Source organism: Pseudomonas sp. BN607 (genome assembly GCF_029871175.1).
Lineage (GTDB): Bacteria > Pseudomonadota > Gammaproteobacteria > Pseudomonadales > Pseudomonadaceae > Aquipseudomonas.
The window spans coordinates 1-56,167 of sequence record NZ_SSOE01000054.1; the positions used below are offsets into that span (position 1 = coordinate 1).

Consider the following 56,167-nt stretch of genomic DNA (forward strand, 5'->3'; position numbering starts at 1 on the left):
CCGTACCCCAAACCGACACAGGTGGTTAGGTAGAGAATACCAAGGCGCTTGAGAGAACTCGGGTGAAGGAACTAGGCAAAATGGCACCGTAACTTCGGGAGAAGGTGCGCCGGCGAGGGTGAAGGACTTGCTCCGTAAGCTCATGCCGGTCGAAGATACCAGGCCGCTGCGACTGTTTATTAAAAACACAGCACTCTGCAAACACGAAAGTGGACGTATAGGGTGTGACGCCTGCCCGGTGCCGGAAGGTTAATTGATGGGGTTAGCGCAAGCGAAGCTCTTGATCGAAGCCCCGGTAAACGGCGGCCGTAACTATAACGGTCCTAAGGTAGCGAAATTCCTTGTCGGGTAAGTTCCGACCTGCACGAATGGCGTAACGATGGCGGCGCTGTCTCCACCCGAGACTCAGTGAAATTGAAATCGCTGTGAAGATGCAGTGTATCCGCGGCTAGACGGAAAGACCCCGTGAACCTTTACTATAGCTTTGCACTGGACTTTGAATTTGCTTGTGTAGGATAGGTGGGAGGCTTTGAAGTGGGGACGCCAGTTCTCATGGAGCCATCCTTGAAATACCACCCTGGCAACTTTGAGGTTCTAACTCAGGTCCGTTATCCGGATCGAGGACAGTGTATGGTGGGTAGTTTGACTGGGGCGGTCTCCTCCCAAAGAGTAACGGAGGAGTACGAAGGTGCGCTCAGACCGGTCGGAAATCGGTCGTAGAGTATAAAGGCAAAAGCGCGCTTGACTGCGAGACAAACACGTCGAGCAGGTACGAAAGTAGGTCTTAGTGATCCGGTGGTTCTGTATGGAAGGGCCATCGCTCAACGGATAAAAGGTACTCCGGGGATAACAGGCTGATACCGCCCAAGAGTTCATATCGACGGCGGTGTTTGGCACCTCGATGTCGGCTCATCACATCCTGGGGCTGAAGCCGGTCCCAAGGGTATGGCTGTTCGCCATTTAAAGTGGTACGCGAGCTGGGTTTAGAACGTCGTGAGACAGTTCGGTCCCTATCTGCCGTGGACGTTTGAGATTTGAGAGGGGCTGCTCCTAGTACGAGAGGACCGGAGTGGACGAACCTCTGGTGTTCCGGTTGTCACGCCAGTGGCATTGCCGGGTAGCTATGTTCGGAAGAGATAACCGCTGAAAGCATCTAAGCGGGAAACTTGCCTCAAGATGAGATCTCACTGGGATCTTGAATCCCCTAAAGGGCCGTCGAAGACTACGACGTTGATAGGTTGGGTGTGTAAGCGCTGTGAGGCGTTGAGCTAACCAATACTAATTGCCCGTGAGGCTTGACCATATAACACCCAAGCAATTTGCTGACGCAGATTGCGGTGGTGAAGACGAAAGACCCGAAAATTCGTAAGACCACAAATTAAACGCAGCACCCATCACATATCCGGATTCGCTGGGCTGTCCATCTGGACATTCTGGCTACAGAATTTCTTGACGACCATAGAGCATTGGAACCACCTGATCCCATCCCGAACTCAGCAGTGAAACGATGCATCGCCGATGGTAGTGTGGGGTTTCCCCATGTGAGAGTAGGTCATCGTCAAGATTCATTTCGCAAAACCCCTATCTGCACATGCAGGTAGGGGTTTTGTCTTTGTGGCCTGAAAACCATGCCACCCGCAGTCCCCTGTAGGAGCGGCTGCATAACCCCAAAACGAAAATGAAATAAGCGTCATTTATGTCTGAAGAATCGCAGGGCAATGCTACGCTCGCGGAAATACCCTGCACGGATACCTACCATGGAAATGAACTGGCACCAGGCCTTGCAAGAGAGCCTGAGCTGGCTGGCAATCGCCTCGTTCATCACGCTTATCGGTTTCACGGCCGCCGCCCTACTGGCCGTACGTTACACCCGCTGGGGCAGCCAGTTCTGGCAGCTTGCCGGGCCCTACTTCAATTTCAGGCGCAGCTGGCGACCGTTGCTGGTGTTTGCCCTGCTGCTTGTGCTGACGCTGTTCTCAGTCCGCCTCAATGTGCTGTTCTCGTTCTGGTACAACGGCTTCTATAGCGCATTGCAGGGCCTTGACCAAGCCGCCTTCTGGTACCTGCTCGGGGTGTTCGCGATACTGGCTACCATTCACGTGTTGCGCTCCCTGTTCACCTTTTATGTCACCCAAGCGTTCAGCATCAAGTGGCGCGAGTGGTTGACCGAGCGCCTCACCCACGACTGGATGCACGGTGACGCCTACTACCGTGGCCAGTTCCTCGCCGAGCCCGTGGACAACCCTGACCAGCGGATCGAGCTGGACGTCAACGCCTTTGTCAGCAACTCGGTTAGCCTGGCCCTGGGTGCGGTCAGTGCTTTGGTCTCGCTGGTGGCATTCACCGGTATTCTGTGGGGGCTGTCGGCCCCCCTGGCGGTTGGCGGGGTGGAGATACCCCGGGCGATGGTGTTTGCCGTATACCTGTATGTCATCGTGGCTACCTGGATCGCCTTCCGTCTCGGCCGCCCACTGATCCGCCTGAACTTCCTCAACGAAAAACTCACCGCCAACTTCCGCTACGCGCTGATGCGTCTGCGTGAGAATGCCGAGAACATCGCTTTCTACCAAGGTGCTCAGGTCGAGCGGGGCACTTTGCTGGGCCGCTTTGCTGCGTTGATTGTGAATGCCTGGGCGCTGGTGTTCCGGAACCTCAAGTTCAGTGGTTTCAACCTGGGCGTCAGCCAGGTTGCCGTGGTGTTCCCTTTCATTCTTCAGGCACCACGCTTTTTCAGTGGGGCGATCAAGCTGGGGGATGTCATGCAGACTTCCCAGGCGTTTGGCCAGGTGCAGGATTCGCTGTCGTTCTTCCGTGAATCGTATGATGCATTCGCCCAGTACCGCGCCACCCTCGATCGTCTGACGGGCTTCCTGGATGCCAATCAGCAAGCGAGTGCCTTGCCCAGGGTGTTCACCGAGCAACAGGCACATGTGCTGCAGATCGCTCGCCTGCAGGTGTTGCGCCCGGACGGTCATGCCCTTATCTCCGACCTTGAGCTGAGCCTGCATGCCGGTCAGGCACTATTGATCAAAGGGCCATCGGGCAGCGGCAAGACCACGCTGCTACGTGCCTTGGCCGGCCTTTGGCCGTATGCCGATGGTGAGGTCAGGCGGCCAATGGGTCATCAGGCCTTGTTCTTGTCACAGCGCCCGTACCTGCCGTTGGGTGACTTGCGTACCGTCATTGCTTATCCGGCAGCCGGCAAGCCGGAGGATGAAGGGCGAATGCAGCAGGCGCTGCGCCAGGTCAACCTGGCCCACCTGGCCGAACGCCTTGATATCAACCGCGACTGGTCACACATCCTCTCCGTAGGTGAGCAGCAACGCCTGGCGTTCGCCAGGGTGCTGTTCAACCGGCCGCAGGTGGTGTTCCTCGACGAGTCGACCTCGGCGATGGATGAAGGGCTTGAGCACGCCTTGTACTCGCTGCTGCGTACGGAGTTGCCGAGTGCACTGCTGGTCAGTGTCGGGCACCGTAGCACGCTGGCAGGGTTCCATACCCATCGACTGGAGGTGGATGGGCAGGGCGGTTGGTCGTTGCTGGAGCAAGAGCCAGCGCTGGCGTAGCGTCTCGATGGGAAGCAAAGGCAGGCTGGTAGGGCTCAGCGCAACAGCGTAAGCCCCACCAGCGTGGCGCTTGCTACCCCTGCCTGTCTGCCCCCGCAAAGCAGCCGATGCATTGCACCCGCCACCACGTGCAGCCTTGGCGAGATCGCCGGGCTGCTGATCGGGGTGATCTTCGGCCCCCTGTCGACTTGGTCACGGCAACGGCTCTATCCCGCGGGTCCAGCAAAGTTCCGTTACAAACATGTAAACTTCGTAAATAAGATTTACTCGCATTTGAAGCTCCCTATATTTACCTCCCCTGTTGGCCGCCAGATTGTATTTGCGGGCCGGTGGGCGATGGCTCCCGGTTCGTGACAAGGATGTGCCTTTTCGCTCATGAATCGCAGGAGATGTACCATGCAGCACAGAACTTCACCTAATAGCCTGGCCCTGGCGTTCGTCGCGCTGGCGTCACCGGCCATGATGGCCACTGCGGCGGACGCCGAAGATCAGCATGGGGGTGAAGTGCTGGAAGTACCGCTGGCCGACAACGCTCTGGTGATCGAGAACACCTTGGTCACTGCCGAACGCGAGGCCCGCCAGGCCTTGGGTTCGTCAATCATCACCGCCGAAGACATCAAGCGCCACCCACCGGCCAATGACCTGTCCGATATCATCCGCCGTGAGCCCGGCGTCAACCTCACCGGTAACAGCGCCAGTGGCGCCCGGGGCAACAACCGCCAGATCGACCTGCGCGGCATGGGCCCGGAAAACACCCTTATCCTCATCGACGGTAAGCCGTCCAGCGCGCGCAACGCTGTGCGCTACGGCTGGAACGGCGACCGTGATACCCGTGGCGAAACCAACTGGGTGCCGGCCGAAGCGGTCGAGCGCATCGAGATCCTCCGTGGCCCGGCCGCTGCACGCTATGGTTCCGGCGCCATGGGCGGGGTGGTCAATATCATCACCAAGCGCCCCACCGATGCGCTCAAAGGCAGTGTCAGCCTGTACACCCAAATGCCCGAAGACAGCGCCGAAGGCGCCAGCCGCCGCGCCAACTTCAACCTTGGCGGTGGCCTTACCGACAACCTCGGCTTCCGCTTGTACGGAGGCTTGGCCAAGACCGACGCCGATGATCTGGACATCAACGCCGGCCACGCCACCAGTGCCCTGGTAGCAGGCCGTGAAGGGGTGCGCAACAAGGACATCAATGGCCTGCTGAGCTGGAAACTGAACGATGAGCACCGCCTGGAAGCCAGCGCCGGCTACAGTCGCCAGGGCAATATCTTTGCCGGCGACACCATGAACAGCAACGGCGGGGGTGACGTCGACTTCGTTTCCAGCCTTTACGGTCACGAAACCAACGTGATGCAGCGCAGCACCTACGACCTGACCCACCTGGGGGATTTCACCTGGGGTACCAGCAAGACCACGCTGGCCTACGAATACGTACGCAACTGGCGCCTCAATGAGGGCCTGGCCGGGCGTACCGAAGGCGCGCCCAGCGACGAGGGAGGGGCGATGTCGCGCCTGCGCAATACGCGCCTGAGCAGCGAGGTGAACCTGCCATTTGCCATGGGCAGCGCCGAGCATGTGCTGACACTCGGTGGCGAGTACCTGTACGAAGCCCTCAATGACCAGGGCTCGCTGCGCCCACAAAGCTCCGACCCCACCAGCACTGGCGGGCTGGTGGGTTTTGATCGCAGCAGCTCGAAGATGACGGCACGCAGCTACGCGGTATTTGTCGAGGACAACATCATCGTTGGCGATACCACCCTTACTCCGGGCCTGCGTTTCGACCACCACGAAACCTTCGGCGACAACTTCAGCCCCAGCTTCAACCTGTCTCACAAACTGACCGAAGCTCTGTCGGTAAAGGGCGGCATTGCCCGAGCCTACAAGGTGCCGAACCTGTACCAGTCCAACCCCAATTACCTGCTGTACAGCCGTGGCAATGGCTGCAGCGTGCAGCAGACCAATAACGGTGGCTGCTACCTGCAGGGGAACGCCGACCTCAAGCCCGAGATCAGCGTCAACAAGGAAATCGGCCTGCTCTACGACCGTGGCAGCTGGCGCACCAGTGCCACCTACTTCCGCAACGACTACAAGAACAAGATCATCGGTGACACCGATGTGCTGTACACCATTGGCACCGGTAGCCGCGTGACCCAGTGGGACAACGCCGGCAAAGCGCGGGTGGAAGGTGTAGAAGGCAACTTCTTCATCGAGCTGAGTCCGACCCTGGACTGGAACACCAACCTGACCTGGATGCTCGACAACGACAACCGCGAGACCGGCGAGCCGCTGTCAGTGATCCCGGAATACACCGTCAACACCACCCTTGACTGGCGCGCTACCGAACAGCTGTCGTTCCAGGTGGCGGGGACCTGGTTCGGCAAGCAGAAATCGCCGACCTACAACTACCGCACCGAGCAGGACTACGACGAGACCGCTCAGGAAGATGTAGAGGCCTATGGCCTGGTGGACGTGAGCGCCGGGTACAAGTTCAACGCCAACTACGACGTACGGGTTGGGGTGAACAACGTGTTCGACAAGCAGATCCTGCGTGGCGGCAACGCCAGCACCTCGGGGGCCAATACCTATAACCAGCCGGGCAGGGCGGTGTTTGCTGCGCTGAATATCAACTTCTGATCCGAGGGCCGCATAGCAGCTGCGGCCTCATCACCGGACTTCAAGGAACCTCCGATGATCAAAGCCCCTGCCTGGCTACAGATCCTCTCCCGCAGTTGCGCGGCGTTGCTCGGCGGCTATGCCTTCAGCTATGCCGCCAGCGCCTGCCTGGCCCGCATCCTGCCGCTGCCCGCCAGCGATGCGGTCATCGTCGCGACCCTGCCGGCCTTCATTTTCTACACCGTCGCCATGCTCTGGGCCTTTGCCTGCCGTGATGCGCTGCGCGCCTGGGCGCCGCTTGCCTTGGCTGCACCCTTGAGCCTGGTCGGCTTCTGGCCACAAGCGCTGGGGTGGCTGGCATGAAGCATACCGTCACCCAGTCGATGGCCTGGCTGCACACCTGGGCCGGGCTGATCTTCGGCTGGCTGCTGTTCGCCATCTTCGTCACCGGTACGCTGGCGGTGTTCGACAAGGAACTCAACCACTGGATGCAACCGGAAATTCCGGCTACCCAGGTAACCCAGGCCGATGCTGCCCGGCGCGCCATCGCCTACCTGCAGGCGCACGAGCCGCAAGCCGGCAACTGGAACATCAGCCTGCCGAGCGAACGCTCGCCCGGGTTGCGCGTGTCTACCGGAGAGCGGCGCCATGGCGGGGGTGTGCAGCTCGACCCTGGCACCGGCGCGGCGATCGACGTGCGCGACAGTGTCGGCGGCAACTTCTTCTTCCGCTTCCACTTCACCCTCGACCTGCCACGCAACTGGGGCATTTTCGTGGTCGGCGCGCTGGCCCTGGTGATGCTGGCTGCGCTGGTCAGCGGCATTATCGTCCACAAGAAGATCTTCAAGGAATTCTTCACCTTCCGGCCCAACAAAGGCCAGCGCTCGTGGCTGGATTTCCATAACGCCAGCGCAGTGCTGTTGCTGCCGTTCCACCTGATGATCACCTACACCGGCCTGGTGATCTTCATGCTGGTCTACATCCCGGCCGGGGTCGATGCGCTGTTCGATGGCGACAGCCGCGCCTACTTCCAGGCGCAGGGCAATACCCGCCTGGAGCAGCCTCGTGGTCTGGCCAGGCACCCCGCTGGGCTGGTCGATGTGGCGCCGCTGCTGGCCCTGGCCGAGGCCCGGCTGGGGCCACTCGCCGGTTTGAACATTCGCAACCCCAACACCGCAGCGGCGCGTATCGAGATCCGCCCTGGGCTAGGCAACCGTATTGCCCTGGCCAAGGGCCAGGCCATGGTCTTCGATGGCGTCAGCGGGCAACTGCTTCGTGACGTGCCGGAGTGGCGTGCGGTACCCCTTACCCAGCGGGTGATGGTCGGCCTGCACTTCGCCCAGTTTGGTGGCTACCCGCTGCGTTGGCTGTATTTCATCTGTGGGCTGGTCAGCTGCCTGATGATCGCCAGCGGCCTTGTGCTGTTCTGCGTGAAGCGCGGGCGTAAATACGCCACTGATACCGCCGAGCCTTCAGCGCGCCGGGGGTACCGCTTGGCCGAGGTGTGTAACGTCGGCTTTATCAGCGGTTTGCTGCTGGCATGTGTGGGGCTGCTGTGGGTCAACCGCCTGTTGCCGGTGGAGTTGCTGCAGCGGGAGAGCTGGGAGGTGCGCGCATTCTTTGGAATCTGGTTGCTGGCGCTGCTGCATGCGGGTGTCAGGCCGGCGCGCCGGGCGTGGGTCGAGCAACTGCTGCTGACGGCGTTGCTGTGCATTGGCTTGGGGGCATTCGGCGGCCTGGACGACCCGATGCGCCTGGGGGTTGTGGCGTGTGCGCTGGCACTGGGGGCGTTGCTTGGGCTGGTGGCCTGGCGGGTTCGGCAAGCACAACCGGCACCCCACAAGGCCAGGGCAGGGCGGCGGATGGAGGCCGGGGCATGATGATGTGGATTACAGGCGGGATGTTGTTTGCCTACGCCGGAATGCTTGGGCTGTGCCAAGGGCTGGAGCGGCATTACCAGCACGTCTGGAATCGGGCCTGCCCACGCCTGCTGCGGGTCGTCCTGCGTGGGGCCGGGTGGCTTGCCTTGCTGGTCAGCCTGGTGCTGTGTGCCCAGGCGTGGGGTTGGGCTATGGGGCCTGTGGCCTGCCTAGGGGCGATATCGCTGGCGGGGATGCTGCTGGTAATGCTACTGCCGTACTGGCCGAAGCTGGCGGTGGGGCTGGTGCTGGCGCTGCCAGTGTGGGGGGCGGTAATGATGCTCGGCTGAGCTGGGTGCATCGCCGGCAAGCCAGCCCCCGCTGGGCTACCGCAGCCCTTCAGGCTTGTGAAGTGCCTGTGGCAGCTGGCTCGGCAATGGGGCCGATGCGTTCAGCCCGCTACCACCTTGGCAAACGCTGTGCGAAAGCGTTGCATATCTTGGTCATTGCCCACACTCACCCGCACCCAGTTGGGCCAGCTGGGCCAGATCCGCCCGACCAGCACACCTTCCCTGGCGAGGCGCTCGACTACCGGCTGCCCAGGCCCGCGCATATCGATCATGAAACAGTTGGTCTGCGACGCTGTACAGCGCCAGCCGCGTTCGGCCAACCAGGCAACGGTCTGTTCGCGCAGATGGGCGTTGGCGGCCTTGCGCTGAGCCACCAGCTGGCGGTCCTGCAGGCTCGCCAGGCCAGCCAGCAAGGTAGGCGCCGGGGCGACGTTCTCGCCGTCATACGCTTCCAGCCGCTTCAGTAGCGGCGCCTGGCCGATCGCCAGGCCCAGGCGCGCGCCCGCCATGCCGTACAGTTTGGAAAAAGTCTGCAACACCAGGAGTTCGGGGTTTTCCCTCACCAGGTCGATACAGCTTTGCGCATCGCTGAAATGAATGTAGGCCTCGTCCACCACCACCACACTACCTGTCGGCTTGCGCGCAAGCAGGCGCTCGATGTCCTGACGCGGGGTAAGCGTGCCAGTGGGGTTGTTGGGGTTGCACAGGTAGATCAGCCCGGGTGCGCGGTCAGCCGCCAGCATGGCGTCGATGTCGTGGGCGTGGCGGGCGGTCAGGGCAACCCGGTGCACTTGGCTACCTCGCCCGCTGGCCGCCTCGGCTGGCGCTTCGTAGGAGGGTTCGGGCACCACCAGACTGCGAGGTCCGGTAAAAGCCATTACCGCGTGCTGCAGCGCCAGTTTCGAGCCGCAGAACACTTGCACCTGGTCCGACGCCAGGCCGTGCTTGGCGGCGAACGTGTCGATCAATTGGTATTGCGCTTCGTAGGGGTAGCGCCCGCACTGGTCAATGCCTTCGCGCATCGCTTCGCATGCTGCGGGGCTCGGCCCCCAAGGGCTTTCATTGTAGTTGATGCGTACTGGGCCGCTGTCGGCGGCCGGAGAGGGTGGTGCAGCGTTGGCCCAGTTGATCTGCCCGAGCAGCGGCAAGGCCATGCCCAGGCCCACCAGCGAGCGACGTGTCATATCGGTCATGCGTCGACGTCCCTGTTGTGATTGGTCACTTCTGGGACGAAACGGAAGTGCAGTAATTCATGGTGGCAGATCGCCGTAATGGCTGTCATCAATCGATATTGTTGCAGCCAAACGCGTTGCGGCATGCTAAACCATGCGCCCCAGCCTGCTGCGAGAAACGCCTGGTGAAAGCTATCCGCCTGACCCTGATCTGCCATGCCCTGACCCAGGCTCAGAAGACCGGGCGCCTGCATTGCGTGGACGATGTCATCCTGCCGCTGGCGTGTCCGCCCGCTGCCAGTCTGCCTGCCCTGCAAATGCTGACGGCGCCAGAGCGCCGTGCCCGCGAGACGGCAGCTTGCTTGTCAGGCACGGTAGAGGTCGAGCCAGCATTGGCTGACTGCGACCTGGGGCATTGGCAAGGTTTGTCGTTGAAGCAGCTGCAAGCCGAGCACACGCAGGCGTTGGCAGAATGGCTGCAGGACCCGGCCAGCGTGGTGCATGGAGGGGAGTCGTTTGCCGCGCTTTGCATGCGCATGGCCGCCTGGCTGGCGGCCTTCGACAGGCCGGGTGAGTGGCTGGCGGTGACTCACCCGATGGTCATGCGTGCGATGCTGGTGCAGCTATTGGGTTGCCCGATGGAAGCCAGTCAGCGTATCGACGTGTTGCCGCTGTCACGCCTGGAGTTGAGCTTTACCGGGCAGTGGCGGCTGCGCCTTGGCTGACGGTCAGAACCCCAGCTTGTACCCGATCAGCAGCAGCATAGTAGCCAGGCATGGGCGCAGTACGCGGTCGGAGATACGCCCCGTCAGGTGGCTGCCCAGATAAATGCCCGGCAGCGAACCCAGCAGCAGGTAGCCCAGCAGCGACCAGTCCATGTTGCCCATGCCGGCATGGCCCAGGCCTGCTACCAGGGTAAGCGGCACGGCGTGGGCTATTTCGGTACCGACCAGGCGGCGAGTAACCAGGAATGGGTACAGCAGGAACAACGCCACGGTACCCAGGGCACCAGCACCGATGGAGGTCAGGGTAACCATCACGCCCAGCACTACGCCTGTCAGCACAGTCAGGGTGTTCAGGCTGCGGTCGCTGAGGTGGTAGTGATCACCGGCGTGGCGGTTGGCGAAAGCCTGCAGGCGCGATTTGAACAAGATGGCCAGCGCGGTCAGGATCAGCACTACCGCCAGGCCTTGCTTGATGATCGCGTTGAGCGCCGAGGTGTCGGTATGCAGGGTGCTGAGGAACCACAGGGTCAGCGCCGCGGCAGGTACGCTACCCAGGCTGAGCAGCCCGGTGATCTTCCAGTCGATGTTCTTGTTGCGCGCATGCACCCAGACGCCACTGGCCTTGGTGATGGCGGCATACAGCAGGTCGGTGCCGACAGCGGTAGCCGGGTTGATGCCGAACCACAACAGGATCGGGGTCATCAGCGAACCGCCGCCGACGCCGGTCATGCCGACGATGAAACCCACGACCAGTCCCGCAATGGTAAAACCAAAAGAACCTACATCCATACGCTACTCGACTGCCCAACTTTGCCCGTTATCGGATACAGCCAGCATATAGATTTTTTTATAGCCAAATAGACTTGTTCGTTATTAGGTTATAACCGTCGATGGATCAAAAAGCATCCCGTAAGCGCGGCGTCGCCTTGCGATTTCAACGCGCCGTCATCGCCCCTCTCACCTGTGCGTCGCTACCTTCCCCGCACAGGGGCAAGCCTGATCCCGGGCACGCTGGTACACGAACGCCCACGTTCAACCGTGGCTTCGGCGCTGGTGTTGGGAGGCTGTGGAAGTCGAAGTGCGGGCGTGCGTGGGCGAAGCCTGAAGCCCTGTAGGGGAGGCCTTGCGCCAGGGTCGGGCCGCATGGCGGCACCGGCGATTTTTGCTGCGCAGCTGAGAACCTTGGGGCCGCAGTGTGACCCAAGGCCATTCTTGCAACTAAACCGCGCAGGCCAGCGGATGCCTGCGCGGTTTTGACGATCACTTGATCAGCGGCACGCCACTCAGCTTTTGCAGCTCATCAAAGTCGATATCTGCACAGATCTCGACCACTTTCAGCCCTTCAGCCGTCACTTCCAGCACGGCAAGGTCGGTGTAGATACGGCTGACGCAACCGATGCCAGTCAGCGGGTAGGTGCACTCAGGCACCAGCTTGCTTTCACCCGTCTTGGTCAAATGGTCCATCATCACGAACACCTGGCGCGCGCCAGTGGCCAAGTCCATCGCGCCACCCACGGCAGGGATGGAACCTTCGGCGCCAGTGTGCCAGTTGGCCAGGTCGCCTTTCACCGACACCTGGAATGCGCCCAGCACAGCAATGTCCAGGTGGCCGCCGCGCATCATCGAGAACGAGTCGGCATGGTGGAAGAAGGCACCCCCAGTCAGCAGGGTCACGTGCTGCTTGCCGGCGTTGATCAGGTCATCGTCTTCCTCGCCCGGCGCCGGGCTTGGGCCCATGCCCAGCAGGCCGTTCTCGCTGTGCAGGAACACTTCCTTGTCACCCAGGTAGTTGGCCACCAGGGTCGGTGCGCCAATACCCAGGTTTACGTAGGCACCTTCCTGAATGTCTGCGGCCACGCGCTGGGCCATCTCGGTGCGGGAGAGCTTTTTGGTGATGGTCATGGCAGGCCTCAGACAGCGTTGGCAAGCGAAGAAGCGCCAGCGCCGTTAACGGCGACCACGCGCTGGACGAAGATACCCGGGGTGATGATATGTTCCGGGTCCAGTTCACCGAGTTCGACAACCTGGTCGACCTGGGCGATGGCAGTCTTGGCGGCCATGGCCATGATCGGGCCGAAGTTGCGTGCGGCCTTGCGGTAGGTCAGGTTGCCCCAACGGTCACCTTTGTGGGCCTTGATCAGTGCGAAATCGGCGTGCAGCGGCATTTCCAGCACGTACATGCGGCCATCGATTTCACGGGTTTCCTTGCCTTCGGCCAGCAGCGTGCCGTAGCCGGTCGGCGAGAAGAAAGCGCCAATGCCGGAGCCCGCTGCGCGGATGCGCTCGGCCAGGTTGCCCTGGGGCACCACTTCCAGTTCGATCTTGCCGGCGCGGTACAGTTCGTCGAACACGTAGGAGTCGGACTGGCGCGGGAACGAGCAGACCACCTTGCGCACGCTGCCCGCCATCAACAGGGCGGCCAGGCCGATTTCGCCGTTGCCGGCGTTGTTGCTGATGATGGTCAGATCGCGGGCGCCGGTGGCGATCAGGCCATCGATCAGCTCGGACGGCATGCCGGCAGTGCCGAAGCCACCGACCATGATGGTCGATCCGTCGGTGATCCCTTCCACCGCGCTGGCGATGGACTCGTACGTTTTATTGATCAAGGCGAGCTCCTGGTTGTTCCTGGAGTTGTGGTTGTCGGGCTGGCCGGCGCGTGTGAAGCGATGAGGCCATTCAGCACTTGCAATTGCTTGCTGACTTTCGCTATAGCGTGCCGCAAGATAGGGCAACAGTAGAGAGGGTTTGGTGGAATTTGTGCGATTATCGAACTGTTGTGCGATCTGCGAGCAGTTCTGGCGTCTCTTTGCCACAATTCAGTCAAGGGCCTGATTGCAGCCATATTGCCCCTCGCTGGTGCATGCAAGGCTATCCCGTAGCGGTCCTGCACAAAGGCTGTGCATTAAAAGCCGGTAATTCCCCAATAATCACCCCTCCCGCCGTTGGCGTGCGACTTGCTATCAGATTGCCATTTGATGTCGCGTATGGTGAAGATAATGTCGCTTTCCAGTGGGTCCATGGAGTTGTCATCGAGTGAAAAGGGCTGGCTGCCCTGGTTCGGTAAAACTGGAAAGCTCAGCATGGGCTGGGCCTGCCACGTCAACCGGTCGAGCTACCCGCAGATCGAGCAAACCTTTGAAGCCATTGCCCAGACCCGCGTGCGTTTGCTGCAGGACTGGGCCCGCGAACAGTGGGAGCACTTGGCTGAACTGGCGGAACAACTGGCGCAAGGGTTCGCGCAACCCGACAGCGCGTTGTTGCGGGACAAGCTGGCGCAGGCCGAAGACTTTTCCGAGCTGTTTGTCGTCGATGCTGCTGGCAGCCTCATCACCTCGACCTGGCCACAACGGGGTACGCCACGTATCGAGCAGACTTCGGCGCTGGCCCAAGGGCTGAAGGCGCCGTTTCTGCATGGTCCCTACAGCGACCCCCTGACCCTGAGCATCGGCCCGTCGTCGTCGCGTTTTCACGACGAAGTCACGCTGATGTTCTATCAGCCCGTGAAGGCCGGCGGCAAAGTCCTTGGCTGCCTGTGCGGTCGTGTACCCAACGATGTTTTGGGCGACCTGATCCAGCGCGAGGCCGGGCATATTTTCGCCGAGTCGGGCGACAACTACCTGTTCATGGCGCAGTCGCGCTTCGACCCGGCCATCCAGCCCGGCACGGCCCTGTCGCGTTCGCGCTTCGAGGACGGCACCTTTACCCATGGCGAGAACCTCAAAAGTGGTGTGCACACGCCTTGGTCCACGGTACAGGTCCAGCGCCATACCGAATTGGAACTGCGCTTCACCGACCCCTCCACCGGCGAACTGCACCCTGGGGTAAGGGAAACCATCCGGCGTGGTGCCAACCTGTTCGTGACCTACCCGGGGTATTCGGACTACCGCCATGTGCCGGTGGTCGGCAAGGGCGTGACCTTTCAGTTGCCGGGCTCGCCCGACCGCTGGGGCATGATGTGCGAAGCCGACCTGGAGGAGGTCTACCGGCGCCGCTCACTGAGCTACGGGTTGATGAAACCCTGTGTGGCGACCATGGCCGGGGTATTCGGCTGCAACTACCTGGTGCAGCACTATGCCGGCCTGTCGCAAGCGCTGAACGATGTCATTCTGGCCTTGAGCATGCTCGGCGCCACGCTGTTGTTCGGGATATTGGGGCCCAGGCGCCTGGCTGCCAGGTTGAATGGCATGAGCGGCGTGCTGCGTACCATCGCCGAGGGTGAAGGCAACCTGCGTCAGCGCCTGGATATCAGCACCCTGGGCAACGACGAGAGCGGCGACATGGCGCGCTGGATCAACAGTTTCATCGACCGCCTGGACGCTGTGGTGGGGCAGGTGGTCAAGGCCAGCCGCACGGTCGGCAGTACCAACCAGATGATGCTTGGGCGCAGCCAGGCGGCCAGCGTGAGCTCCGCCGACGTGGCCGATGCGGTGCACCAGATGATGATCATCATGGAGGAGCAACTTGGCGAACTGCAGCAGGCCTCGGTCAGCGCTGAGCAGATGAAGCAGGCCATGGACGAAGTGGTCAGCCGTGCCCGCGAGCAGTATTTGGCGGTGCAGTCAGGCACCCAATCGATTCGCGATGTGGTGGCGCGTTCGTCTTCCAGTGTGCAGCGCCTTGACAGCCGTATGGTCGAAATCGACAACATCACCGGGTTGATCAGCGACATCACCAACCAGACCAATCTGCTGGCGCTGAATGCCGCCATCGAAGCGGCGCGTGCCGGCGAGCATGGCCGTGGCTTCGCGGTGGTGGCCGACGAGGTGCGCAGCCTGGCCGCGAGAACCGCCCGCGCCGCCGAGGACATCCGCTGCATGGTCGAGAGCCTCCAGGGCGAAACCCGCCAGGCTGTCAGCTTCATGGAGCAGGGTGTTCAGGACGTCGACAACAGCCTGCGCCTTGCCGAAGACGCCTCGTCCGAGAACGTTCAGCTGCACCAGGCAGTGGAAGGCATGTTCGCGATCATCCAGCAGCTCAACCGGCGGAGCGTGGAATACGGCAAGACCATCGAGCAGGTCAACCAGTCCTCCAGCGAGATGCGGCAGACGGCGGTGGTGCTGCAAAGTAGCGCGCAGAAGGTGCGGGTGGATGCTGGCAAGTTGCAGAAACTGGTCGGGCAGTTCGAGGTCAGCGATGATGGCGAACGAGGCGTCGCTGCTTGAGTAACGCACCTGTCCGGCCATCGCCAGTTGAAGATCGCCGTGGGGTTGGTGGGGGTGTTCATCCATCGCCATGCTCACCGGGCATACCCGCACGCCGATGCAGTGGTGCGTGGCGTTGCTGCTGATCAACGTTGGCTGGGGGCAAGCTCACGCCGCTGATCAGCATCTTGTCGATGGGCGCAGTGCCCCTGAAACAGCCACTGCCTGGCTTCATTCAGCCCTTGGCGATGGGCTCCGGCAAGCCTTTGACGCCTGGGTTCAATGCGAATACGCCACCGGCCAGGGGCTGGTCGCTCAGGTCGATGCCTTGCGGGCGAATCGACGTCACGAACAACGTTTCCAGTTGCGGGCCACCGAATGCGCACATGGTAGGTTTCTTCACCGGTAGCGGCAGGGCGCGGTCCAGCTTGCCGTCGGGAGTAAAGCGCAGTACCTGGCCGGCATCGATCGCACAGATCCAGTAGCAACCTTCGGCATCTACCGCAGCCCCATCCGGCCGGCCGGGGTGCTGGTTCATGTCGACGAAGACCCGGCGGTTGTGCGGTCTGCCGCTGTCGATGTCGTAGTCGAAAGCCCAGATCATCTGCACGTTCGGGTGTGAGTCGGAGACGTACATGGTTTTGCCGTCCGGGCTGAACGCCATGCCGTTGGGAACGGATAATGTGCCCAGCCGTGCCTGCAATGGCCCTGCCGTGCCCTCTGCCATCGCGTCATACCGGTACAAGGCACCCACCGGCTCGGCGGCCATGCTGGTTTGCATCGTACCGGCCCAGAAGCGTCCCTGGCGGTCACAGCGCCCGTCATTGAAGCGCATGCCGGGCCTGGCGTGTTCGACACTGGCACGCTTGCCGGCCAGCAGGCGGCCGTCTGCCTGGGGGGTGAGGTGGAAGATCCCGCTCTCCTGGGCCCCCAGCCAATGGCCTTGGTGGCTGCGGGCAATGCAGCCTAGCATTTCGTCTGCGGTCCAGTGCTGGGTCTGGCCGTCCGGTTGCCAGCGGTGCAGGCGGCCTACCGGAATGTCCACCCAGTACAAGGCATGTTCCTGGGGGTGCCAGACCGGGCTCTCGCCCGTGGCATTGCGTGCATCGATAATCAGTTCGGCTGTCATGGAAGCATTCTGCACTCTATCGGGGGTCAGTCGCCAAAAGGTCCGGCAGCGGTGAAGGCGCCACCTTGCAGATGAGCTGTCGGGTCACTCGCGGCAGGTTTCGGCTGCTGCTCCAGTGCCGAGCGGAAGCGTTCGGCACTGTCCTTCGGGTTGAAACCCAGGTGCGCGGCGTAGCGGTTGCTCCACCAAAGGTCGGGGTTGGCGGAGACTCCATACACGACGGTGTGACCAACGTTCTCGGCCAGCAATGCGCGCTCCACCAGGTGTATCAGGTCGCCGTAGCTCAGCCAGGTGGACAGCATGCGCACATTGCGGGGTTCGGGGAAGGAGGAGCCGATACGCAGGCTGACGGTTTCGATGCCGTAGCGGTGGAAGTAGAACGTTGCCAGGTCTTCGCCGTAGGCCTTCGACAGCCCGTAATAGCAGTCCGGCCGGCGCGGCGATTGCGCATCCACTTGTTCGCCCTGGGGGTAAAAGCCGGTGACGTGGTTGGAACTGGCAAAGACCACGCGTTTGATCCCGTGTTTGCGGGCAGCCTCGTAGATGTGGAAGGTACCGATGATGTTCGCTTGCAGGATTTCTTCGAAAGCGCGTTCGGTAGAGATCCCACCCAGGTGCACGATAGCGTCTACACCGTTGGCCAGGGCCAGTACGCCGGCCTTGTCCGCCAGGTCGCAATGGATAACTTCTTCATGCGCGTCCTCGGCCGGTGTCATTGGGCTGATGTCCGATACGCGCACGATGTCGGCGTGTGCTTGCAGTGCTTCGCGAAGCACGTGTCCGAGCCCGCCGGCAGCACCGGTGAGCAGCAGGCGGTTGAAGGGTTTGCGGGTGGTCGTGGTCATTGTGCTGGGGCCTTTTACGGAAATTGCATGAAGGTGCCGTGCAGGAACGACACCGGCATGGGCGGGCGGTAGCCCTTACAGGAAGTTGTACTGGATACCCAGGCGCCAACGGGCCTGGCGATCGTCCGTGTAACTGTTGACCTTGATGTCGCCCACCTCCATGAACGGTGCCCACTGTTTGTTGAGCTTGTACTTGATGATCAGGTTCTGCTCGTAGTCGCGCTTCTTGTTGTCGTAGCGGATGTAGTCGGTGGTGAAGTGGATGTACTGGTATTCGAATGCCCACGGGCCGCTGGGGGTATAGCCGAGCCAGCCTTCAAGGCGGGTGGTGTTCTGGTTGTCCTTGGCGCGATCCGGCTTGCTGTGGTCAATCTGGTCGCGATCGAGGTTGCGTGCGTCGTGGCGCACGCGGGTGGCGACGTACCAGGTGTCGCTGAGCTTGTAGTTGTACTTCAAGCCGAACTTGTAGGTGGTCGCATCCTTGGTGCTGTCCATCTGGAAGGCGGGGGTCCAGGTCGACCGGGGGCTCATCTTGTAGTTGTAGTCCACGGTGAACTCATGGCCGTTGTTGACCATGTTGTCGTAGGCGACGTCTTCGCGGTCGCCGGCAGTCTTGTATTTGATTTCTGCGGCAAACCCCAGGCCGCTGTCCTTGCGGTAACTCAGCTTTATCCGGTCGGAATGAATGCTGTCATCTTCGGTGAACGTGTGCCGGTAGTTGATGCTGGCGGAGTCTGCGCAGGCGTAGAACGACAGGCCGAGCGTACTGGCGGCGATGAGGCGGCGAAGTGTGATGTTCATGCGATCTCTTTTTTTGTTTTTGTTGAGGACGTGATGAGGCGGGTGAGCAAGGTGGTCGAGGTGGTCAGCGCTCCGTGATTTTTAAAATAAGTTATCGTACGACCGTGGAGCTGTCTATGAATTATTGAAATGTTGTCTGATCACCTCGCTTGATAGCTCTATTTGGCTTGTTTCAAGAATGTGTTCGCTTTTCATTCGGGGTCTAATGATTGCTGCAGGCATCATGAACTGGGGGTTTTATCGGGTTTTAATGGGTGCTTTTCAAATGTTGTATGATGACGTAGGATGGCCCCAGAGCGTGACTCACTCGCCACAAATCCAATAAGAAGGCTCAGACGTCCATGATCATTACTGCTGTAACCGTCCAGGTATTTTCCTACCCCACGCGCCGCGCCGTAGACAGCGCCGGCCATGCCCACCCAGGTGATGTGACCCAGGCCAGGATGGCCTTGCTGCGCATCAGGACCGAGTGCGGCAGCGAAGGCTATGCGCTGGGCGCACCCGAGCTCATTCGCCCTTATGTGCTGGATAATTTCGTGCGCAAGGTGCTGGTTGGCGCCAATGCCTTTGACCGCGAAAAAATCTGGCACGACCTGGCGCACTGGCAGCGCGGCAGCGCCAGCCAGCTGACCGACCGTGCCCTGGCGCTGGTCGAGCAGGCGCTGTGGGATTGGGCCGGTCGCAAGCTGAACCTGCCGGTGTACAAGCTGATCGGCGGCTACCGCGACAAGGTGCCGGCCTATGGCTCGACCATGTGCGGCGATGAGCTGCCCGGCGGTCTGTCCACGCCGGAAGAGTACGGTCGTTTCGCCGAAACCCTGGTCAACCGTGGTTACAAGGCGATCAAGCTGCACACCTGGATGCCGCCGGTGTCGTTCGCGCCCAGCGTGAGCATGGACATCAAGGCATGCGCCGCCGTGCGCGAGGCCGTGGGGCCGGACATTGCGCTGATGATCGATGGCTATCACTGGTACAGCCGCACCGAGGCCCTCACTATCGGCCGTGCCCTGGAGAAACTCGATTTCGCCTGGTTCGAAGAGCCGATGATGGAAGACTCCGCCGAGTCCTACGCCTGGCTTTCCGGGCAGCTGGATATCCCGGTGCTAGGCCCGGAAAGCCTCGGCGGCAAGCATCTGAGCCGGGCGAGCTGGGTCAAGAACGATGTGTGCGACATCCTGCGTGCGGGGGTTGCCGGTGTGGGTGGCATTGCACCGTGTCTGAAGGTTGCGCACATGGCCGAATCGTTTGGCATGGATTGCGAGATCCATGGCAACGGCGCCGCCAACCTGGCGGTCGTGGGGGCAATCAAGAACTGCACCTGGTACGAGCGCGGTCTGCTGCACCCCTACCTTGACTACGACGAGGTACCTGCCTATCTCAAGCGTCTGGTCGACCCGATGGACGAAGACGGTTATGTGCACCTGTCGAACTTGCCTGGCCTTGGGGAAGATATCGACTTCGATTACGTCGAAACCAATACGCTGCAAAGCTTCTGATTCGTGCATGGCGGCACGCGTCGCTGCGTGCCGCCCGAGCGTCCAATAACTATAAGAAGGCGATCTCACATGAGCGTTATCCCCACTCTCTGGGCGGGGGTCTTTGCTGCGTCTCTGGCGCTGACCTCGGTACCTGCTGCTTTAGCGAAAACCCCGGCTGATCAGCTGATCGTCGGTATGAGCATGATCAACCTGCTGTCCCTCGACCCTGCGGCGGCCACCGGGCTGGATGTGTCCGAGGTCAATGCCAACCTCTACGACATGCTGCTGGTGCAGGACGTGCGTCAGCCGGACCGGCTGATGCCGGCACTGGCAGAAAGCTGGCGGGTCAGCGATGACCGCAAGACCCTCACGTTCAACCTGCGCAAGGGCGTAACGTTCCAGTCCGGTAACCCGCTAAGTGCCGAGGATGTCGCCTGGTCGCTGCAGCGCGTACTCAAACTTAACCTGGCCTTGGCGTCGACCTGGAAGGCCTACGGGTTTTCTGCGGGCAATGTCGACCAGCACATGCGCGCTGTTGATGACTCAACCTTCGTCATCGAGCTACCACGGCCGACGGATCCGTTGCTGGTGCTGAATACCCTGGCAACTTCGCCCAGCGCATTCATCCTCGACCGCAAGGTGGTGCAGCAGCACCAGAAGGGCGATGACATGGGCAGTGCCTGGCTGGCCACCCACGCAGCGGGTAGCGGGCCGTTCGTACTCAAGGAGTGGCGCGCCAACGATGTCATCCTGATGAACCGTTTTGACGGGTACTGGGGTGGCCCAGCCAAGCTCAAGCGCATCGTCATGCGCAACATGACCGAGTCGCAGTCACTGCGGTTGATGGTGGAGCGGGGCGACCTGGACCTGGCCAAGGGCATGTCCGCGCCAGACATCGAGGCGCTGGAGAAGTCTGACAACGTTCGTACCCAGACCGTCCAGCGCGGAACGTTGTACTACGTGGCCCTGAGCGTGAAGAACAAACCCTACGACGATGTGCGCGTACGCCGGGCGGTTCGTTCGCTGATCGACTATCAAGGCATCAACCAGACCGTGATGCCGCACTATGGCCAGCTCAATCAGCGCCCGCTACCGCTTGGCCTGCCAGCAAGGCTGGATGATCCGGGCTATGCCTTGAACGTGGCCGAAGCGAAAAAACTGCTGGCCGATGCGGGCTACCCCGAGGGCTTCAAGACCACCATCCGCGTGCTCACCGAGCCACCTTTCATCAACATTGCGTCCAGCCTGCAGTCGACCTTGGCCCAGGCCGGTATCAAGGCCACCATCGTCACCGGTACCGGCAACCAGATCTACGGTGCCATGCGTGAGCGCAGCTTTGACATCCTGGTCGGGCGCGGCGGCGGTGGTGCTGAACGGCATCCGCATTCAAGCCTGCGCACCCTGGTTTACAACCCGGACAACCGAGACAAAGCCAAGCTGAGCAACTTCCAGGGCTGGCGTACCTCGTTCTTCAGCCCCGAGCTGAACAACCTGATCGAGCAGGCGGAAGTCGAGCCCGACAAGGCGCAGCAACTGGCCCAGTACCAGCAAATCCAGAGAACCCTGGACGAGCAGGTGGGGGCCATCCTGCCCGTGTCGCAGATGACCGACACCGTGGTGCTCTACCACGATGTGCAGGACTACCAAGGCCATACCGCGGCCACCACCCGTTACAAAGACGTCTACAAGTCGCGCTGAGGTCAAGCCTGCGTGATTGGTGAATGCTTTTTCAGGAGCCTGTTATGTTTGCTTCGACTGCCTCTGTAATGGGTGCCCGTGTATCGGGTACCGCCCGCCGGGCCAGCACGGTGATGGTGACCTTGCTTGGCCTGCTGGCGCTGACGTTCTTCATCGGCCGGGTCATGCCGCTGGACCCGGTGCTGGCGGTAGTTGGCCCGGATGCCGACAGCTCCACCTACGACCAGGTATACCGGGCAATGGGCCTGGACAAACCGATCTGGGCCCAGTTCGGGCTGTACTTGAACGACTTGCTGCACGGTGATTTCGGCAATGCACTGCTCACCGGCCACCCGGTACTCGATGACATCAAGCGGGTGTTCCCGGCCACCATCGAGCTGGCAACGCTGGCGATTCTGTTCGGCGTGCTGATCGGTCTGCCCCTGGGCGTGGTGGCTGCCAGCAATCAGGGGCGGGTCGGCGACCATGTCGCACGGGTCATTACCTTGTTCGGCTATTCCACGCCTATTTTCTGGGTCGGCATGATGGGCCTGCTGGTGTTCTACGCCTGGCTGGGTTGGGCGGGTGGCGCAGGGCGCATCGACCTGGCCTATGACGGCATGGTCGATGAGGTTACCGGCCTGCTGCTGATCGACACGGCGCTGGCGCGTGACTGGGAGGCCTTCACCAGCGCGTTGCGCCATATCGTTCTGCCGGCGTTGATCCTGGGCCTGAACTCGGTGGCCTACATCAGCCGCATGACCCGTAGCTTCATGCTCGAGCAGCTGTCGCAGGAATACATCATCACCGCCAGGGTCAAGGGGCTGTCGCGGCGCCAGGTGGTCTGGAACCACGCGTTCCGCAATATCCTCGTGCAGTTGCTCACGGTGGTCGCCCTGGCCTATGGCTCGTTGCTGGAGGGGGCGGTGCTGATCGAAACCGTGTTTGCCTGGCCTGGCTTCGGCCAATACCTCACCAGTAGCCTGATGCTCGGTGACATGAACGCGGTGATGGGCTGCGTGTTGATCATCGGCCTGATTTTCGTTGCGCTCAACCTGATAAGCGACGCCCTGTACAAGGTGTTCGACCCAAGGACCCGCTAATTCCCGATCAGCGTGAACACATTGAATAACTATAAAAAAGGATGCGCCATGAAGACTGTATTCCCGCCGCTGCGTATGGCTTTGCTGGGCGCAGCGCTGCTGCTTGGCCCGCTCACTGTGGTGCAGGCGAAAACCCCTGGCGACCAGTTGATCGTCGGCATGAGCATGGTCAACCTGTTCTCCATCGACCCGGCCAACGCGCCCGGCCTGGATGCCTCCGGCATCAATGCCAACCTGTACGACACGCTTATCAAGCGCGACCAGGGCAACCCGGACAAGCACCTGCCACAACTGGCTGAACGCTGGGACGTCAGCGAAGACGGCAAGCAGATCACCTTCCACCTGCGCGATGATGTCCTGTTCCATTCCGGCAACCCGCTCACTGCCGAGGATGTGGCCTGGTCACTGTACCGGGTGATGAAGCTCAACTATGGCCTGGCTACCACCTGGAAGGCTTACGGCTACCGTGTCGAAAACATTCAAAAGCTGATCCGTGCGACCGATAGCCATACCTTGGTAATCGACCTGCCGCAGCCGACCGACCCGTTGCTGGTGATCGACTCGCTGGCGGTGTCCCCCAGCGCTGTCGTGGTCGACCGCCAGCAAGTGCTCAAGCATGAGAAGAACGGTGACCTGGGCGCTGCCTGGCTGGTCACCCATGAGGCAGGCAGCGGGCCGTTCACCCTGACCAAGTGGAGCGCCAACGATGCGCTGGTGATGACCCGTTTCGACGGGTACTGGGCAGGCCCGGCGAAGATGAAGCGAGTGCTGGTCCGCCACATGACCGAGTCGCAGTCACTGCGCCTGATGCTCGAACGCGGTGACCTGGACCTGGCCTACGGTATGGCTGCGCCGGATATCAAGGCCATCGAGAGTTCCGACACCCTCCAGGTGCAAGCGTTGCAGCGCGGCACCCTGTACTACGTGGCGATGAGCATGAAGCAGCCGGAGTTTGCCAACCGCAAAGTCCGCGAAGCGGTGCGTAACCTGATCGACTACCAGGGCCTGGACCAGCAGGTGATGCCGCATTACGGCAAGCTCAACCAGCAGCCGATGCAGCTTGGGCTCGAGGCCCGGTTGCCCGACCCGGGCTACAAGCTGGATGTCGCCAAAGCCAAGGCACTGCTGGCAGAGGCGGGCTACCCACAAGGTTTCAATACAACCATTCGCACGCTGTCCGAACCTCCCTTCATTGATATCGCTGCACGTATGCAGTCGACCCTGGCTGAAGGTGGCATCAAGGCCACTATCGTCACCGGTACCGGCAACCAGGTGTATGGCGCCATGCGCGCGCGCAACTTTGAGATGATCGTGGCGCGGGGCGCCGAGCGTTATCCGCACCCGTATTTCAGCCTGCGCACCTTCGTCTACAACCCCGACAACAGTGACAGCGCTGGCCTGCCCAACTTCCAGGGCTGGCGAGCGTCGTTCTTCAGCCCCCCGCTGAATGACCTGATCGACCGGGTGGGGGTCGAGCGCGATGCGGCCAAACGCCTGGCCATGTACCAGCAGGCGCAGAAACTGTACGACGACGAGGTGGGGCCGATCATGATGATTTCGCAGATGACCGACACCGCCGTAAGCGCAGCCGACGTCAAGGGTTTCACTGGCGACGACGCCGAAGCCACCCGCTACCTGGGCGTCTACAAGCAACGTTGAGTACCGCCCGGGGGCTCACGGGTACCCCGAGCGGCCATGACTCCACATCGAGAACTTGCCGATGATTGCCAACATATCTTCTACCGAATCTACCGCCAAGCGGCAGGCCGATGCCCCGGCGTCCAGCCTTGAGGCCCTTGGCAAAAGCAGCCTGCGGGTGTTGCGTCTGCTGGTCCGCAACCCCATGACCCTGGCGGGTTTGCTGGTGGCCTTGCTGCTGGTCGTGGTAGCGGCGTTCGCGCCGTGGATCGCCACCCACGACCCGGTCATCCAGAACCTCGCCAACGCCTTGCAGGCACCCAGTGCCGCGCACTGGTTCGGTACCGACGAATACGGCCGGGATATCTTCAGCCGGCTGGTCTATGGCGCGCGTATCACCCTCTACATCATCGCCCTGGTGACGGTCATCGTCGGCCCGATCGGCCTGTTCATCGGCACGGTATCGGGCTACTTCGGCGGCATTGTCGATACCGTGTTCATGCGTGTCACCGACATTTTCATTTCGTTCCCCAGCCTGGTACTGGCGCTGGCCTTCATCGCCGCATTGGGCCCTGGCCTTGAGCATGCGGTGGTGGCTATTGCGTTAACCTCCTGGCCACCGATCGCACGGCTGGCCCGGGCCGAAACCCTGTCGCTGCGCAAGGCCGACTTCGTGGTGGCGGTCGAACTGCAGGGCGCGTCTTCGACACGCATCATCCTGCGCCATATCGTGCCGATGTGCCTGTCGTCGGTGATCATCCGCCTGACCATGAACATGGCCGGCATCATCCTTACCGCGGCGGCGCTTGGCTTCCTTGGGCTAGGGGCGCAGGCGCCTTTGCCGGAGTGGGGGGCGATGATCTCCACGGGGAGGCGCTACATGCTCGAGTGCTGGTGGCTGGTAGCCGTACCCGGTGCGGCAATCATGCTGGTGAGCCTGGCGTTCAACCTGCTAGGCGATGGCCTGCGGGACATTCTCGACCCGCGTAGCGAGTAACCGGAGGCTTTATGTCAGCAGTCAAACTCAATGTCGAATCGCTCAATGTGCGCTTCGTCAACGGCAAGAAAGTGATGCACGCGGTGCGTGATGTGTCCTTCACCCTGGGCCGGGAAAAGCTCGCCATCGTGGGTGAGTCCGGTTCGGGCAAGTCCACCGTGGGCCGCAGCTTGCTCAAGCTGCACCCCGGCAGCGCGCAGATCACCGCAAAGGCCCTGCAGTTCGGCGATGTCGACCTGCTCGGTGCCAGCGAAAAGACCATGCAGAAAATTCGCGGCCAGCGTATCTCGATGATCATGCAAGACCCCAAGTATTCGCTCAACCCGGTGGTGCGGGTGGGTGACCAGATTGCCGAAGCGTACCTGGCGCACCACAAGGCCAGCCGCAACGACGCCCGTGAGCGGGTGTTGCAGATGCTCGACAAGGTGCATATCCGCGACCCGAAGCGCGTCTACGATCTTTATCCGCATGAGGTGAGCGGCGGCATGGGCCAGCGCATCATGATCGCGATGATGGTCATCACCAGCCCGGAAGTGATCATCGCTGACGAGCCGACCTCGGCGCTGGATGTTTCGGTGCGCCAGCAGGTGCTCAATGTGCTCGAAGAGCTGGTGGTGGAGCAGCAGATGGGGCTGATCTTCGTTAGCCACGACCTGAACCTGGTGCGCAATTACTGTGACCGGGTGCTGGTGATGTACGCCGGGCGCGTGGTGGAGTCGCTGGCTGCCAGTGACCTGCACCGTGCCGAACACCCCTACACCCGAGGCCTGCTGGCCGCTTTGCCAAGCATGGACAACCGCCGCCCGCGTTTGCCCGTGTTGCAACGCGACCCGCTGTGGCTCTCCTGCTGAGGTAACTGACCATGTCCATGATCCAAGCACACGCATTGAACCTGAGCTTTGGCGTTGGCGCCACGCTCAACCAGGTGCTGCACAATGTCGACCTGAGTGTCGAAGATGGCGAGTCATTTGGCCTGGTGGGGGAGTCTGGCTCTGGCAAGACCACGGTGTTGCGCTGCCTGGCCGGCCAGTACCGGCACTGGAGCGGAGCCCTGAGCATTGACGGCGTGCCGTTGCAACACAAGCTCCCCAAGGAGCACTTTCGCAAGGTGCAGATGGTGTTCCAGGACCCCTATGGTTCGCTGCACCCGCGCCATACCATCGACACTGCACTGCGCGAGCCGCTGGTGATCCACAGCATGGATGAGCGCAACGATCGCATCAACGACATCCTCGTCAAGGTAGGCCTCAACGACAGCTACCGTTACCGCTATCCGCACCAGCTGTCCGGTGGCCAGCGTCAGCGCGTGGCTATCGCCCGGGCGTTGATTCTTGAGCCTAGGGTGCTGTTGCTCGATGAGCCCACGTCGGCGCTGGATGTGTCGGTGCAGGCAGAAATTCTCAACCTGTTGTCCGACCTGCGTCAGCGCGAGAAGCTCACCTACCTGATGGTGACGCACGACCTGGGCGTGGTCAGCCATCTGTGCGACAAGGTCGCGGTGATGCAGCAGGGGCGTATCGTCGAGCAACTGGACTGCCGGGCACTGAGCCAGGACCAGGCCACCCACGATTACACACGAATGCTGGTGCAAGCCAGCCGCGACTTCAGTGCAGATCGTGCCCCGGCCATGTCGGCCTGAACCCGGCAATTACAAGGAAGACAAGCACATGCCGAATGCCAACCTTGCGCCCGCTTCGCGGGTGCGTGCTGCCGTGGTCGCCCTGGCCATGGGCAGCAGCTTGCCGCTGTGGGCCGTAGAGGCCCCTGCAAAGGTCCAGGTGCCGACGCTGGCCTACGACGACCGGCAGATCATCCTGGTGTGGGAAAAGCCCGCCAGCCATGCCGAGATCGTCGACTACCACGTGTACGCCAATGGCCGGTTGCTGGGTGCAAGCAACGCCAACAACGAGCAGGTGTCACCGGCCAAACCGTACATCGACCGGTTCTACGGGCAGGACCTGCACAACTTCCACCACCGCATCGCCATTCACAGCTTCACCGCCCAAGGGCTTGCCCCCGATACCGAGTACCACTTCACCGTGCGCTCGGTCGATCGCAATGGCAAGGAGTCTGCTGACAGCCCCGTGGTTGTGCAGCGAACCACGGCCATACCGGCGCTGTTCAACGTGCAGCGCTACGGTGCCAAGGGCGATGGCAAGGCGCTCGACACGACTGCCATTCAGCGTGCCATCGATGCTTGCAGCAAGGGCTGCAAGGTATTGCTGCCTGCCGGCACGTACAAGAGCGGGGCGCTCTACCTCAAGAGCGACATGACCCTGGAAATCGCCGAGGGCGCTACCCTGTTAGGTTCCGAGCGTGCCGAGGACTACCCGCGCCAGGGCTATATCCAGTACCCGTATTCCACCACCGTGCGTCCGGCCTCGCTGATCAATGCCTTGCCGCGCGACCCGCGTGCGCATCAGGCCTTCGAGAATATCCGCATCGTCGGCAAGGGCACCATCGACGGCAATGGCTGGAAGCGTAACCCGGATGTGCTCGACGAGCGCGGGCAAGCCTTGCCTTTCTACCTGCCCAGCGACAACAGCCGCTACATGCACGATGGCGTGCTGGCCAAGGCTCAGGTGGAGCGGGCGGTGGCCGAAGGCATGAACGTCAAGGACGCCTACGGTCAGATGCGTTCCTCGCTGATTACCCTGCGCAATGTGAAAAACGTGTTCTATGGTGGCTTCACGGTGGTCAACCCGGCCTACCACGGCATCATGAACCTGGAGACGCAGAATGTGGTGCTGGCTAACACCACGCACCGTACCTACGACGCCAACAACGGTGACGGTATCGAGTTTGCCAACAGCCGCGGCGCCCTGGTGTTCAACAACTTCTTCGACACCGGAGACGACTGCGTCAACTTCGCCGCCGGCACCGGGGCGGATGCGGTTCACCAGAAGGCGCAGGAGGAGGCCTGGATCTTCAACAACTATTTCCGCAAAGGCCATGGCATGGTCGTGGCGGGCAGCCATACCGGCGCGTGGATTCAGAACATCCTGGCCGAGGACAACGTCTCCGATGGCACCGATGCCGGGCTGCGCATGAAAAGCACCAACTTCATGGGCGGCGGCGCACGTCACGTCACTTTCCGTGATTCGGCCATCCGCAACACGGCAAAACAGGCCTTCATCTTCACCCTGGATTACAACGACCCGAATGCCAAGCTCGATTACAAGCGCTCGGCGGTGGCGGGGCAATTCCGGGATATCACAGTCAGCGACGTAAGCGTGGAAAACGCCCGCACCGCTGCCATCGAGGTGAAGGGCGATAGCAGCCATGGCGCCTGGCATCAGGGCTTGGTGTTTGAACGAGTGCGCTTTCGCGGGCCAGCCCCGGTGAAGATCGATGGCCTGAAGGACTCGCGTTTCGACGGGCTTCGCTTCACTGACACCGGGGGTGCCAACCCTTGGCAGGTGCAGGGCAGCCAAGGGCTTGTCTATACGGACGTAGAGCCCGCGCCGGGGCCTCAGGCCTCGCTGTAGAATGCCTGTAGCCGTTGCGCCTCACGCAGGCGCATACGGCTGTTGCTCAGGTGCAGGTACATGGCGGCGCGCGCCGCATCCACCTGGCGGCTGGCGATGGCGTCGAAGATCTGCTGATGTTCGGCGTTGATACCGGCCAGGTAGGTACTTCGGTTGCTCTGCCCGGTATAGGCAGAGTTCATGCGTGTGCGGGGGATCATCTTGGTGCCCAGGTGCTTCATGATATCGATCAGGTACTGGTTACCCGCGGCCTTGGCAATTTTCAGGTGGAACTGAAAGTCGGCGTTGGTCGTGCTGCCGGATTTTTCCGGGCCTTGCATCAGGGCTTCCAAGGCTTGCTGCAGTTCTTCGAGTGCCTGTGGCGTGGCCCGTTCGGCGGCCATGCCGGCGGCTTGCACTTCAAGGCTTAGGCGGTATTCCAGCAGGTCGAGCACATCGGACAGCAGGCTGATGGTTGCCGGCCCCACGTTGAAGCTCTCCGGTGCCGGCATGTCCAGCACGAAGGTGCCCACGCCGTGGCGGGTCTCGACCAGGCCCGCTGCCTGCATGCGCGACAACGCTTCGCGTACTACCGAGCGGCTGACGCCTTCGGTTTCGATCAGTGTGGCTTCGGTCGGCAGCTTGTCACCACGCTTGAGCGTGCCCTCACGCATGCGTTGGGCGAAGCGCTCGACCAGTGCTTCGGCCAGGCGGCGAGGCTGTTGAGGGGGGCTGGCGGTCGGGTTCGGCATTACTGTGCTCTTGTGTTGGCAGCGGGCAGTATAGTGCGTTTTGGCCCCGGGCAGCGGGTATACTCCGGGATCTTCCGCTTAGCAAAGGTTCGCCCAATGGCTTCTGCCACCCCGGAAAAACGCCTGAATCTCGCCCAGCAACTGGTGCATGACCTGTCGCAGCAGATTCTCTCGGGCGAATTGCCAGCGGGAAGCAAATTGCCCACCGAAGAAGCCGTGACCAAAGCGCGTGGCGTAAGCCGTACCGTGGTGCGCGAAGCCATGTCACGGTTGCAGGCCGAAGGCCTGGTAGAAACCCGTCGTGGTATCGGCACCTTCGTTGTAGACGCCATCCCGGCAGGTGACTTCCAGAGTGCCAGCCCTGGAATGGGGGGCGCATACAACGAGGTGGCGATCATCGAGCTGCGGCTTTGCCTTGAAGTCGAGGCGGCTGCCATTGCTGCCCAGCGTGCCACCCCAGAGCAACTGGCTGCCATGCGGGCGGCGCTGGATGGGAGTGTCGCTACGCAGTCTGCACCCTGCATGCGTACCGACTTCGAGTTTCACCTGCAGATAGCCCAATGCACGGGCAACAGCTTTTTCATCGACACCATGACCCATCTTGGGCATACCTTGTTGGCTGCGGCCCAGCAAGCAGTGCCAGGTGGCGATGCCGAGCAACGGGCACTGGAGGCGCGGGAGCGTGAGCAAGTGCATGCCGCGATTACCGGCAAGGATGCCGGTGCTGCCCGCGCTGCCATGCGGCTGCACTTGGTCAACTGCCTGACACGCGCCCAGCGAGCGGTCAGCGAATGTCCGAAAACAGATCGAACATCAATTTGCAAGACGACCTGAACCGGGCCAGTTGTTGGGGGCAGCGCACGCTGCTGGATGGCTTGGGGCGGTGGCTGACCTCACAGCGCATCCCGCGCCTTGCCCCGATACACCCGCAGCACATCCGCCATCACCGCCAGCGCGATCTCCGCTGGCGCCTTGCTGCCCAGGTCCAGCCCAATAGGCATGTGCAGCCGTTCTATCTGCTTGTCGGTCAGCCCGCCAATCCGCTGCAGCCGCTCGGCGCGGCGGGCTGACGTGGCCGCCGAACCCATGGCGCCTATATAGAACGCTGGGGTATTCACCGCCTCCATCAATGCCAGGTCATCGATTTTCGGATCATGCGTCAGCGCCACAATGGCGGTAGCCGCATGGCAACCACCCGCGGCAATGAACAGCGAAGGCAGCACCCGATGCATCTGTGCGCCCTCGATTTCGACGTGCGCCATCTCCTCGCGCGGGTCGCAGGCGATGACCTCGCAGCCCAGCGTGCGAGCGATGTCGGCACAGGCTTGAGCGACCGGCGACAGCCCGGCCAGCAGCAACCGCAGGGCAGGGCCAATGCCGATGTAAATTGCGTCGTGGTTCATGCGCACGCCAGCACTGTTGTCGTCATGCACACTGAATTCACCCGCCGGCATACTGACTTTGCGCATGACCCGCTGCTGCCCCAACAGTGCCCCGTGCAACGCATGCAGGTGCTTCAGCCAAGCGCCATCCGCCTGCCGCCGCTCCACCAATACCACCAGTACACCACCGCAAGGCAAGCGCAAGCGCTGGCTCTGTTCCTGGCCGTCTCCGTAACGCACCACCTGCGCCGGTTGGCTGAACGCACCGTGTGCCAGGCTGGCGAGGAACTCCTCTTCCACGCAACCGCCGGATAATGACCCAACCCAATCCTGCGCGCTGCGGCAAGCCAGCATAGCCCCAGGCGAACGGGGTGCCGAGCCGTAGGTGGACAGCACCGTGCACAGCCACACCGTATCCCCGGCCCGGGCCCATTGCAGTGCCTTGTCGATCACCTGTAGGTCGAGATGCTGCATGTTCCGCTCCCTCGCGATTATCGTGTCAGCCCAGTCGAAAAAGCCGCGCAATGGCGCAATGTCTGTGGCAGTGTTGGCTATCTGGCCAGCCCCACAGGGACCGACATGCAAACTCGCAAAACCGGTGTTCGCGCCCAGCAGGCCGACCGCACCCGGGACAATATTCTCAAGGCCGCAGTGAAGGTCTTCAGCAAGGAAGGCTTCACTGGCGGGCGCATCGAGCAGATCTCCACGCTGGCCAAGTCCAACGACCGGATGATCTATTACTACTTCGGCAGCAAGGAAAAGCTCTTCATCAGTGTGCTGGAACACATCTACGCCAGCTTCAACCAGGCCGAGGCCAAGCTGCGCCTCGACCTCGCCGACCCGGAACAGGCCCTGCGCGAGTTGGTGGCGTTCATCTGGGACTACTACGTGCGCCACCCCGAATTCGTCACCATCCTCGCCACCGAAAACCTTCACCAGGGCCAGCACGCGCGTAAGTCGCAAAACCTCAGGGCGCTGTCAGGCGAGGCGGTGGGCGTGTTGCGGCCGATCATTGAAGCCGGCCAGGCCAAGGGGCTGTTCCGCGATGACATCGATGTCACCCACGCCTACCTGATGATTGCCTCGCTCTGCTACTTCTATAACTCCAACCGCCATACCCTCAGCTCGTTCCTGGCCGTGGACCTGGCCGACCAGCAGGCCAAGGCTGACTGGCTGGCCTTCATCAGCGACCTTGCACTGCGTGGCCTGCGCCGCTGAACCTCAGTGGCTGCCCGGGTTGGCACCTACTTGCGCAGCCTTGGCCGCCAACCCTTGCCATGCCGGCTTGTCGGCGGCGAAGCGCTGGCGCAGGTAGGCCGCCAGGTCGGCTACCTGGCGGTCCGACAGGCTGTCCTTGAAGCCGGGCATGTAGCCCAGGTCACGGGTTGCCGGGGTTGGGATGCCATGCATGACCACCCGTAGCAGGTTGTCCGGCAACGCGCTGTGGAGGTTGCTGTTGACCGCCATCGACGGGCTGACGCCAAACAGCTTCGGCCCCAGGCCATCGCTGTGGCAGGCCATGCAGGCGCCTTTGAATACCCGCTCGCCATTGCTTATCGACACGCGCGTGTCCGCCTGAGGCGCGGCCTTGGCGACCACTGCCTGCGGCTCGCCGTCGAGTGAACTGAGGTAGTGGGCGATGGCGCGCACGTCGCTTTTTGGCAGGGTGGCCAGTTCACTGACCACCGGGCCCATGGGGCCGGCCGCTACCCCGTGCTTTTCGGAAAAGCCGGTACTCAGGTAGTTGAACAGTTCGTCTTCGCTCCACGGCGTGGATGACTTGGCCAGCCCATTCAGCGCTGGAGCTTCCCAGCCATCCACCAGGCCGCCGGCCAGGTAGCTGCTGCCGCGTTTTTCCGCGCCCATCAGGTTGCGCGGTGAGTGGCAGGCTGTGCAGTGGCCCAAGCCGTCGACAAGATAGGCGCCCCGGTTCCACTGCGCGCTGCGCTGTGGGTCGGGCTGATATTCGCCGCGTTGCAGAAACAGCGCATTCCAGCCGGCCATCAGCGGCCTCTGGTTGAACGGGAAGCGCATCTGGTTGGCAGGTGCTTCCTGGCGTACCGGGGTTTGTGACATCAGGTAGGCATACAGCGCCTGCATGTCGGCGTCGTTGATGTTGCGAAACGAGGTGTAGGGGAAAGCCGGGTACAGGTGTCGGCCATCGCGGCTGATGCCTTCGCGCATGGCCCGCTCGAACGCACCGAACGACCAGCGGCCGATGCCGGTTTCCGGGTCGGGGGTGATGTTGGTGCTGTACAGCGTGCCGAACGGCGTTTCCATCGCCAGCCCGCCTGCATTGACTTTGCCACCGCTGACCGTATGGCACACGGCGCAGTCACCGGCTGCGGCCACCTGGCGCCCGCGCTCGAGCATCGCGGCGCTCCAGCTGCCAGCGGCTGGCGGGGTTACCGGGGCAATTTCGGCGCGCCAGGGCAAGGCGGTGGCGAGCACGCCCAATGCAGCACCGAATACCCCGGCCAGCGAGCCGAACCACCACTTCGAACGCTTGGCTGTCGGCGGTGCTGGCGCGGGTGCATCAGGGTCCTGACCTTCGCCATCGAGGGCGGCACGCACCCGCTCTGCCGTGATCGGCAGCTCGCGAAAGCGAATGCCGGTAGCATCGAAAATGGCATTGGCGATGGCCGCCGCGCTGGGTACCGAGGCCGACTCGCCACTGCCCATTGGCGGCTCGTGCTGGCGGGGCAGCATCATCACGTCGATGGCGGGCAACTCGGGGAAGGTCAGGATCGGGTAGCCGCCCCATTCCTTGCTCGCCACCGTCGAGTCTTCGAAGCTGACCTGCTCCTTGAGCACCCGGCTGGTGGACTGGATGACGTTGCCGTGGATCTGGTGGCGCACGCCTTCGGGGTTGACCATCATCCCGGCATCGTGGCCGATCACCACCCGGGTGACGGCGACCTCACCGGTGCGCCGGTCCACTGCGACATCGGCCACCCACGCCGCCCAGGCCGCGCCAAAGCCTGGGAACTTGCTATGGATGTAGCGGGCATAGGCAAAGCCCCTGCCGCGCAGCACGTCACCTTCGGCCTGCGCCTGCATGGGCCGGGTATGTGGCTGCCATTCGGCGCGTTCGGCGGTGGCCTTGACCAGGTCGATTGCGCGTGGGTCGGACAGGTGCTTGAGGCGGTATTCGACCGGGTCGACACCCGCAGCGAAGGCCAGCTCATCGATATACGATTCGTGAGCGAAACTATTGGGCATGGCCGACACGCCGCGCATCCACGAGGCACGCACCAGCGGCGTCATGTCGTTGATGGTGACGCGCATGTGTTCGTAGTCATAAGGCGGGATCGAGGTGCGGTCGCCCATTTCGAACAAGGCCGGCACCGGCTCTACGGCACCGGTCAGCAGCAGGGCGAGGGTAGGCGCGCCGTTGGAAGGGTAGCTGGTCTGGAAGTCGTAGGCGGCCACGCTGCCGTCCGCGTTCAGGCCACCGTCGATTTCCATCAGTTGGGCAGTGCCCTTGGGCTCCCACACGTGTTCCTGCTCACGGGTCAGCTGCACCCGCACAGGGCGCTGCACCGCCCGTGACAGCAGCACCGCGTCGGCGCACACGTCATCGGCGCAGTTGCGGCCATAGCAGCCGGCGGCTTCCATGCGAATGATCTCGATGCGTTCTTCGCCGCATTCCAGCAACCAGGCCAGGTCGGCGCGCAGCAGGTGCGGGTTCTGCGTGCCGGACCACACACGGATCTGCCCTGGGGTGAAGTCGGCCAATGCGCACGACGGGCCGATCGATGCGTGCAACTGGTAAGGCCACAGGTAGCTGCGGCTCAGGCGCTGGCTGGCATTGGCGATGCCAGCGTCCACATCGCCCTGGTCCAGCACGGTGCGTTGTACCCGCGGGTTGTCGCGGATGGCCTGGGCGACATCGCTGAGGTCGGGCAGCTTGCCTGTAAAGGGCTTCCAGCTGATTTTCAGGTCATGGGCCGCACGGATTGCTTGCTCTTCGCGCTCGGCCACCACGCCGACGAAGTCGCGTATCACCACCACCGCCACCACGCCGGGCACATGGGCGATGGAGCTCTCATCCACCGCCAGCAGGCTGTTGCCGACAAAGTCGCCGCTGTCGTGGCCGGCGTAGGGCGGGCGTATCACCCGGCCATGCAGCATGCCGGGCAAGCGCATGTCGTGCACGTAGGTCAGCTCGCCGGTGGCCTTGCCAGGGATATCTACCCGCGCGGCACTACGCCCGACCAGGCGGTAGTCCTCGACAGCTTTCAGTGGGGCATCGTCGGCGATGCGCAGTTGCTGGTTATCACCTTGGACCAGTTCGGCGAAGCTCAGGGTGCTGCCGTTGCCGGCGACCACAGTGCCTTCTTCAATGCGCAGATCTTGGGCCTCGCAGCCAAGCCGTTGTGCAGCCCGTTGCAAAAGGTGGCGCCGCGCGGTGGCCGCAGCCTTGCGCAAGGGTACGGCGGAAATCTGCAGGGTGGCGCTGGCAATGGTCGCGCCCTGGTTGGGTGCCCGCTCGGTGTCGCCCAGTACCATGTGCACCTGGTCCATGCGCAGGTCCAGCTCTTCGGCGACGATCTGCGCCAGCGAGGTGCGGATACCGGTACCCAGGTCGACGTGGCCGTTGAAGGCGTAGACCATGCCGTCGTCGCTGACCGCGATGAACAACGCCAGTTCGCGCGCCTTGACGGCAGGAGTCACCCCCTTGGCCACCGGGCCCGAGGGCGGGGTGATGTGGTCGACGATCAACAGCACGCCGGTCTTGGCCAGCAACTGGTCACGGCTGGGCACCTGTTGTGAGTGGTTCATGCTTTCCTCCGGGTGTCGGCGGCGCGGCGCACGGCGCGCAGGATTTCAACGTGGGTGCCGCAGCGGCACAGGTTGCCGGACAGTTCGTTGCGAATCTGTTCGTCGCTGGGATCGGGAATGCGGTCGAGCAGGGCCTTGGCGGTCATGATCATGCCGTTCATGCAGTAGCCGCACTGAGCCGCCTGCTCGTCGATGAACGCCTGTTGCACCGGGTGCGGCGCGGCCTTGCAGCCCAGCCCTTCGAGGGTGGTGATATCGCGGCCGGCGGCGCCGGCCAAGGGGATGACGCAGGAGCGGGCGGCCACGCCGTCGATGATCACCGTGCATGCCCCACACTCGCCCAGGCCGCAGCCGTACTTTGGGCCGTTCAGGCACAGGTCGTTGCGCAGGACAAGCAGCAGCGGGGTGTCGGGCATGGCGCTGACTTCGACCGGCTGGCCGTTGACCTGCAGGGAGATGGTTGTTTGCATTATTGGCTCATCTCTGGGGGTTGCTTGCGCTACCAAAGGACTCAAATGATTTGAGATTTTCGGTAAGTACTCACTACATGAAATGAGTTAGCAAGAAGCAGGCCAAAGATGAATTTGCAGAGCGCTGTGATGGGGGTGATGGGTATGGCGGAAGATGATTGGCGCCAGGGAAATCGAGCGCCGCCCGCGCGGCGCTCGATCTCGAAGACCTCGTATCTGTGACGGCAATCGCAGCAGTCACAACAAATTTCAGCCCGGTGTTTCGTCGCTGTCGATCATCTTGCGCAGCAGGTAAAGGATGGCCACGCGCTCACCGGCATTCAGGCTGCCCATGCTCAGTTCGCTGATCTGCCGGGCGCAGGGGATCATGGCGTCAAGTAATGCCGCGCCGCTGTCAGTGAGTTCGACGATGACCTTGCGCCGGTCGCCCGGGTCTGGCGACAGCTTTACGAGTTCGCGCGCCTTCAGGCGCTCGACGATGCCGCGGATGGTTGCCTGGTCTACCGCCGTGGCCTTGATCAGCTCAGCTTGCGAGCTGGGGCCGTGGTCGCGCAGGGCGCACAGGGTAACGAACTGGATCGAGGTCAACTGCGGGTCGCAGGCCTGTTGCTGGAAGATCGCCGTGTGCCGCTGGTAGGCCTTGCGCAGCAGGTGGCCGACCTGTTCGGTGACGTCATAGGGGGTGGTGTCGAGCGGGGGGCTGCTGGGGTTGGTTTTTTTCGGCATAGGATGGCTTGGGCTGGTGGAAAGGTGCTGGCCGGCCGCCAATAGCGGAGCGCCCGGCCAGTATAACCACTATCGTGCCCGCGACTCCTCTGGTGCGACCACGTCGCCTGCCAGCACCACGGCCTTGTCATCCAGGTAGATATCGCAGTTGCGCAGCGGGATGTCCAGGTGGCATGGGGTTTTGCGCTTGCCGCCGACCTCGGTGTTGGGGCCGGTGGAGAACAGGAAGTTGCCATAGAACGCACGGGCATCCATGCACATGCCGTCGTTGCGATCGTGCAGGCCCATGGCGGTCCACTGCGCACGCGGCTGCAGCCCCCAGCCGATGTGGGAGATGCCGTACACCTCGGGGTCATTGAAGTACTTCATGTAGTCGCGCAGGTACTCAGCCTCGAAGCCGCCATGGATGCCGGTGATAAAGCCTTTTTCGATCTCCAGGGTAATGCGCTCGCGGCAGTAGTTCTTGAACGGCAGGATGATGTCGCCGACGTCCAGCACCAGCGTGCCTTCGGCGCTGTCTTCGTTCGGCCAGGTGAACAGGAAACCGCTTGGCCAGTGGTCCCAGCGCCCCGGCTCGTCGGCATAGCCGTACTCGGTCACGGCCGGATACTGACCGAGCGGGGCGTGGAAGTCGCTGCCGGCCTTGGACCGCACATGCATGCTACGCGCCTGTTTCAGCAGGGTTTCGGCGGCCAGCACGCGGCGTTTGTCGTCCTCGGTGGGCAGCATGCGCGCCAGCACTTCCGGTGGCTCTACCGCCAACAGGATGCGCGTGCCGGTCTTGAGGATCTGCTCCTGCTCGGGCGAGTGCAGCAGCATCATGGTGTCGACGACCAGGTCGGCCGCTTCCAGCGCCCGCTGTGCCGCCAGATTGCCGGTCAGCGCGGTGTCGCCGCAGTAGGCCGTCATGTCATTGCCCATGGCAGTGGGGTGGTTGAACGCTGGCAGCTCTACCGCATACACCTTGGCCTTCAAGCGCTGGGCGGCCTCCATGGCGGCGTTGACCGTGCGCGGGTCTGAATAGTGGCTCTTGAGCACAGCCACGCTTTGCGTTTCGTCGACGCGAGACAGCTTCAGTACGTGCTCGAACATCTGGGTCAGTTGTGCATTGCTCACCGGCATCGGGGTTCTCCTGGGTGGCGTTGACAGGGGGTGCACCATGGCGGTGCCTGGTGCTTCATCTCGGTGCAAAACAATAGTGTGTACACCATACTTTTGCAGATGAAAGCGCATCCTGCCAGCGAGCGCAAGTTATCTGTTGAAACGTTACCTATTCACACACTGCCCAGTATTTACAGTAACAATTGGCCTTGTGGCGTTCCCGCAAGCGGTTTGAAAAAATATTTTCACCACCCTCTTTTCAAATTGCATTTGTAGCGTATACGCTCTAAATCGTCAGGCGGCCGAACGGCTGGCCACACATCAGAACAAGAGGAGACACACCCATGCGGGGTAGGCAGAAAATCGCAATCGTCGGTGCAGGTCTGGGTGGGGCAGCCGCCGCCACGTTGCTGCAGCAGGCCGGCTTCGATGTCGAAGTGTACGAGCAGGCGCCGGCGTTCACCCGCCTTGGCGCGGGTATCCATATCGGCCCCAACGTGATGAAGATCTTCCGCCGCATGGGGCTTGAGCAGAAGCTGGAATTGATGGGGTCGCACCCGGACTTCTGGTTCAGCCGCGACGGCGCCAGCGGCGATTACCTGTCGCGCATCCCGCTGGGTGATTTTGCCCGCCGCGAGTATGGCGCGGCCTACATCACCATCCACCGCGGCGACCTGCATGCCCTGCAGATCGACGCGATCAAGCCGGGTACCGTGCATTTTGGCAAGCGCCTGGAAAAGATCGTCGATGAAGGCGACCAGGTACGTCTGGACTTCGCCGACGGCAGCCATACCGTGGCCGACATCGTCATTGGTGCCGACGGTATCCACTCGAAGATCCGCGAAGAGCTGCTGGGCGCCGAAGCGCCGAACTACAGCGGCTGGGTCGCGCACCGGGCACTGATCCGCGGCGTCAACCTGGCACAGCATGCCGATGTGTTCGAGCCCTGCGTCAAGTGGTGGTCTGAAGACCGCCACATGATGGTCTACTACACCACCGGCAAGCGCGACGAGTACTACTTCGTCACCGGCGTGCCACACGAGGCCTTGGACTTCCAGGGCGCCTACGTCGACAGCAGCCAGGAAGAAATGCGCGCCGCCTTCGAAGGCTACCACCCCACGGTGCAGAAGCTGATCGACGCCACCGAATCGATCACCAAGTGGCCGCTGCGCAACCGCAACCCGTTGCCGCTGTGGAGCCGTGGCCGCCTGGTCATGCTGGGTGACGCCTGCCACCCGATGAAGCCGCACATGGCCCAGGGTGCATGCATGGCCATCGAGGACGCGGCCATGCTGACCCGCTGCCTGCAAGAAACCGGGCTGTCCGACCACCGCACCGCGTTCGCGTTGTATGAAGCCAACCGCAAAGAGCGGGCCTCGCAGGTGCAGGCGGTATCCAACGCCAACACCTGGCTCTACAGCCAGGAAGATCCGGCCTGGGTCTACGGCTACGACCTGTACGGCCAGCAGCTCAAAAGCGGGGAGGCGGCATGACGACCTTCGTCGCCGGCGGCAACGTCAGCGCCAATGGCATCCGCCAGCACTACCTGCGCTATGGCGGCAAAGGCCAGGCGCTGATCCTGATACCGGGCATTACCAGCCCGGCGATCACCTGGGGCTTCGTCGCCGAGCGCCTTGGCCAGCACTTCGACACCTATGTCCTGGATGTGCGCGGGCGCGGCTTGTCTTCAAGCGGCCCGCAACTGGATTACGGCACCGATACCTGTGCTGCGGATATCCCGGCCTTTGCCGCAGCGCTGGGCCTGGATAGCTACCACCTGGTCGGGCACTCGATGGGGGCGCGCTTTGCGATTCGCGCTGCCGCCCAAGGGGCGCCCGGGCTGCAGCGGCTGGTGCTGGTCGACCCTCCAGTGTCTGGGCCGGGCCGCCGTGCCTACCCAAGCAAGCTGCCGTGGTATGTCGATTCGATCCGCCAGGCCTCAGTTGGCATGAGCGGTGACGACATGCGTGCCTTTTGCGCCACCTGGAGCGACGAGCAACTGTCGCTGCGTGCCGAATGGCTGCACACCTGCTACGAGCCGGCGGTCGTGCGCGCCTTTGAAGATTTCCACACCGTGGATATCCACCAGTACCTGCCCGCCGTGCGCCAGCCGGCGCTGCTGATGGTGGCCGGGCGTGGCGGGGTGATCGAGCCCTGCGACATCGCCGAAATTCGCGAGCTGAAGCCGGACATCCAGGTTGCCCAAGTGGACAACGCTGGCCACATGATCCCTTGGGATGACCTGGACGGCTTCTTTGCCGCCTTTGGCGACTTCCTCGACCAACCCCTAGTCTGACGGAGCACGCAACATGACCAAGCTATACCGCATCGGCCAGATCGTGCCGAGCTCGAACACCACCATGGAAACCGAGATCCCGGCGATGCTCCACGCCCGCCAGGCCATCCGCCCCGAGCGCTTCACCTTCCATTCCAGCCGCATGCGCATGAAGCAGGTGAAGAAGGAAGAGCTGGCGGCCATGGACGCCGAGTCCGACCGCTGCGCCGTGGAGCTGTCCGACGCCAAGGTCGACGTGCTGGGCTACGCCTGCCTGGTGGCAATCATGGCCATGGGCCTGGGCTATCACCGCCAATCTGAAAAGCGCCTGCGGCAGGCCACCGCCGACAACGACGCGCTAGCGCCGGTGATCACCAGTGCCGGGGCGCTGGTCGAGGCCTTGCATGTAATGAAGGCCAAGCGCATTGCCATCGTCGCGCCGTACATGAAGCCGCTGACCGAGTTGGTGGTGAACTACATCCGCGAGGAAGGCTTCGAGGTGCAGGACTGGCGCGCGCTGGAAATCCCTGACAACCTCGCCGTTGCCCGCCACGACCCGGCCAACCTGCCAGGCATCGTCGCCGGCATGGACCTTGAAGGCGTCGATGTGGTGGTGCTCTCGGCCTGTGTGCAAATGCAGTCGCTGCCGGCAGTGGCCAAGGTCGAGGCGCAAACCGGCAAACCCGTGGTCACCGCGGCGATCGCCACCACCTACGCCATGCTCAAGGCGCTGGACCTGGAGCCGGTCGTACCCGGCGCCGGTGCCCTGCTGTCAGGCGCTTACTGAACCGGGAGGCGGACATGAGCGACGCACAGAGCGCCCGTGACAATTACCAAGGGGTGTGGGGCCAGCGCATCGGCTTTGGTCGCAAGCCGGCCCTGTTGATGATCGATTTCATGCAGGGCTATACCACCCCCGGCGCACCGCTCTACGCCCCGGGAGTGGTCACGGCGGTGGAGCAGGCCGCCGGCCTGCTGGCGCTGGCCCGCGATTGCGGCACATTGGTGGTGCACACCAATATCCGCTACCAGCCGCCGCATTTCGTCGATGGCGGTGTGTGGGTGCGCAAGGCGCCAGTAATGAAGGATATGGTCGAAGGCAACCCGCTGGCGGCGTTCTGCGAGGCCGTCGCACCCCAGCCGGGGGAAGTGGTGCTGAGCAAGCAGTACGCCAGTGCCTTCTTCGCTACCAGCCTGGCCCCGCTGCTGCATGCCCAAGGGGTGGACACCGTGGTGCTGGCCGGCTGCTCCACCAGCGGCTGTATCCGCGCCAGTGCGGTGGATGCCATGCAGCATGGTTTCCGAACCATCGTGGTGCGTGAGTGCGTCGGTGACCGTCATAACGACCCGCACGAAGCCAACTTGTTCGACATCGACAGCAAGTATGGCGATGTCGTCACCCGGCAGGACGCCATGCAACACCTTAGGCAACTGGCCGGCTGAACGCCGGGCAGCGCCTTACCCAATAACAATCAAGGAACGGTGCCGGAAGCCCGTTCATGACCGCCTGCTGTCCGGGCGGTCGCCCCGCAGGAGCACTCGGGGTCTTTCAGGCGTTACCCAGGTACGCCGCGTATAGTGCGCGGCGTGCCCGGCGCGTCGAAAACTGCTGGCCTTAAAACAACCACAAAGTCGCCCGCCAGGAGACAGGAAATGCCAATTGCGAACGCAACCACGGTCCACAGTGACACTGACCATGGCACGAAAGCGCTGTACAGCAGGATCACCTGGAGGCTCATCCCCTTCCTGTGCTTCTGCTACCTCGCAGCTTATCTGGACCGCATCAATGTCGGCTTCGCCAAGCTGCAGATGCTTGAAGACCTGCAGTTCAGCACCGCCGCCTATGGTCTGGGTGCCGGGCTGTTCTTTGTCGGCTATATCATTTTCGAGGTGCCAAGCAACCTGATCCTGCAGCGCGTCGGCGCCAAGCTGTGGATCGCCCGCATCATGATTACCTGGGGCCTGCTGTCGGCCTGCACCATGTTCGTCAGCACCACTACGCAGTTCTACATCCTGCGTTTTCTGCTTGGCGCGGCCGAGGCCGGCTTCCTGCCGGGCGTGCTGTTCTACCTGACCATGTGGTACCCCACCTATCGGCGCGGGCGCATCATTGCCCTGTTCATGATCGGGTTGCCTTTGTCGAGCGTGATCGGCGGGCCCATTTCTGGCTGGATCATGGGGCATTTCGACCAGGTGCACGGTTTGCACGGCTGGCAGTGGCTGTTCTTGCTGGAGGCGATCCCCAGCGTGCTGCTCGGCATCCTCACGTTCTGGGCATTGCCCAATCACTACCAGCAGGCCAAGTGGCTTTCAGCTGCGGACAAGGCCCAACTGGCGGCAGACCTGGCCGCCGACGATGCCGAGGGCAAGGACAGCAAGCACAGCTTCCGTGACGGCTTCTTCAACCTGAAGGTGTGGATGCTCGGTGGCATCGATTTCTCGATCCTGCTCAGCGCCTATGCCATGGGTTTCTGGATGCCGACCTTCATTCGTGATGCGGGCGTCAGCGACACCTTCCACATCGGCTTGCTCACGGCCATCCCGAGCCTGGCTGCGCTGGCCGGCATGCTGATGATCGGCGCCAGCTCCGACCGTCACCGCGAGCGCCGCTGGCACATCATCGTGCCGTTCATCATTGGTGCAATTGCCATGGCCAGCAGCACCTTGTTCAGTCAGAACCTGGTGATGACCGTACTGCTGTTCGCCATCGCCTCGGCGGCGATCATCGGCGCAGTGCCGGTGTTCTTCAGCCTGCCGGCGACCTTCCTCAAAGGCACCGCGGCGGCCACCGGATTCGCCCTGGCTTGCTCGGTGGCCAACATCGCCGGCCTGGTCAGCAACTCGCTGATGGGCATGGTGACTGACCTGACGGGGACTTCCCATGCGGCGCTGTGGGTGTTCGCCGGCTGCCTGATTCTCAGCTGCTTCCTGGTCATCGCCCTGCCGGCGAAGCTGGTCAACCGCTAGCGGCCCAGCGCTTCACGCAACGGCAGGGCAGGCGGGCCGGGTGCCCGCCTGCCGACCCTTTCCCTAAGCAACCCGCACGTCGGTGGCCGCACAAGGCTACCGCGCCGGGTCGCTGTTGCCCGAAATCCAGGAGTAGCCCCATGCAAGGTTTCACAGCACCACGTTTTTCTTCGTCTGCGCGCCTGGCTGGTGGCTGTATTGCCGCCGCGCTCTGCACCGAGGCCTCGGCTGAAGAGGCCGGGTTCATCGAAGGTGCCCGCGCCACGCTGCAGGCACGCAATTACTTTTTTAGCCGTGACTATGCCGACATCAAGGGCGCGAGTAGCCAGTCGCGTACCCAGGAATGGGCGCAGGGTTTTATCCTCAATGCCAGCTCGGGGTATACCCAGGGCACCGTAGGCGTTGGCGTAGATGTGACCGGCCTGCTGGGCTTCAAGCTCGACAGCAGCCCGGAGCATGCCAAGTCGGGCTTGCTGCCCAGCCTGGACAGCGGTAAGTCGGCTGACGAGTACAGCCGCCTGGGCGCGGCAATCAAGTTCAAGGTGTCGCAGACCGAGCTGAAGGTGGGCGAGTTGATGCCCAACCTGCCGGTGCTGTTGTTCAGCGACCTGCGCCTGCTGCCACCGACCTATCAGGGGGCGATGCTGGAGTCGCGCGAGTTTGCCGGGCTGACCCTGAATGCCGGCCAGTTCCGCTCCACCAGCCTGCGCGACTCGTCCAACAGCCAGAAGATGTACGCGCTGGTGAACGACCCGATCAACCCGGCGCGACTGGCGCGGTTTACCAGTGACCGCTTCAACTATGTGGGCGCCGATTATGCCTTCAACGACAACCGCACCAGCGTAGGCGTTTGGCAGGCGCAGCTGGAAGATATCTACCAGCAGCGCTTCTACAGCTTGAAGCATGCCGAGCCGTTGGGTGACTGGACGCTTGGGGTGAATGCTGGTTATTTCGATGCCCGCGAGGACGGTCGCAAGATTGCCGGTGACTACGACAACCATGCCCTGTTCAGCCTGTTCTCGGCCAAGACCGGTGGGCATACCTTTTACGTGGGCTACCAGCAGATTGGCGGTGACGATGGCTTTATCCAGGTGGGCGCGAACACCAACCCGATGGGCAATACGTTGCCGACTTATGAGTTCTCGGCGCCGGGCGAGCGGTCGTGGCAGGTGCGCCATGACTTCAACTTCGTCGCGCTGGGCATTCCGGGCCTGACCTCGACCCTGCGCTATGTGAACGGGCGGGACGTAGACACCGGGCTGGGTTTTGAAGGGCGTGACCGCGAGCGGGATCTGGACCTGGCCTACGTGGTGCAGAGCGGACCGCTGGCGGGTTTGGGTGTACGCATCCGCAACGTGATGGCGCGCTCCAATTACCGCAGCGATATCGATGAAAACCGGTTGATTGTGAGTTATACGGTCAAGTTGTTTTGAAGGTACAGGGTAGTTGCAGTGATGCACGCATTGCTGGGGCCGCTTTGCGGCCCTTTCGCGACACCAGGCCGCGCCCGCAGGAATCGCGCAAGTCTTCAAGCGCCCATCAGGCCTCACTGCAAGGTCACAGGCTTCATGTCGCCCGGCAATTGCCGAATCGCCGCTTCCAGCTGTGCAATTAGCCCTGCAAGCTGATCCGCCTCCTTATCCTTGCCCGCATTTCTCAGGCGGTCCCGCTCAATGCGCAGGTTGAGCAGATTCTTCTGCAGTTTCAGGGCCGAGCTATTGAACGGGTCCATGTGGTTCTCACGCTGTGGGCGTCCGTGCCGTTGTAGGAAAAATGGACCGTAGCATCTCGATTTTGCTCAAGAAACTGATGTTTCATACAGGCAAATCCTGTCGTTGTCCGTTTTCCTACATCGCGTGGTAAAACGTCCTACATCCGGCGTTTCAAATCATGTCCTCGAAACCCGCCCGACTGCCCGGCTCTGCGGGGCGCCATCATTTTTCGATAGGTACGCCCTGCGGCACAGGGCCCCTTTCGCATTCTGAAACGTTATGTAGCACTTACCGTCCTGCTTTTGCCGCGAGGGTGCGTGCAACTTGTTCGACGCGGTGAAGGTCTTAAGGCCAGCCATGCAGCAGGATCACCCAAAACGCGCGGCAGCGGCGGTGTGTTCTGTGGCTGCTACCATCGAAGTTTTCGGCCAGGGAGAGGCCCATGCATTACGTCGTGATCGAAACTCACCGCAGTGAATACCCGCGGCCAATCCGCTTCGCCAAGGGCACGTTGCTGGATATCGGCCCCCGCTACGAGGGCGAGCCCGGCTGGCAGGACTGGTACCTGTGCAGCTGCACCGGGCAGGAGCCCGGCTGGGTGCCGGCGCAGCTTATCGAACGGCTCAGCGTGGGCCAGGGGAGGGCACTGGACCATTATTGCGCGCACGAGCTGGATGCCGAACCGGGCCAGCTGGTGCAGCTGGTTCGCCCGCTCAATGGCTGGGTCTGGTGTCGGCGCCATGGCAATGGTGAACTCGGCTGGCTACCGGCAGAAAAACTTCAGCGACTGACCTGAGCTGCACCTGCCGGCTCAACAGCGTGCGCAGGAAGCTGCGCGTGCGTTGTGGCAACGTGCATTTGCCCCCCCGGCCAAAAACCATGAGGACCATCTGATCCGCTTTTTTTCCGCAAACCTGAATCTGTAACCGTATCAGCCCAAGCTCGACAATGTGCTCATTCCCGCATCACAACTGTAGAGGTTCCAATGGGCAAGCTGGCGCTGTTCCTCGGTGGTTTTCTGCTGCTGACCATTCTGATCGGTCTGCTTGGCACGATTCCGCCGAGCTGAATTCAAACTGCGGTTTACCTGCGCGGCCCGTCTAGTTCAAGAGGCGGGCCCAACACCTGACCAAATGGCCAGTATTCCCCTGCTTTGCACTGCTGGACAAGCGGTAGGTGCAAGTCATTCTCAAGTGTAAAAGCCTCGTGTAGTCTCCCGCCGCCGTTCATTCGGTCAGTGTTTTTGTCTTGGAGTCGACACATTAATGGAATGCAAGAAAGGCACTTCAGCCATGCTGGAGTGGCGTAGCCGTTTTCTCGCTGAAGGGGCGCTTGATGAGCAGGGTTATGACCAGGCACTGCGCAATGCCGAGGCGCTTGAGCAAGCCGGAGTCATCAGTACGGCCGAGTGGATCGAGCTGGTCAAACTGGCCAATTCGGCCTTGTTGGTTGTGCGATAAGTCATTCTTTGCGCTGGGAAATCTGTCCACAAAAAACGTGGGTAGGTCTGTGGATAAAGTGCTGTAAGCCAAGCCCCCGGCGGCCTCTGTTAAATTGAGCAGAAATTGAACAGTGGTTTCGAGGGCTGATTCAACGGGCCATGCCGGCACGGCGCAGGGCCGCCAGCAGGTCGCGAAACCGTGCCGGCAGTTCGCCGGCAGGGAATACGGCGTGCATCTGTGGGTCCTGACCGCTGCTGGAAGTCAGGCGGTACTGCGGGCACACGCGGACCAGGCGCCCGGCCGCCACTTGTGCTTCGCCAACCCAGGCGGCCAGGCGGGCGATGCCGGCCCCGGCCAAGGCAGCATGGTACACCGCGTCGCCCGAACCCAGACGCAGTCTGGGCCGCGGGCGCAGGCTGGTGATCTGCCCGTCGCGGCAGAAGTGCCAGGCCTTGAGGATGCGTGGCGCGGTGTGCAGGATCAGCGTGTGCCCCTCCAGCTCTTCCGGATGTTGCGGCGTACCGGCCAAGGCCAAGTACGTCGGGCTGGCATACAGGTGGCGCTGATAGGGCCATAGTGGGTAGCCGATCAGTTCGCTCGATTGCGGGAAGGCGCCGCGTACCACGAAATCGAATTTGTCCTGCAGCGGGTCAAGCGCCTCATCGCTGTACTGCACGTCCAGGGTCACCTGGGGGTGGCACCGGGAAAACTCGGCAAGGACCTGCGGCAGCACATGTTCACCGAGTAGCTGCGGTACGGCAAAGCGGACCCAGCCTTGGGCGCTGCCACTGAGCGCGGCCAGTTCGTCGGCAGCGTCGCGTTGCACATCCAGCAAGCGTTCGGCGTGGGGCAGCAGGCGCTCACCCGCTTCTGTCAGCGTGACGGCATTGGCGTTGCGGTTGAGCAGCTTGCTCCCGGCATTGTCCTCCAGCGTTTGGACTGCACGGGTCACGGCGCTGGGCGAGCGCCCCAGTGCACGGGCGGCGGCAACGAAGCTGCGCTTGTGCGCCACGCTGACGAACGCCTGAATTTCTCGCAGCATGTCCAATGCCATTGCCGGGTCCTCGTTGCAGATTTTGCAATATGGCATTTCAACACAAGTGCGCCTCTTTGATTAGCCTTGCACGTCTTAACTGCCTGGAACCGCTTCATGATGGATATTGCCGTGCTCTCTGTGTTCGCCTTCGCCGCTGGGCTGATCGATGCCGCCGTGGGTGGCGGCGGGCTGATCCAGATCCCGGCCCTGTTCAACGTGCTGCCTACCGCGCAACCGGCAGCATTGCTGGGCACCAACAAGCTGGCGTCGGTGTGTGGCACGGCCTTCGCAGCGCGTTCGTTCATTCGCAAGGTGACACTGGATTGGGGCCTGATCGTACCGGCGGCAGTCAGCGCCTTTGTCATGTCGTTCGTCGGTGCCGCCACGGTGTCGCTGGTGCCGCCCAGCGTGATGCGTCCGGCTGTTCTGGTGCTGATCGTGCTGATGGCCATCTACACCTTCTGCAAGAAGGATTTTGGCACTCTGCACAAACCGGCGCAGATCGGCCGCAAGGAACAATGCCTGGCGGTGCTGATCGGTGGGGCCATTGGCTTCTACGATGGCTTGTTCGGCCCGGGTACCGGCAGTTTCCTGATCTTCCTGTTCATCCGCTTCTTCGCCTTGGACTTCTTGCACGCCTCGGCCTCAGCCAAAGTGGTGAACATTGCTACCAACCTGGCGGCGCTGGTGTTCTTCGTGCCGTCGGGCAACGTGCTGTATGCCATCGCCCTGCCCATGGCGGTGTGCAACATCCTGGGGGCGCTGACCGGCACCTGGCTGGCGGTACGCAAGGGCGCCGGTTTTGTCCGCGGGTTGTTCCTGGTGCTGTTGTGTGTGCTGATCGCCAAGCTGTCGTGGGACTTGCTGGCCGGCTAGTTCAGCTCACCTGGCGCTGTGCTTCGGTCTGCTCGACACGGTTGCGGCCATGGGCCTTGGCTCGGTACAGCGCGTGGTCGGCACTTGCCAGCAGTTCGTCCAGGCTGGGGGCCGGCACGTCAGCGTCGCAGCCAGTCACACCAATACTCACGGTAATTTGCAGGCGCTGGCCCCCCTGCAGCACGTGCAGGTCCTGCACGGCGCGGCGCAGGCGCTCGGCAGTGAACTTGGCCCGCTCCGGCGCAAGGCCGGGGACAACAACAACGAACTCCTCGCCCCCCAGGCGGGCGAACAGCTCATCGTTGTGCAACTGGTCTTGCAGGGTGCCGGCGAATTGGCGCAGCACCTGGTCGCCGACCGCGTGGCCGTGGGCATCGTTGATCGACTTGAAGTGGTCGATGTCCAGCATCATCAAGGTCAGCGGGAGCGCCTGGGCGTGCTGCTGGCGGCTGTCCAGCAGTGCGTTGGCGCGGCGGGTGAAGGCGCTACGGGTGAGCACGCCGGTGAGGTGGTCGATGGTGGCCTGGTGCGCCAGACGGGCCATCAGGCTGCGGTTGGCCTGGCTGACGCAGGCCACCACCAGCGGCCCGAGTACCAGCATGGCAATGCCCAGGCGTGCGGACATCAGCGTTGTGACCCCGGGCTCGCTTTGCGGCACGCTGAAGTGCATCAGGTTCTGCGCCACCGCCACGATCAAGGTGCTGCCGGCGGTGAGGGTCAGCAATGAAACCAGGAATGGCGAGTAGGTCCAGGCGCACCAGAGCAAGGCGGCAATCGGGAAGGCAATCGCCCCTGGGCCCCCGAACGCGATGCTGAACGCCAGCGAGGCCATTAACACCAGCAGCGGCGCCAGGCGGATGGCCTGCGCACCGCCGCGCACCATGGCGCGTGCCGAGGGCGCGGTAAGCAGCACCGGCAGCACCAGCACGCCGGTCGAGAATTGCTCGCTGAACCATGCCAGCCACGTGGCGCGCAACGATTGCTCGAACCACGGCGCGGCCATGACCGCGGCCATGCTGGCCGCCACCATGGCGCCGGCGGCGCAGGCGGCGAACACGCTGAGCACGCCGTGCGGGGTGCGCATGCGCCGATGCAGGCGCGGCAAGCGCGAAAGCAGTTGCCAAAGCGTGACCACCACGCCCAGGTTGCACAGGTTGAACCACAGCGCTGGGGCCCAGGCGCTCCCACACAGCAGGTCGGCGCCGACCATTGCCAGCCACACCAGGCTGAACCCGGCAGGCGTGGCCTGGCGGGGGTAGCGCAGCAGCAGGCCAGCCAGTACCGCATTCACCGGCCAGAACAGCGACAGCGATTCGATCGGGCGGGCCAGGATGCCGCCCAGGGTGAGGCCAAAGGTCAGGCACAGCAGAATGACATAAGGCAACAAGCGCGATTGGGCTGGATGAACCATGAGCGCGACCGGCAAGCGGAAACGAAATCCAGGACAACGTCTTGAAGCACCTGGGGCAATGAGTAGCAGTGTGTTTCGTCAAGGTACTTGATGTCAATCTGCCGCGATCGGTCGAGATAATGCCAGGTTGCCTGCGATTGTCATTGCAAGCCAAAGAACCACGGCACCATGACCACAGTGACCAGCATCACCAGCACGGTGAAGGGCACGCCGATCTTGACGAAGTCGGCGAAGCGGTATTGCCCCGGCCCCAGCACCAGCGTGTTGACCGGCGATGACACCGGCGTCATGAACGCTGCTGATGCGGCCAGCGCTACGGTCATGGCGAACGGGTAGGGCGACATGCCCAGCTGCGCCGCCGTGCTGACGGCTACTGGCGCCATCAGCACGGCAGTGGCGGTGTTGGAGATGAACAAGCCAATCACCGCCGTGACGGCGAACAGGCAGGCAAGGATGGCACTGGGGCCGGCGCCGCCCAGCACGCCGACCAGCCCGCCTACCGCCAGGTCGATACCGCCGGTTTTCTGCAGCGCCTGGGCAAATGGCAACATGCCGACGATCAGCACCAGGCTTTGCCAGTGGATGGCCCGGTAGGCGCTGTTCATGTCGATGCAACGGCCGGCACCCATCAACAGGCAGCCAATCAGCGCGGCGATGACATTGGGCACCGCGCCGCTGACCATCAGCCCGACCATCACCGCCAGGCTCAGCAATGCCTGTGGCGCACGGGTGCGGGCAGGCGCCACCTGGTCGATCTCTGCGGGTAGGCTCAGTACCAGGAAATCCTTGGGTTTGCTTTGCAACAGGCGCACGGCCTTCCAGGGGCCGACCACCAGCAGGGTGTCGCCCAGGCGCAGCTTTTCTTCCACCAGTTGTTCTTCGATAGCCGCCTGCTCGCGGCGCAGGCCGACCACGTTGAGGTCGTAGCGGGTACGGAAGGCAAGTTCCAGAATGGTCTTGCCGATCAGTTGTGAACCTGGTGGCAGTGACACCTCGGCCATGCCCAGGTCCTGGGACTGGTCGATGAAATAGGCCGCCTTGAAATGCAGCGGTTCCAGCTGCATGGTCTGGCACAGGCTGCGCAGGTCGTCACGGTTGGCGAACAGGTCGAGCAGCAGCACGTCGCCCTGTTGCAGCACGGTGCTGGACCCGGCGGAGATCACCCGGGTGGTGAACTTGTGCTGGCGCTCGATGCCGATCACGTTGGCGCCGTGCCGGGTGCGCAGCTCCAGTTCGCCGAGGGTGTGGCCGATCAGTGGCGAGTTTGGGCGGATGCGGAGGCGCCGCTCACGGCCGTTGAGCTTGTAGTCAAGTACCAGGTCCAGCAGCGTGCGTCGGCTTTCCACGCGGCCATCCTTGCGCACTTCACCATTGAGCCACTTGCGAGTCAGCAGCATGTAGCCGATGCCCATCACCAGCACCACCAGGCCGAACGGGGTGAAGCTGAAGAAGCTGAAGCCCGCGTGGCCATGGCGTACCAGCTCGCTGTGCACCACAACGTTGGGTGGTGTGGCCACCAGGCTGAGCATGCCGCTGATCAGGCCGGCGAAGGCCAGTGGCATCATCAGGCGGCTGGGGGAGAGTTGCAGGCGTGCGGCGATGCTCAACACCACGGGTATGAAGATGGCGACCACGCCGGTTGAGCTCATGATCGAGCCTAGCCCGGCCACGGCCACCATCAGCAGTACCAGCAGGCGGGCCTCACTGTTGCCGGCCCGCTCGCTCATCCACTCGCCGATGCGGTAGGCGATACCGGTGCGGACCAAGCCTTCGCCAATTACGAACAGGGCAGCGATCAGTACCACGTTGGGGTCGCTGAAGCCGGCCAGGGCCTGCTCCACGGTCAGTATGCCGAGCAATGGCAGGGCGAGGATCACCAACAGCGCGACCACGTCCATGCGTGGGCGGTTGATGACGAACAGGACAATGACAATGGCCAGCAGGCCGAGGACCCAGAGCAGCTCTTGGTTCATGGGGAGGGGGTGTTCCTTCACACGGAGGCACGATAGACAGTAGCAGCCAGTGTGCCAGCTTGCGGTGAAGGGGGTGTTGATGTGCTGCAGTGTTTCGGGGGCAAGACTGTCCGGCAGGAACAGACTTGTGATGCAAAGCAGCCGGTCAAGCTGAAGATTTTGTTCGCCAGTGATGGCCCTTTCGCCGCGCAAGGCCGCGCCCCCGGTGGCCGAGGTTGCGGCCTTTCAGGCCAACGGTATCAGTGACGGTGACGACGATGCTTCTTGCTACCGCGGTTGTCGTCGCCCAGGTGGTTGCCCAGTGCGCCACCGGCGGCGCCACCCAGGCCGGCACCCACGGTAGAGCCGGTTTTGCCGCCTACTGCGCCGCCCAGCAGCGAGCCGCCGGCTGAACCCAGGCCACCGCCAATGGCGGCTTCGGTGCGGTTACCCTTGCGTGCGCCGACGGCACTGCCGGCCGCGCCGCCGACCCCGGCGCCGATGGCGGCGCCAGTTCTGCCGCCGAGCTGTTGGCCAACAACGTTGCCCAGGACACCACCCAGGCCACCGCCAATGGCGGCAGTGCCGTCACCGGCGAAAGCGCCCTGGCACAGCAGCAGGCCGAGGGCAAGGGAAGGCAGAGTCAGACGCATGATACGAACCTCAAAGGAATCATCAGGATGTGTTGCCGCGCGACGGGCGGCGGGTCAGGGCTGGAAAAGACGCTTCAGCGGTAGTAACGGTCACCGCGGTATTGGCGATTGTCATCATCGTCATTGTCGCGGTCATGCCGGTGGTGGTGGCGATGGTCACGGTCGCGGTCACGCCATCCATCGTCATCGTCATGGTAGCGATGGCTATGGCAACCTGCGGTGAGCAGGACAACAGCAACCAGCGAAAGGCTTGCAAAACGCATCATCACGATATAGGTCCTTGATCCGCAAAGGTTTACCGCACACCTTCTGAGACTGGGATCGATCCATTTGGTTTCCTGGACGAGTAAAAAAATGTGCTGCCGGCGATGAGCGGCCTGGCGCTGGCGATGATCGACATCGAGCGTCTCAACGCTTGAATGGCTTCAATGGTCACCGGGGCCGGTGGATGGGGTTGCGGCGCATTGGCCTAGGGTGCGGCGTGCGGGGCCCGAGAGACAGCGCCGCCAGCCTGCTGGTCCAGCCCGATGCGGCGCTTTATAAGACCAAAGCCGCCGGGTGTGACACCGTGCACATGGCGGCGCTGGTGAAGGCGGGATGAATCAGGAGGCAGGCTGGATGGCCAGCACCACTCCGTTGGTAATCTGTATCAGCACATAGTGCTCGCCCACGCGCACCCAGTGGCTTTCCTTTTCCGGCGTGGGCAGGCCCTTGGCTTTCCAGTCCTTGATGGTCTGGTCGTCACGCTTGTACTGGTCCGGAGCCTTGTCGCCGACCTTGAGCTCGCGATTGTGGGTTTCCGGGGCGGTGATGCTTTCTTCGCTGGAGGGGGCTGCGGTGGCTGCCAGTGGCAAGCAGGGTAGGGCGGCGAATAACAGGTAGTGCAGTTTCATGACGGGCTCCTTGTAACGGCATGTCTTGTCTGCGACAGCGGAATGGGCGTGACAATTCACTCGGGCTGCGTGCCAATGCTAGAGTCGCTTCTTTTCAAAACCTCGAGGATGGAACATGCGTGCGATTCTGCCGATGGCCGTGACACTGATGCTGGTCGGTTGTGCTTCTGCGACGATGGACACTGCGCGCGGCGGCAAGCCGACTGCGCAGCTCGACTCGCACAAGGCACCAGAGCTGGTGGCGCAGTGCATCCAGTTCAGCTGGCAGGAAGAGAAGGTGTTCGGCGATGACGCCAGTGGCTACCTGGAACCGCGCAAGCAAGGGGGGTTGACCGTATATACCCGTCAGGCCGAGTCGTTCGTGGATGTGTATCCGCAGGCGGGTGGCACGCACGTGGATTACTACGCGCAGAAGAACGACAGCGTGGCGCTGCAGCGCCGGGCGGCAGCAGCGACCTGTTTGTAACCGTATCGACTTGAACGGGGGCATTCCCTTCTACACGGCTGAGGCAGCGGGTTTTACAAATTTGAGCAAGGCAGTGCTGTGGTGTGTGCAGGGTGGCGTCTAGCATCAAGCGCTTACCCTCAAGGACGACGGCTATCGAATATGTGGAATCTGACGTCTACGCGGCCGACAAGGTCTTGCCGGTGGGTACGACCTGGTCTACACCGGCATTGGCGCGCTCTGCTGGCTACCTCGTATCGAACCCTGGGCACGTACCTTGGCAGCACTGCTGAAACCGGATTACCGCCTTGCTGGGCCACGGGCTGCTACTGACGGCTCTGGTCGAGCACCAGAGCATCCCCTGAGTTACACCCTGGTGGCGGTCAAAACCTGATCAAGAAAGGAACCCGCCGTCTACATTGAGTGCGGTGCCGGTGGTGTAGCTGGAGGCATCGCTGGCCAGATACAGCACCGCGCCGGCCATTTCTTTGGGATCGGCTACGCGCTTGAGCGGGATCTGCTGCAAGGCGGCGTTGAGGATGGCATCGTTCTTGACCAGTGCCGAGGCGAATTTGGTGTCGGTCAGGCCGGGCAACAGGGCATTGCAGCGGATACCAAACTGGGCGCACTCCTTGGCGAACACCTTGGTCATGTTGATGACTGCGGCCTTGGTCACCGAATAGATGCCCTGGAACAGCCCCGGTGAAACCCCGTTGATCGACGCCACGTTGATGATGCTGCCGCCGCCATGGTCACGCATGAGCTTGCCGGCCTCTACCGACATGAAGAAATAACCCCGGATATTCACATCCACGGTCTTCTGGAAAGCGCCCGGGTCGGTGTCCAGCACGTTGCAGAACTGTGGGTTGGTGGCGGCGTTGTTGACCAGCACGTCCAGGCGCCCGAACTGTTCACGGATGCCGGCGAACACGTGCTGAATCTGCTCCAGTTCACCAATGTGGCAGGCCACCGCCGTGGCTTTGCCCCCTGCGGCGATGATGGCGTCGGCCACTTGCTGGCAACCCTCGAGCTTGCGGCTGGAAACGATCACGTGGGCCCCTTGCTGCGCCAGCAAGTGGGCGATGGCCTCGCCAATGCCACGGCTGGCGCCGGAAACGAAGGCAATCTTGCCGTCGAGGTCGAACAGGTGAGTCTTGGACATGCTGTTTTCCTTGTTAACCGTCGTCGTGGGCAATGCTCAGAGGCTGGACTTGTCGATGACCTGCAAGGTCATGTGCTCCAGCAAGCGATTCATGTGGATGAACTGTGCGAAGCGCTTGTCCTGGGTCTGGCCGTGATAAAAGCGGTAATAGATTTGCTGGACGATGCCGGCCAGGCGGAACAGGCCGTAGCAATAGTAGTAATCGAAGTTGTCCAGGCGGATGCCGGCGCGCTCGGCGTAGTAGTCGACGAACTGGCGGCGGCTCAGCATGCCGGGCGCATTGCTCGGCTGGCGGCGCATCAGTTGTACCGGCGGCGGGTCGCCGGCTTCGATCCAGTAGGCAAGGCTATTGCCCAGATCCATCAGCGGGTCACCCAAGGTGGCCATCTCCCAGTCCAGTACGCCGATGATGCGCATGGGGTTGTCAGCGTCGAGGATCACGTTGTCGAAGCGGTAGTCGTTGTGCACGATGCCTGGCCGCGGGTGGTCGGCGGGCATTTTAGCGTGCAGCCAGGCGGTTACCTGTTCCCAGCGCGGCGCGTCCGGGGTCAGGGCCTTCTCGTAGCGGCTGGTCCAGCCATCGATTTGGCGCTGTACGTAGCCTTCTGGCTTGCCCAGGTCGGCCAGGCCGCAGGCGCTGTAGTCCACTTGGTGCAGCTCCACCAAGCGGTCGATGAAGCTCTTGCACAGGGCTTCGGTACGGCTGGCGTCGAGGTTCAGTTCGGCTGGGATGTCCGAGCGCAGGATGATGCCCTTGACCCGCTCCATCACATAGAACTCGCCACCGATCAGGCTGGTGTCGGTGCAGTGTGCATAGGCCTTAGGGCAATAGGGGAAGCCGCTGTTCAGCTGGTTGAGGATGCGGAACTCGCGGCCCATGTCGTGGGCCGACTTGGCCTTCTGGCCGAACGGTGGACGACGCAGCACAAAGTCGCGATTCGGGTAGCTGACCAGGTAGGTGAGGTTGGAGGCGCCACCCGGAAACTGGCTGATGCTCGGCAGGCCGGCCAGGCCGGGAATGTGGGCTTTGAGGTAAGGGTCGATGACGGCCGCGTCGAGCTCTTCGCCGGGGCGTACCTGGGTGGACTGGTCGGTGAGCGTCATGCGTTTTCCTTATTCTCGATCGCAAGGACTATTGGCTAATCTAATGGTCTGCTGAGGTTGGAACAAGCGTGCCAGGCGCCATATAGGTGAGGGTGTTGCATCAAGATCAACTGCCTTGATGGGACCTGCCGGCTCAGCGAGTGCTCATCGTGTGAGCAGTCTCCTTGCTCCGCTGCAGGGCGCCACCTATTCCTGCAGACCCCTTGCACGGTTTGCGACCGAGGCCGCTTTCCCAGAGGGCCGCGCTAGTCGGTTGAGCCTGCGCAAGCGGGCAAAAAAAAACCGAAGCCGGTCAGGCTTCGGTTTTCCGATCATGCGGTATCCCCGGCACTCAGGACGGGAACAGCTCGCTGAGTTTCATCGACAGCATCATGTCGCCTTCAACGCGCAGCTTGCCGCCCATGAAGGCCTGCATGCCGTCGGTTTCGCCGCTGACGATGCCCTTCAGGGTTTCGCTGTCCATCA

Annotated in this window: 51 protein-coding genes, 2 rRNA genes and 1 pseudogene (1 of these 54 cut by a window edge); 30 read left to right on the forward strand and 24 right to left on the reverse strand. The window is 62.4% G+C overall.

Annotated elements, in window-relative coordinates:
* The 7 genes from E8E68_RS12660 to E8E68_RS12690 all read left to right on the forward strand — a co-directional run.
* Positions 1-1,303: ribosomal RNA gene (locus E8E68_RS12660) — 23S ribosomal RNA — on the forward strand; the annotation flags it as partial.
* A gap of 145 nt (positions 1,304-1,448) precedes the next feature.
* A 5S ribosomal RNA gene (gene rrf, locus E8E68_RS12665) occupies positions 1,449-1,564 on the forward strand.
* A 193-nt stretch (positions 1,565-1,757) separates the two neighbouring features.
* Positions 1,758-3,566, forward strand: coding sequence for an ABC transporter ATP-binding protein/permease (locus E8E68_RS12670; RefSeq protein WP_280341887.1), 1,809 nt, complete (start codon positions 1,758-1,760; stop codon positions 3,564-3,566).
* A gap of 396 nt (positions 3,567-3,962) precedes the next feature.
* Positions 3,963-6,197, forward strand: coding sequence for a TonB-dependent siderophore receptor (locus tag E8E68_RS12675; RefSeq protein WP_280341890.1), 2,235 nt, complete (start codon positions 3,963-3,965; stop codon positions 6,195-6,197).
* Positions 6,198-6,251: 54 nt separating this feature from the next.
* Complete coding sequence (locus E8E68_RS12680) at positions 6,252-6,539, forward strand: iron transporter (RefSeq protein ID WP_280341893.1); 288 nt, start codon at positions 6,252-6,254, stop codon at positions 6,537-6,539.
* Complete coding sequence (locus E8E68_RS12685; RefSeq protein ID WP_280341896.1) at positions 6,536-8,056, forward strand: PepSY-associated TM helix domain-containing protein; 1,521 nt, start codon at positions 6,536-6,538, stop codon at positions 8,054-8,056. The genes E8E68_RS12680 and E8E68_RS12685 overlap by 4 nt, the downstream gene beginning before the upstream one ends.
* Positions 8,053-8,385: a DUF3325 domain-containing protein gene (locus tag E8E68_RS12690; RefSeq protein ID WP_280341899.1), complete on the forward strand. Its 333-nt coding sequence runs from the start codon at positions 8,053-8,055 to the stop codon at positions 8,383-8,385. Before E8E68_RS12685 ends, E8E68_RS12690 begins: the two co-directional genes overlap by 4 nt.
* Positions 8,386-8,486: 101 nt before the next feature.
* On the opposite strand, the gene E8E68_RS12695 is transcribed toward E8E68_RS12690, so the two are convergent.
* Positions 8,487-9,635: a pyridoxal phosphate-dependent aminotransferase gene (locus E8E68_RS12695; RefSeq protein WP_266033996.1), complete on the reverse strand. Its 1,149-nt coding sequence runs from the start codon at positions 9,633-9,635 to the stop codon at positions 8,487-8,489.
* Positions 9,636-9,742: 107 nt separating this feature from the next.
* On the opposite strand from E8E68_RS12695, the gene E8E68_RS12700 reads away from it, so the two are divergent.
* Positions 9,743-10,282 (forward strand): histidine phosphatase family protein, encoded by a 540-nt coding sequence (locus E8E68_RS12700; RefSeq protein ID WP_266033977.1) that lies wholly within the window; start codon positions 9,743-9,745, stop codon positions 10,280-10,282.
* A gap of 3 nt (positions 10,283-10,285) precedes the next feature.
* Here the strand turns inward: E8E68_RS12700 and E8E68_RS12705 are convergent, their stop codons facing one another.
* The 4 genes from E8E68_RS12705 to E8E68_RS12720 all read right to left on the reverse strand — a co-directional run bounded on the left by E8E68_RS12705 (position 10,286) and on the right by E8E68_RS12720 (position 13,364).
* On the reverse strand, positions 10,286-11,071 hold the full coding sequence (locus E8E68_RS12705) for a sulfite exporter TauE/SafE family protein (protein WP_266033975.1): 786 nt from the start codon (positions 11,069-11,071) through the stop codon (positions 10,286-10,288).
* Positions 11,072-11,542: 471 nt separating this feature from the next.
* Positions 11,543-12,184 (reverse strand): 3-oxoacid CoA-transferase subunit B, encoded by a 642-nt coding sequence (locus tag E8E68_RS12710; protein WP_110743852.1) that lies wholly within the window; start codon positions 12,182-12,184, stop codon positions 11,543-11,545.
* Positions 12,185-12,192: 8 nt separating this feature from the next.
* Positions 12,193-12,888 carry a 3-oxoacid CoA-transferase subunit A gene (locus E8E68_RS12715; RefSeq protein WP_110743853.1) on the reverse strand — a complete coding sequence of 232 codons (696 nt, stop codon included), beginning with the start codon at positions 12,886-12,888 and terminating at the stop codon, positions 12,193-12,195.
* 296 nt (positions 12,889-13,184) lie between these two features.
* Positions 13,185-13,364, reverse strand: a complete 180-nt coding sequence (locus E8E68_RS12720; protein ID WP_266033999.1) for a hypothetical protein — start codon at positions 13,362-13,364, stop codon at positions 13,185-13,187.
* On the opposite strand from E8E68_RS12720, the gene E8E68_RS12725 reads away from it, so the two are divergent.
* The gene (locus E8E68_RS12725) at positions 13,279-15,444 is read left to right on the forward strand and encodes a methyl-accepting chemotaxis protein (protein WP_266033971.1); all 2,166 of its coding nucleotides are present in this window, start codon (positions 13,279-13,281) and stop codon (positions 15,442-15,444) included. The two genes, E8E68_RS12720 and E8E68_RS12725, sit on opposite strands and share 86 nt — an antisense overlap.
* A 214-nt stretch (positions 15,445-15,658) precedes the next feature.
* Here the strand turns inward: E8E68_RS12725 and E8E68_RS12730 are convergent, their stop codons facing one another.
* The 3 genes from E8E68_RS12730 to E8E68_RS12740 form a co-directional block, all read right to left on the reverse strand.
* The gene (locus E8E68_RS12730) at positions 15,659-16,552 is read right to left on the reverse strand and encodes an SMP-30/gluconolactonase/LRE family protein (protein WP_280341916.1); all 894 of its coding nucleotides are present in this window, start codon (positions 16,550-16,552) and stop codon (positions 15,659-15,661) included.
* Positions 16,553-16,578: 26 nt separating this feature from the next.
* Positions 16,579-17,397: an NAD(P)-dependent oxidoreductase gene (locus E8E68_RS12735; RefSeq protein ID WP_266033966.1), complete on the reverse strand. Its 819-nt coding sequence runs from the start codon at positions 17,395-17,397 to the stop codon at positions 16,579-16,581.
* A 75-nt stretch (positions 17,398-17,472) separates the two neighbouring features.
* Positions 17,473-18,198, reverse strand: a complete 726-nt coding sequence (locus E8E68_RS12740) for an oligogalacturonate-specific porin KdgM family protein (RefSeq protein WP_012051859.1) — start codon at positions 18,196-18,198, stop codon at positions 17,473-17,475.
* 341 nt (positions 18,199-18,539) lie between these two features.
* Between E8E68_RS12740 and E8E68_RS12745 the strand changes: the two genes are divergently transcribed.
* The 8 genes from E8E68_RS12745 (at position 18,540) to E8E68_RS12780 (ending at position 28,579) form a co-directional block, all read left to right on the forward strand.
* Positions 18,540-19,694, forward strand: coding sequence for a mandelate racemase family protein (locus E8E68_RS12745; RefSeq protein ID WP_266033963.1), 1,155 nt, complete (start codon positions 18,540-18,542; stop codon positions 19,692-19,694).
* 69 nt (positions 19,695-19,763) lie between these two features.
* Positions 19,764-21,374 (forward strand): ABC transporter substrate-binding protein, encoded by a 1,611-nt coding sequence (locus E8E68_RS12750; RefSeq protein WP_280341923.1) that lies wholly within the window; start codon positions 19,764-19,766, stop codon positions 21,372-21,374.
* 44 nt (positions 21,375-21,418) lie between these two features.
* Positions 21,419-22,456 (forward strand): ABC transporter permease, encoded by a 1,038-nt coding sequence (locus tag E8E68_RS12755; protein WP_280341926.1) that lies wholly within the window; start codon positions 21,419-21,421, stop codon positions 22,454-22,456.
* Between the two features lie 48 nt (positions 22,457-22,504).
* Positions 22,505-24,115 (forward strand): ABC transporter substrate-binding protein, encoded by a 1,611-nt coding sequence (locus E8E68_RS12760; RefSeq protein ID WP_266033959.1) that lies wholly within the window; start codon positions 22,505-22,507, stop codon positions 24,113-24,115.
* A gap of 61 nt (positions 24,116-24,176) precedes the next feature.
* A complete protein-coding gene (locus E8E68_RS12765; RefSeq protein WP_012051864.1) occupies positions 24,177-25,091 on the forward strand; it encodes an ABC transporter permease in 915 nt (304 codons plus the stop codon).
* A gap of 11 nt (positions 25,092-25,102) precedes the next feature.
* Positions 25,103-25,942, forward strand: a complete 840-nt coding sequence (locus E8E68_RS12770; RefSeq protein ID WP_266033956.1) for an ABC transporter ATP-binding protein — start codon at positions 25,103-25,105, stop codon at positions 25,940-25,942.
* 11 nt (positions 25,943-25,953) lie between these two features.
* Positions 25,954-26,730, forward strand: a complete 777-nt coding sequence (locus E8E68_RS12775) for an ABC transporter ATP-binding protein (RefSeq protein WP_266033954.1) — start codon at positions 25,954-25,956, stop codon at positions 26,728-26,730.
* Positions 26,731-26,758: 28 nt separating this feature from the next.
* Positions 26,759-28,579 (forward strand): glycoside hydrolase family 28 protein, encoded by a 1,821-nt coding sequence (locus E8E68_RS12780; RefSeq protein WP_280341931.1) that lies wholly within the window; start codon positions 26,759-26,761, stop codon positions 28,577-28,579.
* On the opposite strand, the gene E8E68_RS12785 is transcribed toward E8E68_RS12780, so the two are convergent.
* Positions 28,564-29,310 (reverse strand): FadR/GntR family transcriptional regulator, encoded by a 747-nt coding sequence (locus E8E68_RS12785; protein WP_280341934.1) that lies wholly within the window; start codon positions 29,308-29,310, stop codon positions 28,564-28,566. The two genes, E8E68_RS12780 and E8E68_RS12785, sit on opposite strands and share 16 nt — an antisense overlap.
* Before the next feature lie 96 nt (positions 29,311-29,406).
* Between E8E68_RS12785 and E8E68_RS12790 the strand changes: the two genes are divergently transcribed.
* On the forward strand, positions 29,407-30,144 hold the full coding sequence (locus E8E68_RS12790) for a FadR/GntR family transcriptional regulator (RefSeq protein ID WP_280341937.1): 738 nt from the start codon (positions 29,407-29,409) through the stop codon (positions 30,142-30,144).
* Between the two features lie 59 nt (positions 30,145-30,203).
* Here the strand turns inward: E8E68_RS12790 and E8E68_RS12795 are convergent, their stop codons facing one another.
* Positions 30,204-31,166, reverse strand: a complete 963-nt coding sequence (locus E8E68_RS12795; RefSeq protein WP_266033948.1) for an XdhC family protein — start codon at positions 31,164-31,166, stop codon at positions 30,204-30,206.
* Positions 31,167-31,271: 105 nt separating this feature from the next.
* Between E8E68_RS12795 and E8E68_RS12800 the strand changes: the two genes are divergently transcribed.
* A complete protein-coding gene (locus E8E68_RS12800) occupies positions 31,272-31,910 on the forward strand; it encodes a TetR family transcriptional regulator (RefSeq protein WP_110743856.1) in 639 nt (212 codons plus the stop codon).
* A gap of 3 nt (positions 31,911-31,913) precedes the next feature.
* Here the strand turns inward: E8E68_RS12800 and E8E68_RS12805 are convergent, their stop codons facing one another.
* From E8E68_RS12805 to E8E68_RS12820, 4 genes are all read right to left on the reverse strand, one after another.
* The gene (locus E8E68_RS12805) at positions 31,914-35,477 is read right to left on the reverse strand and encodes a molybdopterin cofactor-binding domain-containing protein (RefSeq protein ID WP_280341940.1); all 3,564 of its coding nucleotides are present in this window, start codon (positions 35,475-35,477) and stop codon (positions 31,914-31,916) included.
* Positions 35,474-35,947: a 2Fe-2S iron-sulfur cluster-binding protein gene (locus tag E8E68_RS12810; protein ID WP_280341942.1), complete on the reverse strand. Its 474-nt coding sequence runs from the start codon at positions 35,945-35,947 to the stop codon at positions 35,474-35,476. Before E8E68_RS12810 ends, E8E68_RS12805 begins: the two co-directional genes overlap by 4 nt.
* Positions 35,948-36,196: 249 nt before the next feature.
* A complete protein-coding gene (locus E8E68_RS12815; protein ID WP_266033938.1) occupies positions 36,197-36,673 on the reverse strand; it encodes a MarR family winged helix-turn-helix transcriptional regulator in 477 nt (158 codons plus the stop codon).
* A gap of 69 nt (positions 36,674-36,742) precedes the next feature.
* Positions 36,743-37,795 carry a 2,5-dihydroxypyridine 5,6-dioxygenase gene (locus E8E68_RS12820; protein WP_003251118.1) on the reverse strand — a complete coding sequence of 351 codons (1,053 nt, stop codon included), beginning with the start codon at positions 37,793-37,795 and terminating at the stop codon, positions 36,743-36,745.
* A 323-nt stretch (positions 37,796-38,118) separates the two neighbouring features.
* Here E8E68_RS12820 and nicC point away from each other — a divergent pair, with 323 nt between their 5' ends.
* The 6 genes from nicC to E8E68_RS12850 all read left to right on the forward strand — a co-directional run bounded on the left by nicC (position 38,119) and on the right by E8E68_RS12850 (position 44,449).
* Positions 38,119-39,267: a 6-hydroxynicotinate 3-monooxygenase gene (gene nicC / locus E8E68_RS12825; protein WP_280341948.1), complete on the forward strand. Its 1,149-nt coding sequence runs from the start codon at positions 38,119-38,121 to the stop codon at positions 39,265-39,267.
* Positions 39,264-40,070, forward strand: coding sequence for an N-formylmaleamate deformylase (gene nicD / locus E8E68_RS12830; protein ID WP_280341952.1), 807 nt, complete (start codon positions 39,264-39,266; stop codon positions 40,068-40,070). The genes nicC and nicD overlap by 4 nt, the downstream gene beginning before the upstream one ends.
* A gap of 13 nt (positions 40,071-40,083) precedes the next feature.
* Complete coding sequence (locus E8E68_RS12835; protein ID WP_266033928.1) at positions 40,084-40,836, forward strand: Asp/Glu racemase; 753 nt, start codon at positions 40,084-40,086, stop codon at positions 40,834-40,836.
* A 14-nt stretch (positions 40,837-40,850) separates the two neighbouring features.
* Positions 40,851-41,492: an N-carbamoylsarcosine amidohydrolase gene (locus tag E8E68_RS12840; RefSeq protein WP_266033925.1), complete on the forward strand. Its 642-nt coding sequence runs from the start codon at positions 40,851-40,853 to the stop codon at positions 41,490-41,492.
* A gap of 210 nt (positions 41,493-41,702) precedes the next feature.
* A complete protein-coding gene (locus E8E68_RS12845; RefSeq protein ID WP_110743864.1) occupies positions 41,703-43,016 on the forward strand; it encodes an MFS transporter in 1,314 nt (437 codons plus the stop codon).
* A 140-nt stretch (positions 43,017-43,156) separates the two neighbouring features.
* The gene (locus E8E68_RS12850; RefSeq protein WP_266033922.1) at positions 43,157-44,449 is read left to right on the forward strand and encodes an OprD family porin; all 1,293 of its coding nucleotides are present in this window, start codon (positions 43,157-43,159) and stop codon (positions 44,447-44,449) included.
* A 113-nt stretch (positions 44,450-44,562) separates the two neighbouring features.
* On the opposite strand, the gene E8E68_RS12855 is transcribed toward E8E68_RS12850, so the two are convergent.
* Positions 44,563-44,748 carry a hypothetical protein gene (locus E8E68_RS12855; RefSeq protein ID WP_280341958.1) on the reverse strand — a complete coding sequence of 62 codons (186 nt, stop codon included), beginning with the start codon at positions 44,746-44,748 and terminating at the stop codon, positions 44,563-44,565.
* Positions 44,749-45,170: 422 nt separating this feature from the next.
* Here E8E68_RS12855 and E8E68_RS12860 point away from each other — a divergent pair, with 422 nt between their 5' ends.
* Both E8E68_RS12860 and E8E68_RS12865 read left to right on the forward strand, forming a co-directional pair.
* Positions 45,171-45,524, forward strand: a complete 354-nt coding sequence (locus E8E68_RS12860; RefSeq protein ID WP_110743867.1) for an SH3 domain-containing protein — start codon at positions 45,171-45,173, stop codon at positions 45,522-45,524.
* A 469-nt stretch (positions 45,525-45,993) separates the two neighbouring features.
* Positions 45,994-46,188, forward strand: coding sequence for a hypothetical protein (locus E8E68_RS12865; protein ID WP_266033916.1), 195 nt, complete (start codon positions 45,994-45,996; stop codon positions 46,186-46,188).
* A gap of 130 nt (positions 46,189-46,318) precedes the next feature.
* Here the strand turns inward: E8E68_RS12865 and E8E68_RS12870 are convergent, their stop codons facing one another.
* Positions 46,319-47,224, reverse strand: a complete 906-nt coding sequence (locus E8E68_RS12870) for a LysR family transcriptional regulator (RefSeq protein WP_266033913.1) — start codon at positions 47,222-47,224, stop codon at positions 46,319-46,321.
* A gap of 96 nt (positions 47,225-47,320) precedes the next feature.
* Between E8E68_RS12870 and E8E68_RS12875 the strand changes: the two genes are divergently transcribed.
* On the forward strand, positions 47,321-48,082 hold the full coding sequence (locus E8E68_RS12875) for a TSUP family transporter (RefSeq protein ID WP_266033910.1): 762 nt from the start codon (positions 47,321-47,323) through the stop codon (positions 48,080-48,082).
* 1 nt (position 48,083) lies between these two features.
* Here E8E68_RS12875 and E8E68_RS12880 read toward each other — a convergent pair whose 3' ends face one another.
* The 5 genes from E8E68_RS12880 to E8E68_RS12900 form a co-directional block, all read right to left on the reverse strand.
* The gene (locus E8E68_RS12880) at positions 48,084-49,508 is read right to left on the reverse strand and encodes a diguanylate cyclase (protein WP_280341966.1); all 1,425 of its coding nucleotides are present in this window, start codon (positions 49,506-49,508) and stop codon (positions 48,084-48,086) included.
* A 125-nt stretch (positions 49,509-49,633) separates the two neighbouring features.
* Complete coding sequence (locus E8E68_RS12885) at positions 49,634-51,466, reverse strand: SLC13 family permease (protein WP_280341967.1); 1,833 nt, start codon at positions 51,464-51,466, stop codon at positions 49,634-49,636.
* 239 nt (positions 51,467-51,705) lie between these two features.
* Positions 51,706-52,098 (reverse strand): glycine zipper domain-containing protein, encoded by a 393-nt coding sequence (locus E8E68_RS12890; protein ID WP_110743873.1) that lies wholly within the window; start codon positions 52,096-52,098, stop codon positions 51,706-51,708.
* A 74-nt stretch (positions 52,099-52,172) separates the two neighbouring features.
* Positions 52,173-52,364: a hypothetical protein gene (locus tag E8E68_RS12895; RefSeq protein ID WP_266033899.1), complete on the reverse strand. Its 192-nt coding sequence runs from the start codon at positions 52,362-52,364 to the stop codon at positions 52,173-52,175.
* A 336-nt stretch (positions 52,365-52,700) separates the two neighbouring features.
* On the reverse strand, positions 52,701-52,991 hold the full coding sequence (locus E8E68_RS12900; RefSeq protein WP_280341970.1) for an RcnB family protein: 291 nt from the start codon (positions 52,989-52,991) through the stop codon (positions 52,701-52,703).
* A gap of 115 nt (positions 52,992-53,106) precedes the next feature.
* Here E8E68_RS12900 and E8E68_RS12905 point away from each other — a divergent pair, with 115 nt between their 5' ends.
* Both E8E68_RS12905 and E8E68_RS12910 read left to right on the forward strand, forming a co-directional pair.
* Positions 53,107-53,457, forward strand: coding sequence for a hypothetical protein (locus E8E68_RS12905; protein ID WP_266033894.1), 351 nt, complete (start codon positions 53,107-53,109; stop codon positions 53,455-53,457).
* Positions 53,458-53,591: 134 nt separating this feature from the next.
* Positions 53,592-53,798: pseudogene (locus E8E68_RS12910) on the forward strand (SAM-dependent methyltransferase); the annotation flags it as partial.
* A 32-nt stretch (positions 53,799-53,830) separates the two neighbouring features.
* Here the strand turns inward: E8E68_RS12910 and E8E68_RS12915 are convergent.
* From E8E68_RS12915 to E8E68_RS12925, 3 genes are all read right to left on the reverse strand, one after another.
* The gene (locus E8E68_RS12915) at positions 53,831-54,598 is read right to left on the reverse strand and encodes an SDR family oxidoreductase (protein WP_110743879.1); all 768 of its coding nucleotides are present in this window, start codon (positions 54,596-54,598) and stop codon (positions 53,831-53,833) included.
* Between the two features lie 36 nt (positions 54,599-54,634).
* Entirely contained in the window at positions 54,635-55,702 is a 1,068-nt protein-coding gene (locus E8E68_RS12920; protein WP_266033890.1) for a phosphotransferase family protein, read from the reverse strand.
* A gap of 331 nt (positions 55,703-56,033) precedes the next feature.
* Positions 56,034-56,167, reverse strand: partial view of an SCP2 sterol-binding domain-containing protein gene (locus E8E68_RS12925; RefSeq protein ID WP_046614879.1) — the 3' end only. Its footprint extends 184 nt past the window's final position; only the last 134 of its 318 coding nucleotides appear in the window; its start codon lies off the right edge, out of view; the stop codon is at positions 56,034-56,036.

What these genes read in the sequence shown, in the direction of transcription:
- E8E68_RS12680 (WP_280341893.1), top strand. Translation starts at nt 6,252, where the DNA reads ATGATCAAAGCCCCTGCCTGGCTACAGATCCTCTCCCGCAGTTGCGCG.
- E8E68_RS12805 (WP_280341940.1), bottom strand. Translation starts at nt 35,477, where the DNA reads ATGAACCACTCACAACAGGTGCCCAGCCGTGACCAGTTGCTGGCCAAG.
- E8E68_RS12810 (WP_280341942.1), bottom strand. Translation starts at nt 35,947, where the DNA reads ATGCAAACAACCATCTCCCTGCAGGTCAACGGCCAGCCGGTCGAAGTC.
- E8E68_RS12870 (WP_266033913.1), bottom strand. Translation starts at nt 47,224, where the DNA reads ATGGCATTGGACATGCTGCGAGAAATTCAGGCGTTCGTCAGCGTGGCG.
- E8E68_RS12875 (WP_266033910.1), top strand. Translation starts at nt 47,321, where the DNA reads ATGATGGATATTGCCGTGCTCTCTGTGTTCGCCTTCGCCGCTGGGCTG.
- E8E68_RS12730 (WP_280341916.1), bottom strand. Translation starts at nt 16,552, where the DNA reads ATGACAGCCGAACTGATTATCGATGCACGCAATGCCACGGGCGAGAGC.
- nicC (WP_280341948.1), top strand. Translation starts at nt 38,119, where the DNA reads ATGCGGGGTAGGCAGAAAATCGCAATCGTCGGTGCAGGTCTGGGTGGG.
- E8E68_RS12765 (WP_012051864.1), top strand. Translation starts at nt 24,177, where the DNA reads ATGATTGCCAACATATCTTCTACCGAATCTACCGCCAAGCGGCAGGCC.
- E8E68_RS12835 (WP_266033928.1), top strand. Translation starts at nt 40,084, where the DNA reads ATGACCAAGCTATACCGCATCGGCCAGATCGTGCCGAGCTCGAACACC.
- E8E68_RS12790 (WP_280341937.1), top strand. Translation starts at nt 29,407, where the DNA reads ATGGCTTCTGCCACCCCGGAAAAACGCCTGAATCTCGCCCAGCAACTG.
- E8E68_RS12890 (WP_110743873.1), bottom strand. Translation starts at nt 52,098, where the DNA reads ATGCGTCTGACTCTGCCTTCCCTTGCCCTCGGCCTGCTGCTGTGCCAG.
- E8E68_RS12670 (WP_280341887.1), top strand. Translation starts at nt 1,758, where the DNA reads ATGGAAATGAACTGGCACCAGGCCTTGCAAGAGAGCCTGAGCTGGCTG.
- E8E68_RS12725 (WP_266033971.1), top strand. Translation starts at nt 13,279, where the DNA reads ATGTCGCTTTCCAGTGGGTCCATGGAGTTGTCATCGAGTGAAAAGGGC.
- E8E68_RS12905 (WP_266033894.1), top strand. Translation starts at nt 53,107, where the DNA reads ATGCGTGCGATTCTGCCGATGGCCGTGACACTGATGCTGGTCGGTTGT.
- E8E68_RS12745 (WP_266033963.1), top strand. Translation starts at nt 18,540, where the DNA reads ATGATCATTACTGCTGTAACCGTCCAGGTATTTTCCTACCCCACGCGC.
- E8E68_RS12675 (WP_280341890.1), top strand. Translation starts at nt 3,963, where the DNA reads ATGCAGCACAGAACTTCACCTAATAGCCTGGCCCTGGCGTTCGTCGCG.
- E8E68_RS12865 (WP_266033916.1), top strand. Translation starts at nt 45,994, where the DNA reads ATGGAATGCAAGAAAGGCACTTCAGCCATGCTGGAGTGGCGTAGCCGT.
- E8E68_RS12685 (WP_280341896.1), top strand. Translation starts at nt 6,536, where the DNA reads ATGAAGCATACCGTCACCCAGTCGATGGCCTGGCTGCACACCTGGGCC.
- E8E68_RS12750 (WP_280341923.1), top strand. Translation starts at nt 19,764, where the DNA reads ATGAGCGTTATCCCCACTCTCTGGGCGGGGGTCTTTGCTGCGTCTCTG.
- E8E68_RS12735 (WP_266033966.1), bottom strand. Translation starts at nt 17,397, where the DNA reads ATGACCACGACCACCCGCAAACCCTTCAACCGCCTGCTGCTCACCGGT.
- E8E68_RS12800 (WP_110743856.1), top strand. Translation starts at nt 31,272, where the DNA reads ATGCAAACTCGCAAAACCGGTGTTCGCGCCCAGCAGGCCGACCGCACC.
- E8E68_RS12900 (WP_280341970.1), bottom strand. Translation starts at nt 52,991, where the DNA reads ATGAAACTGCACTACCTGTTATTCGCCGCCCTACCCTGCTTGCCACTG.
- E8E68_RS12895 (WP_266033899.1), bottom strand. Translation starts at nt 52,364, where the DNA reads ATGATGCGTTTTGCAAGCCTTTCGCTGGTTGCTGTTGTCCTGCTCACC.
- E8E68_RS12755 (WP_280341926.1), top strand. Translation starts at nt 21,419, where the DNA reads ATGTTTGCTTCGACTGCCTCTGTAATGGGTGCCCGTGTATCGGGTACC.
- E8E68_RS12855 (WP_280341958.1), bottom strand. Translation starts at nt 44,748, where the DNA reads ATGGACCCGTTCAATAGCTCGGCCCTGAAACTGCAGAAGAATCTGCTC.
- E8E68_RS12740 (WP_012051859.1), bottom strand. Translation starts at nt 18,198, where the DNA reads ATGAACATCACACTTCGCCGCCTCATCGCCGCCAGTACGCTCGGCCTG.
- E8E68_RS12860 (WP_110743867.1), top strand. Translation starts at nt 45,171, where the DNA reads ATGCATTACGTCGTGATCGAAACTCACCGCAGTGAATACCCGCGGCCA.
- E8E68_RS12690 (WP_280341899.1), top strand. Translation starts at nt 8,053, where the DNA reads ATGATGATGTGGATTACAGGCGGGATGTTGTTTGCCTACGCCGGAATG.
- E8E68_RS12920 (WP_266033890.1), bottom strand. Translation starts at nt 55,702, where the DNA reads ATGACGCTCACCGACCAGTCCACCCAGGTACGCCCCGGCGAAGAGCTC.
- E8E68_RS12785 (WP_280341934.1), bottom strand. Translation starts at nt 29,310, where the DNA reads ATGCCGAACCCGACCGCCAGCCCCCCTCAACAGCCTCGCCGCCTGGCC.
- E8E68_RS12705 (WP_266033975.1), bottom strand. Translation starts at nt 11,071, where the DNA reads ATGGATGTAGGTTCTTTTGGTTTTACCATTGCGGGACTGGTCGTGGGT.
- E8E68_RS12775 (WP_266033954.1), top strand. Translation starts at nt 25,954, where the DNA reads ATGTCCATGATCCAAGCACACGCATTGAACCTGAGCTTTGGCGTTGGC.
- E8E68_RS12845 (WP_110743864.1), top strand. Translation starts at nt 41,703, where the DNA reads ATGCCAATTGCGAACGCAACCACGGTCCACAGTGACACTGACCATGGC.
- E8E68_RS12795 (WP_266033948.1), bottom strand. Translation starts at nt 31,166, where the DNA reads ATGCAGCATCTCGACCTACAGGTGATCGACAAGGCACTGCAATGGGCC.
- E8E68_RS12885 (WP_280341967.1), bottom strand. Translation starts at nt 51,466, where the DNA reads ATGAACCAAGAGCTGCTCTGGGTCCTCGGCCTGCTGGCCATTGTCATT.
- E8E68_RS12720 (WP_266033999.1), bottom strand. Translation starts at nt 13,364, where the DNA reads ATGCTGAGCTTTCCAGTTTTACCGAACCAGGGCAGCCAGCCCTTTTCA.
- nicD (WP_280341952.1), top strand. Translation starts at nt 39,264, where the DNA reads ATGACGACCTTCGTCGCCGGCGGCAACGTCAGCGCCAATGGCATCCGC.
- E8E68_RS12815 (WP_266033938.1), bottom strand. Translation starts at nt 36,673, where the DNA reads ATGCCGAAAAAAACCAACCCCAGCAGCCCCCCGCTCGACACCACCCCC.
- E8E68_RS12760 (WP_266033959.1), top strand. Translation starts at nt 22,505, where the DNA reads ATGAAGACTGTATTCCCGCCGCTGCGTATGGCTTTGCTGGGCGCAGCG.
- E8E68_RS12840 (WP_266033925.1), top strand. Translation starts at nt 40,851, where the DNA reads ATGAGCGACGCACAGAGCGCCCGTGACAATTACCAAGGGGTGTGGGGC.
- E8E68_RS12780 (WP_280341931.1), top strand. Translation starts at nt 26,759, where the DNA reads ATGCCGAATGCCAACCTTGCGCCCGCTTCGCGGGTGCGTGCTGCCGTG.
- E8E68_RS12915 (WP_110743879.1), bottom strand. Translation starts at nt 54,598, where the DNA reads ATGTCCAAGACTCACCTGTTCGACCTCGACGGCAAGATTGCCTTCGTT.
- E8E68_RS12850 (WP_266033922.1), top strand. Translation starts at nt 43,157, where the DNA reads ATGCAAGGTTTCACAGCACCACGTTTTTCTTCGTCTGCGCGCCTGGCT.
- E8E68_RS12820 (WP_003251118.1), bottom strand. Translation starts at nt 37,795, where the DNA reads ATGCCGGTGAGCAATGCACAACTGACCCAGATGTTCGAGCACGTACTG.
- E8E68_RS12770 (WP_266033956.1), top strand. Translation starts at nt 25,103, where the DNA reads ATGTCAGCAGTCAAACTCAATGTCGAATCGCTCAATGTGCGCTTCGTC.
- E8E68_RS12710 (WP_110743852.1), bottom strand. Translation starts at nt 12,184, where the DNA reads ATGACCATCACCAAAAAGCTCTCCCGCACCGAGATGGCCCAGCGCGTG.